We start from the raw sequence: 52,030 nt of genomic DNA on the forward strand, positions 1-52,030 counted from the left end.
AGAAATTTACCGGAGTGGCAGAACGCCTTGGAATGAACGCTTACGGCACAAACACCTTACTGGATTGTGGGGGGATGGTTTGCGTTACTCGGTATCGGGGTGGGGCTGGCAGTTCCTGCCACTAGCATTGCCGTGATGAGCCTGGCATCGGCTGAACTATCGGGAGCCGCCTCTGCAACAATGAATGCACTCCGCCAAGCTGGCATGACAATTGGTATTGCGCTGCTTGGTACATTAATGAGTGAGCGGGCAATTCATGTTTTTGCCTCTGCTTCTGCCGTAGTTGAGAGAGGAGTTGAGAAAGGAGTGGGTCGTGTGGAACAGATTGCGCGCGAGGCTATTACTCAGCACGTATTCCCCAACACCTCAATCGCTCTTCAAGACCTTTTTACCCGCGCGATGGAAAGTGGTTTTCATTTGGCCATGTTGTTGGCAGGGCTCGCCTGTTTTGGCGTACTAAGCTTGCTGCTCATGGGGAATACTCATGCAGGCCAACGATATAGCCCTAGTTCCAGTCCATAGATGACACTGTAACTTCTTCTAGGCGTGTTAATCGCTGTCTCAAGGTGGAAACTACTCTGTCAGGCCGTACGCTACCTGCTAATGGGAATTAGCAGGGTGGTCGGCAGGGATAAAGGTCGCAGGCTCTGCCACTGGAGGTAGCTGCTTGTTTTCCAGAGTTGCCAAGGCAATCTTGTAGCAATCCTCGATATGTCTGTTGCCCATGTACTTCATGGCAGTAAAGCTAATACTGCCTGCCACAGCGCTGCCAATAAAGGGGACAAACTTAGAAACACCTTTGGCAGCAACTTTAACGCCCATCTTGTTCAGCAGCGTTATGATTAACGTCTTGGTGATGTATTTTCCGGCTAACTTGCTTCCCGTATTGGAAATGGCGGTCATTACAAAAAGCTTGGTTTCAGTATCTAGGCTTTCGATTTGTTCAGGCGATAAACCAAACTGGGCATTAATTTTGGGAATTATGCGCATCAAGATGGCCACGTCTGAGCCGATATCCAGCCCAGGTATGGGAATAATGGCGGTGCCTGCTGAGATCCCTGCGCTTTTGGTCACCATCGAATAGCATGACTTTTTAATGGCGTCGAGTTGTTCCCTTGTCTCAATCATGCGGTGTTCCTTTTTTACGATACTGAACTGCGATATTGCAGGGGGCAGCCTTTACGCCGTCACTTCTCCGCATCCCCGCTCGGTGCAGGTGGGTTGGTGATCATACAGCGTTTGAATGATCTGACAGTTAGCCGCCTTGCCGCCTCGGCATTGATGCACCACTTGGCGCAGTTCCCCCGCCAGTGCTTGTAAGGCAGCGATGCGTTCTTCTAAGTGCTCTAGATGACGGCTGGCAATATTATCGGCGGCGGTGCAGTCGGTGTCGGGGTTGTCGGAAAGTGCTAACAACTCCTGAATGCTGTGCAGATCTAACCCCAGGCTACGGCCATGGCGAATAAAGCCAATGCGTTCTAATGCCGCCTGATCATAAGACCGGTAGCCTTGCTCTCCCCGCTGTGGCGGTGCCAGTAATCCCAGCTTTTCATAATGGCGAATGCTTTCCGGCGAGCATCCGGTTCGGCTGGCAACTTCACCGATACGATAGTAGCGTTTCATTGGCTTGACCCTGTAACGATTACAGGGTTTAGGCTAGTCGTTATTCTCTTGACTAACAAGCAGGTAACCGACGATGAGTTTGATTAATGAGTTGTTGAGTATTGCGTTAAGCGCCGCGCCTTGGCTGCTGCTGGGGTTGGTGATTGCGGGATTAATTAAGGCTTTAATGCCAGAACATCTATTACAGCGTTGGATGGGGGGGCGTGGACTGGGCAGCATTTTACGCGCAGCGGTGATTGGTATGCCGTTGCCACTGTGTTCCTGCGGGGCGATTCCCACCGCACTGGCGTTGCATCGGGGTGGGGCGGGCCGTGGGCCAACCACGTCTTTCCTGATTAGTACACCCGGCGTTGGGGTGGATTCAATGCTCATTACCAGTGTGCTCTTGGGCCCATTAATGGCGCTGGCGCGCGTGTTGGGAGCCTTGGTAACGGCGATAGTGACGGGCATTTTAGTGGGCTTTACTGGCCAATCAGCGCTGCCGAAAAGCACTCCTGTTAGCAGCTGCTGTGCATCAAAAGGAGCTGATGATGGCCATGCTCACGCACATGCCACTGAGTCGACAGGGGTGATCGCAGGGTTAAAGTATGCCTTTAGCGATTTATTGGATGACATTAGTAGTTGGATGTTTGCCGGTTTATTGCTGGCGGGGGTGCTGGTTACCTTTGTGCCGCCGGAAACCCTGGTAGGTTTTTCGGGTGGCTTGTTGGCGCTAATCCTTATGGCGGTCATTGGTATTCCTTTATATATCTGTGCGACTGCAGCTACACCGGTTGCCGCTGGCTTGCTATTGGCAGGCATTTCACCGGGGATGGCGTTAGTTTTTCTACTTGCTGGCCCTGTGACGAGCCTAGCCACCCTGGCTATTCTGCGGCGTGAGTTTGGAAACCAAGCGTTAGCGGTTTATCTCGTCAGCATTCTGCTGGTGACGGTGCTGATTGGCTGGGTGTTTGATCAAGGGCTGGCGATGACAGGTTGGGATCCGGTTCAGCAGGCGAACCAAGTTCAGGAGCTGCTACCTGCATCTGTCGAGTGGTTGGCTTTAGGCGCACTGGTACTGTTCTCTATTCGTCCTATGCGTAAGCGGTTGTTGGGGTTTTAGGGGTATAGTGGTCGCTTCCAAGCTAAAACTTACTTACAAGCCCTGCTAAGCATGAAAATATCAAAAGCCGCGCTCTATCGGCAGTTGGCACCAGAAGTCCGTTTACAGTTAGGGCTGTCGGTAACCAATAAAGTCATTTGTGTACTGATTCTATTGGCAGCGCTGACAGCAATTCTGGAGACGGAACCAACGCTGCGGATGCTTCTACCGTATCTTTTCCCTACGTTGGAAGCTGTGTTTGTAGTGATCTTTATTGTGGAGTATTTGCTGCGGCTGTATGCCATTGGTGAAGATCCCCGTTATCGCGGCTGGAAAGGGCGATTACGCTATGTGTTTTCATTCTGGGCTTTGGTCGATTTATTGGCGATCTTGCCGTATTTTCTGGGATTTATTGCTCAGAACAATGCGTTCTTACTGAGACTGTTGCGCTTAGCGCGCATGCTGCGGCTAGCTAGATTAGGCAGGTTTAGCCAAGCATGGACCGCGCTGGCAGAAGCGCTGCAGTCTCGTTCTCACGAACTATGGTTAAGCGCAGGCGTGGCTGGGTTATTGTTGCTGTTTTCATCCTGCTGTCTTTATGTGGTGGAGGCAGCAGTTCAGCCTGAAGCGTTTGGTAGCGTGCCCCGGGCGCTTTGGTGGAGTATCGCTACGCTGACGACGGTAGGCTATGGCGACGTCACGCCAGTAACTGCGGTAGGGAAATTCTTTGCGGGGTTAACGGCCGTTGCAGGTATCGGCATTATCGCCATGCCCACTGGCATTTTAGCGGCGGCGTTTAGCGATGCATTTCAGAAGAAACAGAAATAAGGAAACAGTAAAGTTAAGCGCCCTGATATCTCCTGTGTTATGAAATGTGTATTGATGAAGAGACAGGCCGCCATAGACAATACACATCCTACCTGACTACGAAGCTTCAATTCTCCAGCTTGTTATTAGTCCTTCAGCGGCGTAGTCATAAATCGTCGATACCTTAAGTCCGCTCCTTTTCGCCACCTCGTCCACACTCAATGCCCTTTCCCCAGAGTCTATGCGCTGATCCATTATTTCTCTTGACCTCAAGTTAACCTGAGGTTTTACAGTAAACGCCGATTCTTATTTAGCAATGGCCGATAAAGGGTGGGCAGTGGGTATGCGCAATAGCAATTCGAGATCAATACCGTTGGTAAGAACGATCCTGCTGATCATTCTTATTGGGCTCAACCTGCGGCCATCCATGGCAGCTATTGGGCCGCTGGTTGAGGCAATCCGTCACGATGTAAGCCTTTCATTTACACAGCTGTCGCTTTTAACCACGTTACCGGTATTAGCGATGGGGCTGGGGTGTTTTGCTAGCGCATTGCTCGCAAAGCGGATCGGCTTTAACAGCGTGATTACTCTGGCGCTTGTGTCGATTGCTTTATCGGATGCGTTGCATTGGTTTGACTTCGGGTATGCAGGTTTATGGACAGCTGCACTGGGCGCCGGCATTGGCATAGCGTTTATCCAGGCCGCACTTCCTGCGGTGATAAAACAGGCAGCAGGCGAGAAAACCCCAATGGTGATGGGGTTCTATATTGCCTCCATTATGGGGGGCGCGGCGCTTGCCTCTGCCATTACCCCTGTAGTGAGCGACTATATTGGCTGGCAGAACGCCTTGGCGTTATGGGGGCTTTTAGCACTTGCAGGGCTCGTTGGCTGGGTGATGCGCAGGCAAGTACTGCCAGCCCCTAGTCAAAACAACAGCGTTAGCATCGCTTTTTCAGCGATGGCGCGGCAGCCTCGGTTTTGGTCGTTGGCGATTTTCTTTGGTTTAGGCACAGCGGGTTATACCTGCCTTCTTGCTTGGATTCCGCCCACCTTTATCCATTTAGGTTGGTCTGAAACGCAAGCAGGGCTGGCGCTTAGTTGGCTAACGGCCATCGAGGTGATGGCTGGCCTAACGTTTCCGATACTGGCTCAACAAATGGAAGACCGTCGCCCGGTGTTATTGCTGGTACTGCTGTTGTCGGTGACGGGCTTTTTGCTTCTTGGGCTAATGCCTAAAACCATGGCTTGGTTGGCAACCGCGCTGTTGGGGTTAGGAATTGGTGGCCTTTTTCCCTTAAGCTTGATCATCACTATGGATCACTCAGACGACCCTGTGCTAGCTGGCCAACTGACTGCTTGGGTGCAGGGCATCGGCTATCTCATTGCCTCTTTAGCACCTGTCGCGGCGGGGTTGATAAAAGACATGCTGGGAGGGTTTGAACAGGCATGGCTGATGCTTGGGGTGATTTTTATTGGACTGATAGTGATGAGCCTCCGTTTTGATCAATCTAAAGCGCCCCAGCAACTACGCTTTAGTTAGGGCAAGGAGATTCTCGGCAATCTCAATGGAAAAGATAAAACGCTAGTGCCCTCGGTTCGTTGGCACTCAGTTTAATCCAACCACTGCCCGGGCGGTTCGTCCAGCCACCCCTGGCCTAGGATAACGGTCTCGCCAACTCTTTATTCAGAGCGATAGAGTTGCAAGCCTCGTCGCTTTCCAGAGTTGCTACTAAACGTGGTGCGATCATTTAGCTGTCTGGGGCGTATCCCAGCAGTACCGCCTCGGCCTCGAAAGCGATCAGCCATTCCGGCTCGGCAAGGCCGTGCACTATCAACCAAGAGGCCGCTGGTGGCGCGGTGGGAAAGCGGTGTTAGTGCCTCCATCAAGTCCTCGCGACGTTCTGCGCTTCCAGGAGTCTATCGAGGCCGCCACTAGAAGCGCCGCTACTTAGCAGCGCATAGTCCTATGAGAAGTATTCCTGCTTATTCAGGTAATTTTGTAATGACTTTGATTTCAAAATCGAAACCCGCCAGCCATGTCACACCAACCGCCGTCCAGTTCGGGTAGGGTTTCTCCGGGAACGCGCGCGCCTTTGCTTCCATTACCGTGGCAAACTGAGTTTCCGGATCAGTATGGAAGCTTGTCACATCAACGATGTCCTCGAAGCTTGCGCCCGCTGCTTCCAGTACTCTCTGTAGGTTGTCGAAAGCAAGCTGCACCTGGGCGGCAAAATCTGGCTCGGGAGAGCCGTCCTCACGACTGCCGACTTGGCCCGACACAAACAGAAAGTCGCCAGAACGAACGGCGGCGGAATAGGTGTTTTGGTCATAAAGCGCTTGGCGGCCGGAGGGGAAAATAACGTCACGCTTAGCCATGTGAATCTCCATCAGTAGGTCGGCACCGACCCGTTGTTTACGATGAAGTTACTTTAAGCCCCCATCTTGTGTGGATAAACGGCGAATTCTGTTCAACATTATTTGTAATTTTCAAACAATCACGGGGGATGGTATAGCCATGGATCGCTTTAACGCCATGCAGGCATTTGCCCGAGTAGTGGAAACGGGCAGCTTTACCAAGACAGCCGAGACGCTCCACATGAGCAAGACCAGCGTGACGCAACTGGTGCAACAGCTAGAGGCGCGCCTGCGTGTAAAGCTGCTCAACCGCACCACACGTAAGGTTAACGTTACGGCTGACGGTGCCGCCTATTACGAGCGCGTTATAAAGCTATTAGCCGATATGGATGATGCTGAAACCAGCCTCTCCAACGCCTCGGTGTTGCCTCGCGGCCGACTAAGGGTGGACGTGCCCAGCCCTTTCGCGCGCATGATCTTGATTCCAGCGTTGCCTGCTTTCCACGCTCAATATCCCGATATTCAAATCGATATGGGGGCGAGTGATCGCATGGTGGATCTGATAGGTGAAAGCGTGGACTGTGTGGTGCGCGGCGGAGAACTCACGGATTTATCATTAGTGGCGCGCCGCGTAGGCGACCTTCAGATCGGCGTTTACGCAGCGCCGAGCTATCTGAAAAGTGCTGGTTTGCCTTTGCACCCGCAAGAACTCTCTGCTCCGCCTCACTACATTGTAGGGCTCCGATGGGCCCGTGCCGGGGTGGATTCACCTTACGCCATGTACCGCAACGGGGAGCGCGTCACCGTACAAGGGCGCTATGTGATTTCGGTCGACGACGGTAATGCCGGTCTTGCGGCAGGCCTAGCAGGGCTCGGCGTAGTGTGGCTTCCTGACTACATGGCCAGGGAACACGTATCTCGCGGGGAGCTGGTTCGCCTATTTGATGGTTGGTATCTCGATCCAATGCCGATGTACGTCGCTTTCCCACCGAATCGGCATGTAAGCGCCAAGCTGCGCGTGTTTATCGATTGGGTCGTGGAGTTGATGGATCAGCATGCGCCCATGATTGATCGGCAAACACATAGATACTGACCTGACGCTGAAGCGTCTTTAGTGGTAAGGACTGTGTCAGCTGTTTGCGTGCAATGGAATTGAATAAGGTGATGGGTAAGCTTGAGTATAACAATGAATAAAGCTGCACTTTATCGGCAACTGGCACCGGAAGCACGTCAGCAGAATGGGTTTTCGGTGCTCAGCCAAGTGATCTGTATGCTTATCTTGCTGGCATCGTTAACGGTCATTTTCGAGACAGCAGTTTCATTTCGCGAAAGCGCCCCAGCAGCGACGCTTTAGTTAGGGTAAAGGCCTTCTCGGCAATCAAATTGGAAAAGACGTAACGCTCTGTGCCAACAATTCGCTAGCGCTCTGTTTAATCCATCCACTGCCAGGGCGGCGCTCGCAAAGGCTCGCCTTATTTTAAGGGTCAGATTTTGATCGCTGAGCCACCGATTTGGGTGTTCTACCATAGTACTGTTCAAAAGCAGCGCTAAAGCTGGATAGGTGCTGGTAGCCAACCCGATAGGCCACGCTGGAAACGCGCTGCCCTGTTTCCAACAACTCCCAAGCTTTTTGCATGCGGATTTGGGTCAGCATGCGATGGGGGCTGATGCCGAATAGTTCTCGAAATCCCTGTTTTAGTTTGAATTCGTTGGTGCCGACAGCCACGCATAGGTAGGCAATGGTCAGCGAACGGTCAAATTGGCTTAGCAGAATCTCTCTGGCATGTAGTATCCGATCCTGGTCATCTGACTTGATTCCAGTGCGCTGCACTAGGTGAGGGAGGAGTGGCCGGGTTTGTTCAGACAGTAAACTGAGTGCGGCGATCTGGGTATCCAGCAGATTGGCTGTATGGTGATGAAGATGAACCAGCGAGTTGGCCAATCTCTGGGTGGCACCGTTGTGCTTGCCGAAGAACAAATGACTGGCAGAGTGATCGTTGTTGATGTCGTCAAGTAAACCTGTGAAACCGTATTTATCCAACAGCGCTTCATCGGCGATCAGACGTAACTGGCGTATTGATTGGTTGGCTGGAAAAAGTCGTTCACCTCGAACGCTGCTGAATGCGGCAATGGTGCTATGCCCCGCAACGAAGTTGAAACACTGTCCATCTACGCCTGTAGTGCTTGATTGCCCTTCGAGGGCAATCGTCACGGTGAGAGAGCTATTGCTTCGTTCGATGGTACGTGTCTCCAGCAGATCGAAGCGCGGCATGTAATGTGCGTAAGCCAAAGCTAAGCCATCATCAAACGTTAGATGATCCGTGATGCAGTCTCCCAGGTCTTCGGTAAGCTGTGAGCGACGCCATGCGGACTGCCCGATGCGCACTGGTGTAGATATATCCAACGACGTTAGACGGTAATTCATTGCATCTCCTTCAAGCCCCATTTTTGACCTGATCGGCGTATTACTCCGAAATGCCAAACGGAAAATCCGGAATTCCTAAGTTATAAATAATACCTATTCGCGTTTGATATTTATAGTGATCCAAGACGAATGAACGCTTCAACTTTCTTGGATTGACGCATGAAAAACGAACGTAGCACTCTTAGTTGCGCCATTTTGTTTACTTTGCCAATGCTCGCGCACTCAAATATGGTCTTTGCCGACAATGCTGTGGAAAATGGAAAGGAAACGCCATCTGAGTTGCCTGCCATTAACGTTACCGCCGACAAGACTGAACGGCCACTGGAGGCAATTCCCGCCAGCGTGTCGATGATCGATGGGTTAGACATCAAGCAGTCCGGCATTGTCACCATGGAACAGCTCGAAGGACGTGTACCAGGCCTGTCGTTCCAACCTTTCGGGCAGGCGGGCATGAACTCGCCTGTCATGCGTGGGCTGACGGCCAATTTCAATACCTTTTCGACCTCCACGCTGCTGCTGGTCGATGGTGTGCCTACTCTGACGGCGCAAGGCTTCGAGGATAGTTTCCTTGATGTGGATCGCGTCGAGGTGTTGCGTGGACCACAGTCCACTCTTTACGGTCGCAATGCTGAAGCTGGTGTGATCGCCATTCATAGCCTCCCGATGGACAATATCGCTCGTGCTAGCGCGTCGGTTGAAATAGCTAACCGCGACAAACGGGCTATTCGTTTCTCCCTAAGCCAGCCGCTCGTCGAAGATAGGCTCTATGCCAGTATCTCTGGTTCATCGCTGGAGCAGGACGGCTTTATCGACAACATCTTCACTGGCCGTAAGGAAGATGACCGTCAACGTCGCCACCTGAAGTTAGGGGTACGTTGGACTCCCAGCGCTGCCACTGATTTGGTGTTGCGCTATGCGCATCAGGACTACGACGATGGTGCTGCCCTGTGGGGTGCCCCTACATCACCAAGGCAGCACGTGGCTTCCGGTACGGAAGGTTGGAATCAGTCAAGTGGTCAAACCCTTTCCCTAAAGGCCTCGCATACTTTCGCGTCCGGATTGCAGCTGCATTCCATTACGGCATGGAACGATTTCAGGGATGATATTCAGCAGGATACGGACTTCATGCCTGCTGAAGTGATGCATATCCGTCGCGATCATCATCTGAGCACGTTGTCCCAGGAGCTCCGGCTAGACGGTAAAATGGGAGATTCGGATTGGCTGGCCGGTGTTTATGCTGACCGTGGCGCCAATGATCTGCGCAACGTGGGACAGCGCATGAGGCAGCAAGAAGATTTGCGGGCAGACCAGAAGAGTCGCACCTTTGCCTTGTTCACTCACTGGAACATGCCATTGACCGATATTTGGTCACTGATGGCCGGCGCGCGAGTGGAGCGCAGTGCAGTAGAAATTCAGCCGCAAGGGGCGCTGACACAAAAACGCGACTGGACGCACTTTTCCCCCAAACTTGCCCTGCAGTACCAGTTCAACCCTCAGCACCAGTGGTATGCGAGTGCCAGCCATGGCATTCGCACGGGGGGCTTCAACGCCCTGTCTGCGGCAACCAACTACGCTGCGTTCGCCCCAGAGACGAACTGGTCATACGAAACCGGTTTTAAGGGCTGGTCGTCCGACAAGCGCCTGCGCTACTCGCTGGCGGTCTACTTCATGGATATCGACGACATGCAGGTTATGCAGATGCCGGTACCTGGATTCATGTATATCACCAGCGCAGCCACGGCACGCTCCAAAGGCGTTGAGCTGGACATGGACTACTTGCTGGGCGACGGCTGGCAGCTAAAAGCAGGCTTGGCCTGGAACCGGACTAACTTTGATCACTTCCAGGATGGCGACTCGAATTATGCCGGTAATCGGAACCCCTTTGCGCCAGACCTGACTGGGCACATCGGCATCCGTTACGACGCCCTGGAGGGATGGTACGCGCAAGCTAGTGTGAGGGGGAGTAGCAATGTCTATTTGGATGCGGCCAATCAGCACTGGCGCAATGGCTATGGCTTGATCGATTTGGTGACTGGCTACCAACGAGGTAACTGGGAGATTTCGGCGTATGCCAATAACGTTGCCGACAAGACCTACGATGCTGTGGGCTACCAGAACGGCTTTGTTACGGTTTACAGCCCACCCCGCGAAGTGGGTCTGCGCCTGGCTTGGCGTTTGTAAGGAGATGGGCATCATGAATATTCATACCCATCACCGGTTGCAATCCTTGGAGCGCGTAGGTTCCTGGTGGCCGCAGCAGTTACTGTTGGGATGGTTGAACCTGGTGCTGACCGCTCCGGTGATCTACTTGTTCGTTGGATTGCCACTGATACTGCGCCAGCATGGCTGGAGTGGCACCGAGATCGGCATGCTTCAACTCGCGGGTCTGCCAGCGATGCTCAAGTTCGTGCTAGCCACGCCAGTGGATCGCTGGCGACTGGGCCAGGCCAGCTACCGCAACTGGACTCTGGTATTGGGAATGGCCTACGTGTTGGCGCTGCTATGGCTAGGCATGTATTCATTGAGGGATACCCCAAGCGGGTTGTTATTCCTGCTGACCGTGACGGTCTGTCTATTGGGCACATGGGTTGATGTTCCGATCAATGCGTTGGCTATCCAGATACTGCCTGAATCTGAGCGCCTGCGTGCGGGTGCCATCCGTGCGCTGGCCACTTCGCTGGCGGCTATTGGGGGCGGAGGCATCATGCTGATTTTGCATGCGCGGCTTGGCTGGGCATGGCCCTTCGTCACCCTCGCAATTGGTGTGCTCTCAGGTTTGGTACTGGTGCCTTGGTTGCGGCCACATCGACAACCTGACGACATCACGTTATCACCAGCGCCGTTGGTCGAGCAGTCCAAAGCCAGTCTACGTGATTGGATCGGCTACTTCAGAGGGGCCCCGCACCGGATCTGGGCGATGCTACTGGTGCTCTATTTCCCGTGTATAGGCGCGGCCTGGGTCTACCTTAAACCCTTGATGCTGGACATGGGATTCGAGCAAGAAAGCATAGCCTGGATTGCCGGGGTGCTTGGCGGTCTTGTGGCGGCTATTTCTAGTTTAGTGGCCGGACATATCGCCCGCTTGATCGGGGCCACCGCGGCTTTACCGCTGTTCGCCGCGGTGAACCTACTGGTTCTGCTGTCTCTCACGGTCGTGGTGGTGAGCAGCGTGGGGCAATACGCTTTGATTGCTGTGGCGATGGCCCTGGCGCTGGCCATGGGGGCTTCGGCTGGGCTGATGTTCGGATTAATGATGCATCATACCCGTCCAGGTTTGGCGGCACTTGACTACGGTATCCAGTCCAGCCTGTTCGTGGCTTCGCGCACCACTGCGCCTTTACTGGCTGGCGTGCTGCTTGATCGCTTTGGTTATGTCGGGATGCTTGAGGGCTTGTCGCTAACCCTGATTTTGGTGTGCCTGTTCGCCTGGTACTCCCGCCATCGTATCTATACCACCGCGTCGATTCAGGGGCCGGCCTCTGGTAGAGCATCTGGATAAGCCAGATTGTTACCAATAATCCACCGTCTTTGAGAAGTGTGTACCGTTTTAGAAAAAGGAAAGTAGGCATGCAAGAAAAATCCCTTCACACAGCTGCCACGATGGCGGCCCACGTAACTCAAGCGCGCACCCCCCAATCCTGGACACTTTGGGTCGGCTTTATCCTGGTGTCGCTGAACCTGCGGTTGATTTTCGCCACCGTCGGCCCCTTGCTGCAGAACCTGGAATTGGGGGCCACATCCACCTTGCTGGTGAGTGCTTTGCCTGTGGCACTGTTAGGGCTCTTCTCGATTCCCGGTGTCCGGTTGCGACAATGGCTTGGAGAGGAGCGTGCGCTTTTCCTGGCACTGGCACTGTTGAGTGTAGGATGTGGTGCGCGCTGGTTTGGCGAGCCTGGTCTGATTCTCGGCACTGTTTTGGGCAGTGCGGGCATTGCAGTGATGAATGTCATCATGCCAGCGTTGGCGCGAAAACGCTTCGATCCGCAGCGTATTGGTATAGTGATGGGCATCTATGCGCTGATGTTAGGCGTCGGCGCTGTACTGGGGGCTAGCGTTTCCTTTCCGCTATTCCAACTGATGGGCGAGGATGTCGGGGCGGCGTATAGATCTCTGGGCCTGTGGGCCATCCCGGCGATGCTGGCCCTGGTGTTTTGGTTGCCACAGCTACGAAAACACTCACAGTTACCGCACAGCGCCGTTAACGGCCCAGCAGGCGTGAATTCTGCGCCTGTCGTTAATGTGTATCGGAGCGGCATGGCTTGGTCAATCACCCTGTTTTTTGGTCTACAGGCGCTCAACCTCTATGTGTTTCTGCCGTGGATGCCTACCATCCTGATGGATCGCGGTGCCACCCAGGTCACTGCGGCCATGGTGTTCTCTGCTTCTCAGGTCAGTCTGATGGTTGCCAGCTTTGCCACACCGCTACTGGCTTCGCGCAGGCGAGATCAACGTCCCTACATCGTGATGACGGTGTTGCTGTGCCTTATTGGCACGTTGGGGTTGAAGTTTGGCTCTGTGGGCAGTGCTATGCTGTGGGCCTTGCTGCTCGGCTTCGGCCAAGGTGCAGGCCCATCATTGGGCGCTTTTCTATTCGTCGCTAAGGCTGCCAGTATCGACACTGCCACCCGTATCTCGGCTATGGCGCAGACTATCGGCTACCTGATCGCAGCGGCTGGCTCGCTATTGGTTGGTACTATTTACCATCATACAGGAGATTGGAACGTACCGATTGTGCTGTTGGCCTGCATCCTCGCTATCGAATTGATCGTATCTCTTCCTGCCGGACGCAACGTGAAAATATGAGTTGATGATAGGGGAAAGCTACCTGCTTCGCTGCGTCTTTCCATCGCTAAGAAATGCCGCTTTGCCCAGCGCCCAGCTTCTACGTTTTAGCTAGGACAAGGTACTTCTCGGCAATCTAGCTGGCAAAGGCGAAACGCTCTATCACATTGATTTATTCGCTCACTGTGATGATGTCGACAAGCGCTGCTTAGCTGAAGGCTTACTATGTAGCCGCTCCGCCATAATGCGCGCAAGACGCTCTAAGGCCAGTTCGAGTCGTTCAACCAAGCCTTTCATAAGCACGAGACGGTCGGCGGGGATGTCACCGTAGGTCTCAATCGCCGCTTCCAACTGCTGACCAGCTTCGCGAATGCCTTGGGGCGGCCGCCCGTTGGCACTCTCTGCAAAACCCTTGGCCAGCGTCTGCAGTAGGTCTTGATGCGTTCGGCGGATTAACGGATGCGGCGCATCGTCAAGACGGTCACGTAGGCGCAACATCGCGGTGCCCAAGTCGAGCCCTGTCAGGCCTAAAATAAACAGATGGCGTTGGTCCTCGGGGAGCATATCGTCGTGCTGAGCGAGCTGCAGTAGTCGGTCGGCCATATGGCCGCTGAAGCGGGTTTCCGCATCTCGAATTGAACGTCGGCGTAGCCCATCGATATCCTGGGAAATTGCCTTAATCAGACGCCGCCTCCTAAGTCGTGCACCTGGCCCTGGCAGTAGGCGAAAAGCCATAACGACGCAGGTCAGCCCAATCACCACGGCTACCACCCGGTTGGCGAAGCTATCGAAAGAGAAATCCATGCCGTTGCCAGGCATGGTCAGCAGAATGTTGAAAATAGCAAAGGCTAAGCAGTACCCCATGGTGGCCGGGTTAGTGGCTCCCAGTAAGCCTAAAAATAGTGGCGTGCCAAACAGCATCGCTAGCATCGGGAAACCATTGGCTTGGGAGAGCAGTACATGGCCGAATAGAAAGGCGCTGGGAATCGCCGCCAACATGCCTTTGTAAAACATCATCGTAATGGCTACTGGGTTTTCGCGGCTGGCGAAAAAGGCTGAAAACAGTGTGCCCAGCATCATAGCAATCATGGCGCTATTCCAAGCGGTAACAATCCAGAAAGTTGCCAGTAGCGCAAACAGCAACCCCGAGCGTATGGCGTTAATACTGGCGGCAAGGTGGTCACGGTGCCAAGCTAGCGGCGATGAGCGTAGTTTATGGCGCCCCGGTGAAGCAATTGCCTCGCGGGCGTCGAGCATCACCAGCGCATGGCCAATCGATTCGCGCAGCCCCAAGCGAAGGCGCTGGTCGAGCGGGGCGATGCTGTTCTCCTGGTCACTTTCATGAACCTGATGGCGTAGCACCTGGAGTGCTTTTCTTGCTTTCGCGACCCCCTTGACGTGTTCTGCCTCACGAAAGCCCTGAGCGACCCGACATGCAAGCTTGATACTTTGTGGGTCGAGCCGGTCGGCGTGGTCATACATCAGTTGATGAAGTGCTTGGAGGTTGGCGAAAAAGCGCAGCGTACGCCGCGTTAGTACATGGGTGGCGCGCACTCGGCCAGGGCCGACAGGACCCTCAAAACGGGCCGCTTGGCTATCGGTTTCCAGTAGTGTTAATGGCGCTAGGCTACTCCGCAGAGCTTTCTGCATCGCTGGAATATCGTTGCTGGCTTCCAAACGCAGGGCGGCATGCTCGAAGGCTTCGTTGATGACGCTGTCGGCCTGGGTGGCAAGGTGCGTACCCACATGAGATGGCCAGAGTAGCGAGCTGACCAGCATCGCGCAGACTGCACCCAGCCCCAGTTCGGAAAGCCGGGCCACGGCGATGTCGAAAATACCCGCTGGTGTGCTTCCGCTGGAAATCACCACAATTAGCATTGCGGTGACGGCAGCCATCAGGCAGCCGTAAGTGTAGTTGTTACGCCACAGTGAACCGACATAAGTGCACAGCATAATCCAAGCCGTCAATACGATCAGCGCGGGTATGCGCGCTTGGACGAACAGCGCCATTATCACGATACCTGCAACGGCCCCGATAACAGTGCCGCTAAGCTGGCAGATGCCTTTTTCGATCACCATGCCGCTCATCGGTCGAACCTGGAGAAAAGCAGCCGACATTAGCGCCCAGTAAGGTCTTTCCAGGTCGAACCAGAGAGCCACATAGAGTGCCAGCATCATTGCCAAGGTGGTTTTGATAGCGAACTTAACCGCCGTGGCATTGGGCGTCAGGTAGGTATTAACAAACGGCGACATGGATCACTCAGGCTGCTCGGCAGCGTGGACGCGTACCGTTGCTGTCATGCCGACGCTAAGCAGCGTGTCGTCAGGGACGTTGTCTAACGAAATGCGCACTGGGATACGCTGTGCCAAGCGCACCCAGTTAAACGTTGGCGCCACCTGTGGTAGTAGTTGCTGGTTAAGGGTGGTGTTGCTATCGGCAATGCCTCGGCCAATACCCGCCACTCGGCCATCCAGATGGGGGGCGCCGTTCATTAGAATGATCTCGACCGGGTCGCCTACGTTGATCGACGCCATTTTGGTCTCTTCGAAATAGCCCACCACGTAATAAGAGTTGGCGGCGATCAGTGCCATTACCGAGGTGCCGCGATTTACGTAGTTACCCGCGACAAATTGCACGTTAAGCACATGGCCGCTGACCGGCGCGGTTACTTGTGTTCGTTCTAGATCAAGCTGGGCACTGATGAGGTCGGCCTGGGACTGATTTAGATCGGCGGCAGCAATACGTGAGTTGATTTGGGCAACCTGCTGATCTTCTGCACTAATCGCACGACTGCTACGCAGTTGATTCCGCCGGCTCTCTTCCGCGCGGCTGAGTTCGAGCGTTGCTTGACGGTGTTCAACCGTGGCCTGGGCTCTGTCGACTGCCGTTTGATAACGGGTGTCATCAATCTCAAACAGTACGTCGCCCTGGGTAACGTAATCGGTATCGGTGACATTGAGCGTATGCACCCAACCCGATACATCAGGCGCAATCGTAACGACCTCTGCATGAATACGAGCGTCGCGGGTCCAGGGAGTATAAAGATAGTAACGCCATAGCCAGGTACCGGCGGCAATAGCAAGTGCGACAATAACCAGAGTAAGTAGCAGTCGGAGCGAATGGCGCATCAAGAACCCCCGAGCAGAATAGTAAATACACAGGTAATGCCAGCCGTAAGGATGACGAAGAGCGACAGATCGAACCACGCTGCGTACCACAATGTATGCTGCCCCAGCACCCAGTGAAGCAGCGTGCGGGTCACCAGAGTGACGATGAAGCCCAAGAGGGCATAGATCAGCAGTGGGCTAAGAAGGATGCCACCGACAGCGATTTCCTGAAGACCCATAATATCCTTGAATAGCTGGAGAACAATAATAGAAACAATATGAGTACGTTAACTCTCGGAGGGTCAGTTGTTTTGCGACCGCTTCTGACACTGCCAATAATCAGCAGTATAGAAAGCGTAAGCTAATCTTGCTTTATCGAAATACGCTCTGTTCAGGTGTTAAGCATGAGGCCGATCTATGCACAACCGCCAAGCGGCACTCTTCATGCCACTCTCTTCATGCCACTTGGCGTGCACGAACTGAGCTAGCGTTTCGTGCGCATGACGATGATTAGCTGTGTTGCCGCACCTACCGCGGCGACAACCCCCGCCCCCATCGCTAGTGTCGAAACGGGAAGCTGGAGGGCCAATATAATGCCTCCGCTGGCAGCGCCTATCGCACTGCCTAAATAGAGCGCTGATTCATTGAGGGCAACCGCCAGGTTACCGTCGCCGTGGGGTTGGCGCGTACGAATCAGCTCGTTGTTTTGTGGCACTTGCAGCGCCCAGCCCACAGCACCCCAAAGCGCAATAGGCAGTAACGTCAGCAGTGGGTGAACCGACGCCGTGACAGGCAGAGCAATGAGCGCTAGAGAGAGCAGCAACATAATTGCCAGGGTAATCACAGGGCCGATAAACCGGTCCACCAGAGGCCCAATCAGAAAACTGCCCACGACGCCGCCAATCCCCCATACCCATAAATAGCCGGTAATCGACTGAACAGCGCCTGACTCGGTAGCCGCCATAAAAGGGGCGATAAAGGTATACATACCCAAACTAGCAACGGCGCCCAATAAGGAAACCGCCAGAATGGCCATGGCATGCGGGGCTTTCAAAATAGCCAGTTTGCGGGCAAGCGGCAGTGACGGTAGGGAGGGTAGTGCAGGCAGTTTGGAGTGAAGCCCAGCATAGGCGATGATGCCGAGTACTGAAATAAGCCACATCGCTGACGCCCAGCCAAAACGTTCCGCCAGCAATAGACTGACCGGTACACCCAATACAGTGCCACTCGCCATGCCGCCCATAATAATCGCAATGGCTTTACCTCGATTTACTTCGGGTGTGATGGCAGCAGAGGCGGCAATGCCCATCGCAAGATAAACCCCTGCACCAACGCCAGCGACCGCCCGCCATATGGCGAGGGATATAAAACTGGTGGCCAGGGCGCTGGCGATATTGGCCACAATAAACACGGCTAGCGCCAGTAGTAAGCCCACGCGTTGATGATGACCGGGCAGAAGGGCAACAACGACAGGCGAGCCTAAGCCATAGGCTAAGGTAAATGCCGTGACTAACTGAGCAGCCGTGGCAGCAGAGACACTAAAGGCATCTTCGATGAGTGGAATTAGCCCTGCAGTCACATAAGAGGCCATCCCAAGCGCAAACGCACCTAGTGCCACTAGATATACCGATAGACGAGATTGGTCAGCCATCACGCTCTCCATGTTAATTAAGGATCGAAAAATCACCGGGCGTTCTGCCAGCGAAGGGCTATTCTGGAGAGGCTTTAAGAGGGGTACAATTTAACTGTTTATGCTATTACTAAAAGTACTAAGCTATTAAAAGTGCAAAGTTATTAAAAATGAAAAGTTCTTAAAAATGATAAGTTATTAAAGGTAACAAAATGACAGCTCCCCGGACGCTGACTCGAGCGCGGCAAGACTTGGCTGAGTTTCTACGTAAACATCGAGAGAAAATCGCCCCGGAAGAGGTGGGCCTGCCTCGTGGCCGCCGAAGGCGTACGCCGGGGTTAAGACGCGAAGAAGTCGCCGCCTTAGCGGGCGTGGGACTGACTTGGTATACCTGGTTAGAGCAGGGGCGCGATATTAGCGTATCGGCGACTTTTCTGGACAATCTAGCCAAAGCGCTTAAGTTGGATGCGGCTGAGCGCCGCCATCTGTTCTTACTGACTCATCAGCGGCTACCCTCTGAGCTAGGCAAAACCTGGTGCAGCGTGCCACCGCTGATCCAAACGTTGATGGACGATTTGCCGACACGGCCTGCGTATATTCTTAACTTACGCTGGGATGTGCTGGCGTGGAACGGTGCCGCCGATAGGCTGTTCAACTTCTCATCCCATGTGCCTGAGCGCCGCAATCTGCTGTGGCTGCTATTTACCGACCCTGGTATGCGTCAGCGCTTATCACCTTGGGAAGCGCAGGTCAGCCAAATGCTCTCCAGCTTTCGGCGCGACTTTGCCCGTGCGGCGCAAGACCCCTCTATTGATGAGCTTGTCGAAGAGTTAACCAAGGTTTCGCCTGAGTTTAAGCTGGTGTGGAAAACCCAGGAGGTCAACGCCCCTTGCCAGGGAGTGCGTCATCTTTACCTTGAGGAGCTGGGCGAGGTGGCGTTCGAGCACACGACGTTAACCGTTGATGAAGAGCGCCACTTACGGCTGGTTTATTATGCCCTCAAGGGGAGCGACGCCGAGGAGAGGTCCTTTCATGAGTGGGTCGCTGCTTGTGAGGACAATAGTATTCTTAAAGAAAATAATAATGATTTGTATTAACTAATGGCTGTTATTAGAATGTCTCTCCGTTTGCTGATCGTTTATCGGAGGGGGAATGCCTGTTTCAGCTGAGAATACGCCATTGGCCGAGATGTATAATGCACATCATGGCTGGTTGCAGCGTTGGCTGCAGCGCAAAACGGGCTGTAGCTGGCAGGCGGCTGATCTGGCTCAGGATACCTTCCTGCGCATTCTCTCCTCCCCAAGTAATTCCTCCCAAATTAGCAAACTGCATGAGCCACGTAACTTTCTGACCACCATCGCCCGCCGGGTATGGGTGGACTTTGTGCGTCGGGATGCATTGGAAAAAGCCTGGTTAGAAGCCTTGAAGCAGCAACCTGAGCCGGTGGTTGTCTCGCCAGAAGAGCAGGCCTTGATTCTGGAAACCCTGTTGCAGATTGATGAAATGTTGGAAGGGTTAGGCAACAAGGTAAGCCAGGCATTTTTGCTCTGCCATTTGGAGGGGCTGCGTTATGCCGAGATCGCCGAACGCTTGGGGGTATCCGTCAGCTCGGTGAAAAAGTACATGGCTAAGGCGACTGAACATTGTCTGCTGTTGATGTGCGAAGAATCGCTATGAGCGATACCCAGTCAGCCCGCAAAGATACTCTCAGAGCGGCTGCCCGCTGGTACGCACTGCTGTGCGCGGAGGATGTTACTGAGCAGCAAAAACAGGCACATAATGCTTGGTTGGAAGCGGATCCGGATCATCTTCAGGCTTGGCAGCAGGTAGAAAAACTGCGTCAGCAATTGCAGGTGATGCCTGGCACTCTTTCGCTCAATGCGTTGCAGATCAAACAACGCCAGAGTCATAGCCGACGAGCCGTGCTGCGCGGCTTTGCCTTGTTGGCAGTGGGAGGCGCCCTGGGCTCGTTGGCTTGGCAGCAGGCACCTGTGGAAAGCTGGATGGCCAGCCACCGTACCGCACGGGGCGAGCGGCGCCAATATACGCTGGCGGACGGTACGCAACTGGTGCTCAATACCGCCACCGCACTGGATATAGTGGAAACCTCGACTGCCCGGTTGATTCGCCTTTATGCAGGCGAAATCTTTATTCGCACGCGGGATGGAACTGGAAACGTGACTGCTGCCAAAACGCTTCAAGTGCATACCGAGCAGGGCGCTGTGGTGCCGTTGGGCACCGTGTTTACCGTGCGTAAGCTGGATACGTCGACCCAGGTTACCGTGATGGAAGATCAGGTCGAGTTGATCCCGCAGTCGGCGGGTGGTGAGACGCAACGTCTTGTTGCCGGACAGCAGGCGCAGATGAGCTCGGTTAATGTGGAAGTGGCCACCGCCAACGCTCAGGCGGATAGCTGGACGCGCGGTCTACTGGTGGCGGTGGACTGGCCACTGAGCCGTTTGGTAGCAGAGCTGAGCCGGTATCGCACAGGTGTACTGCGCTGTGCCCCCTCTATTGCTGGGTTGAGAGTGTCAGGCGCTTTCCCTATTGATGATATCGACCGGGCGCTCCAAGCCATTGCCAATGCGTTGCCGGTTAGCGTCGACCGCTTGACCCAATATTGGGTAACCCTAAAACCTAGCGAATAAAAACTTGGATTATTTATTGTCCCTTTTTCGATCTCGTTCGACCCAGAGATAAAGCAACCGATTCTGGAATTGACGAGATAACGATGACCACATCCTTTGAACCCAAGCAGACACTCATATCACTTCGATACCACCATGGTGGCAAATCCACGCGTGCGCTTGGCGGTATTGCCCTGGGCTGTGCCCTGATGAGTTCGATGGTGCTGTTGCCTGCTCAGGCGGCACAGGCGCAAACAGTGGATGGACAGTCGCAACAGGCTGCTAGCCAACAGGCATACAACATCGAACCGGGGGCACTGGGCAGTGTATTGAGTCAGTTCGCTAGTCATGCGGGCGTTGTGTTGTCTTTTTCTGCTTATCTCACTGAAGACCTGCAAAGCGTTGGATTGCATGGACGTTATAGCGTGGAAGAGGGGTTTGCCCAGCTGCTTCAGGGCAGTGGTTTGAAAGTGGTCAAGCGGGGGCCTGCGGACTATGTCATGGAGAAAACGGGTAGCTCAGAAAACATGGTGTTAGATACCGTGGAAGTGGTGGGCAGCCGAATCGCTAGTGATGGTTATTTGGCCTTTAGCACCTCGGCAGGTAGCAAAACCGATACACCGCTGATAGAGCTTGCGCAAAGCATCAGTGTGGTCACCGCAGAGCAGCTTCGTGACCGCCAGCCGTCGTCCGTAGAGCAGGCGGTGGCCTACACGGCAGGGGTTCGAGTGGAAGCGTCGGGGATGGACCCGCGCTTTGACTTGATCTCGGTGAGGGGGTTTCCGACGGTATATCATGGCGATTTTCTTGATGGCTTGCGCCAACCCAATAGTGGCTGGCTCTCTTACTATTCCACCGTGCCCTATAACCTGGAACGCATTGAGGTGGTTAAAGGCCCCGATTCGATGCGCTATGGTCAGCTTTCACCCGGTGGGCTGGTGAACCGGGTCAGCAAGCGTCCGCAGGTGGATGCGACGAAGGAAGTGCAGCTGCAGGTCGGCAGTCATGACCACCTGCAAGGCCAGTTCGATGTGGGGGGAGATATAGGCAGCGATGTGCAGTACCGCATAGTGGGTGTTATGCGCGATGCACAAACAGATATCGAACAGGTGGATAATGACGTCACCTTGCTGGCGCCTACTCTCCATTGGCAGATGAGCGAACGTACCGACATTACCTTTATTACGCAGTATCAGGAGCGCCAGACCTCCGCCTCACCGCGCCCTTATCAGGATGGTGATAACTTGACCCATTTTTGGGCTGGCGATGAAGATTACGACAAGCTGGATCAACAGCAGTGGGCACTGGGCTATGAATTTAACCACCGTTGGAGTGACCAGCTGCAACTGCAGCAAAATGTACGCTACGGTCAGGTGGATGCCACCAATCAGTACCTTTCAGCAGGTACCTTAGCCGGTACAACGCTAAACCGCAGCAGTGTCGGCCTTTACGAAGAGATGGAGTCGCTTAGCACCGACACCCGGCTGATGGCGACCTTTGATCAGGGCGCGGTGGAGCACCAGGTGATGTTAGGCGTCGATTACGCCTATCTTGAGAACGATGTTATTTATGCGGGTGGCAGCGCGCCGTCGATCGATATCGACAACCCGGATTATAGTCAGCCTGTCGCTCAGCCGAGTAACGTTTGGACCAACGACAGTGGTAAAAACCATCGTAGAGGCCTTTATTTACAGGATCAGATTAAACTCGATAACTGGCGTTTGACCGCCGGTCTGCGTCGCGATTGGGTGCGGGACGAAACTCGCAACAACCTCACTGGTACTACTAGCGAAAGCCAAGATGAACAGAACACGTGGCGCTTTGGCGCACTTTACGCGTTCGATTCAGGGGTATCTCCGTACTTTAGCTATGCGCAGTCGTTCTTGCCTGAGAGCGGCACCGATGCAAGCGGCAATGACTTTGATCCCACCGAAGGTGAGCAGTTTGAGTTGGGGTTGAAATACCAGCCAGTGGGCAGCGAAGCGATGTTGACTGCGGCGATCTACCAGATTGATGAAACCAATCGTAAAACCACCGATCTCGACAATCCGCTGTTTCAAATCCAAACCGGAGAGGTGCGCACCCGTGGGTTGGAGCTTGAGGCTGTTGGGAATGTCACCGATAACCTGCGCATGACGGCAAGTTACAACTATAACCGCAGCGAAATCACCGTAGATAATGATGGCAACGAGGGGAGTGACTTGGCGAATACCCCACGCCATCTGGCGTCCCTTTGGGTGGATTATCGCGTTCCTGCGTTGGAGCGACTGCATCTTTCCGGTGGCGTGCGCTACACCGGAAGTGAGTACATTGATAACGCCAACAGCAATAAAAACGCTGGATACAGCCTGATTGATATGGCGGCTCACTATGATTTCGCGGGCTCTTTACAGGGAGTTCGTGCCAGCCTCAACGCCACTAACGTAACGGACGAAGAGCACATTTCCTGTGAGGGTATCTATTGCTATCGCGGTGCCGGGCGCAGCCTGATTGGCAGCCTCTCATACAAATGGTGATTAAGCCGTAGCATCGCGAGGACAACTAGTCATGCAATTATCCGTCAGAATATTAGTGTTTACCGGGCTGGCTTTAATGGCCGTATTAGGGCAAACAACGCATGCACATGCGTCGCCCGTTACGGCCGAACGTCAGGTGACCCTTGATCAGACGCTGGAATGGGCGATGCAAAACGAGCAAGGTGCCACCTATCGTATCCTGATCAGTAAACCGGAAGGCGAGGTGCCTGATAGCGGCGGTTACCCGGTGATTTATGTGTTGGATGGCAACGCTTATTTCGCTTCCTTGCATGAGGCTAAGCGGGCACAAGAGCAGTTTCGCCAAGCCATCATTGTTGGTATTGGTTATCCAGGAGAAGCGCCGCATAACTTTCTGCGACGCTCCTACGACTTATCTCCTCCGGTGGCAGAGGAACACAACGAACCACCTCAAGGAGGACAGGATGAACTGCTCGATTTTATCGAGCACAGCCTAATGCCAGCGGTTGCCGAGCGTTTCCCTGTGGATGCTAATCACCAGAGCCTTTATGGGCACTCGTTCGGCGGTATGTTTGCGATTTATGCCTTATTTACTCGGCCGGATCTGTTTAACCACATTGTCGCGGCCAGCCCCAGTCTCTGGTGGAACAATAGCTACCTGTTGAAACATGAACGCGACTTCAGGCAGCAGGTAGAAGCCGGAGAGGTAAATGTTATCCATCACAGCCTGTCATTGGCCGTGGCCGATAACGACTCTCTGCAGAACCAGCAGGATGCTAGCCAGCTATACCAGCGGATTGAAGCATTGTCGGCATACGGGTTGCGTAGCAGTTTTCACACCGTGGAGGGCGAAGATCATATGTCCGTTCCCTTTGTGCTGGAATCGCGGGTTCTCAAACAGCTTCTGGGCACTCGGGGCGGCTAATTGAGTGATTTAAGCGATCAAATACTTCCCTGGCAGTTGTTCAGCTAAAAACTCCATAAACAGTCGGGTGCGCTGGGAAAGCGTAGTTTGGCGGTAGTACACGGCATTGACCGCTTGGGTCTGCATTTCTATGCAATCGGGTAATACATCCACCAGTGTGCCGTTGCGACGGGGAGTGATGGTCATAAAGTCGGCGAGGCAGACAATACCTTCTCCTGCCATGGCCAGCTCTATTAGCGTACTTCCGCTGGAGGCCGCCAGCGTTGGAGTGATATGCAAGGGTTGGCCATCGGCGCGGCACAGAGGCCAGCGGTTGAGATGATCGAGCTGGCTGAAGCCTAGCAAACTGTGTTCTTGAAGGTCGTCGATGCTTTGCGGCGCGCCGTTGCGTTCAAAGTAGGCGGGGCTGGCCAGAAGACGCAGCGGGCTGTGGCCAAGGCGGCGGGCGTGTAGCGACGAGTCTTCTAGTTTGCCAATGCGGATGGCCAAATCAACCCGCTGCTCCAGTAGATCGATAAAGCGGTCATGGGTATCGAGTTCCAGCGTAATACCAGGGTAGCGTGCGCGGAACTCGCCAATCACCGGCACAATCACGAACTGCATAAAGCTGGGAGCGGCGTTGATCCGTAACCTGCCTTGCGGCTGATTGTGGCGATCCAGCATCGCTTCTTCGGCTTCTTCCACGGCGGCGAGAATACGGCGGCAATGGTTTAGGAATGTTTCTCCCTCTTCGGTCAGCTCCAGGCGACGCGTGGTTCTACGTAGCAGGGTAGCGCCGAGTTTTTGCTCCAGGCGGTTGAGCGCACGGCTAACCCCAGAAACGGTAATGTCAAGCCGTTCTGCAGCACCGGTGATTGAGCCGCTATCGACGACCGTCACAAAGGCCTGCTGTTCTTCAAGGGTGCTTTTCATTGAGTGCTGTTCATAGCGTTATCGGTTGCCTTAATGGCGAATACCCTGTTTGTTGATTTTAAATCAAAAGTGTCTTGCTGACGTGTCGCTATTTTTTCGCATGTTTTGAACTCACAATACCGTTCATTAAACGCCATGCAAAAGAGTATAAGCATGGATATCAGGCTATCATGAGAGGTTTTATTAATGAAAATTCTGCTGATTAATGGCGGTAAAGCGTTTGCACACTCTGGCGGTGAACTCAATAATACGCTGCACGGCGTGGCGGTAAGCACTCTGCAGGAAATGGGCTATCAGATACGCGAGACGGTGATTGATCAAGGCTATGATCTGAAGGCCGAGGTGCAGAATTACCTGTGGGCGGACACGATTGTGTATCAAATGCCTGGTTGGTGGATGGGCGCGCCCTGGATTGTGAAGCGCTACATTGATGAGGTGTTCACAGAAGGCCACGGCTCGCTTTACGCCAGCGATGGCCGTAGCCGCCAAGACCCGACCAAGCAGTACGGTAGTGGTGGCCTGCTGCAGGGACGTCGCTATATGTTGTCGTTAACCTGGAACGCGCCTTTGGAAGCGTTCGATGAACCGGATAACTTCTTCGAAGGGTGCGGTGTGGATGGTGTTTACTTCCCGTTCCACAAATCTCAGGAATTTATCGGCTTAGAAGCCCTGCCGACCTTTATCGCCAACGACGTAATGAAGGCTCCAGATGTAGCGCGCGACAAATCTGCCTATCGTAAGCACCTGCGCTGCGTACTTGGCTAGGTTTCGTCGGTTGATAGCTCTTACAAGCCCTAAGTACGACTCAATCTATAGCGCAGCTTTGGCAGTGTGCGCGCGACGGGCGGCAGGCGGGTTGCCATGACTAACGTGGCAATGGCGGCATACATGGCCCACTCTTGCATGTCGGCGCGCACCACCCAAAAGAAGTGCAGCAGTACCAGCCCTAAAATGACATAGGAAAATTTGTGTAACGGCTTCCAGCGTTTACCTAAACGGCGCATCGACCATTTGTTAGAGGTCGCCCCCAATACGGCAAGGCCGATCAGTGCGATCATGCCAACAATGATGTAGGGCCGTTTGACCAGCTCGCTACCCAACAGTGTCCAGTTAAGCCCTAGAATAAACAGCGCGTAGCTGAGCATATGCAGGGTGGCGTAGGCGAGTGTCCATAGACCAAGCTGACGGCGGATCAATGCAAAGCCTTTCCAGCGGGTGAGCTTGGCGAGCGGCGTAAGGCTTAGCGTGAGCAGCAGCATCCATAGCCCGCCAATGCCGATGTTTAGCAGCAGATAATTGCCTGGCTCGGGGCCTGCGGCGTTAATCGCTACCTGCCAGCCCCAGAACACCAGCGGCGCGAGCGCCGCCAGGAAAACGCCTACCCGCCACAGTAACCATACCCGTGGTGCAGCCATTAGTAGTGCTTCCTTAAATCCATACCAGCATATAGCTCGGCAACCTCGTCGGCATAGCCGTTGAACATCTGGGTATCAATGGTATTAGCGTTGAACAGGCTGTTGGGAAGCCGCCGCTCGGTGGCTTGGCTCCAGCGTGGGTGGTCAACTTGTGGGTTAACGTTGGCGTAGAAGCCATACTCATCGGCGGCGATTCGTTGCCAGGAATTGACCGGCTGCTCTTCCACCAGTGAGATACGCACAATCGATTTAATGCTTTTGAAGCCATACTTCCAGGGCACCACCAGCCGCAAGGGTGCGCCGTTTTGGTTGGGCAGTTCACGGCCATACATGCCCATGGCGAGCAGTGTTAGCGGGTTCATAGCCTCGTCTAGGCGTAAACCTTCCACATAAGGCCAGTCGATTATCGAGAACGAAGAGCGCTGGCCAGGCATTTGCTCTGGGTCCACCAGGGTTTCAAAGCGCACGTACTTGGCTTTGCTGGTGGGATCGGCACGTCGAATCACCTCCGCAAGGGGGATGCCAAGCCAGGGAATTACCATCGACCACGCCTCTACGCAGCGCAGGCGGTAAATGCGCTCTTCAAACTGCGCAGGCTTAGCGAAGTCTTCTAGGGCAAAGCGCCCGCCGTTATTCACTTCACCATCGACCACCACGCTCCAGGGCTGGGTTTCCAGGCTGCCTGCATGGCGGGCGGGGTCGCGTTTGTCGGTGCCAAACTCAAAAAAGTTGTTGTAGCCGCTGGCATCGTCAAAGGGGGCGATTTTATCTTTATCAGGGTCGCTGGGGGTGATCGCTCGCCATTGGGTGTCGCTGATTTTTTCCTTCAGCCAGGCTGGGGCATCGCCTTCCGGCACATCAGCATAATCTTCGTTGGCGCGGACGTGGCCGGAGAGGGCAAGCCCCGCGCCTAAGCCCGCCATGCCCCCCATAAAGCGCCGTCGGGAGAGGTAAATAGATTCCGGTGTTACATCGGATTCGTGTAAATCACTCGGTTTGGCTATCTTTATAAGCATGTGGTATCTCCACTCGCTATGGGGAAAGGGTGTGACTACTGTGACCAGTTTGCATGAGAGTTATCACAACCAACTCTCTAGGTTATTACGTATTTATAACGTTGGGGGGCGAGGGGGCGGTGGGTAACCGTATGCAGAACGATGCCCCGCCACTGGCTAGGTTTTCGACGCCGATATCACCGCCCTGAAGCGTCATGATTCTGCGCGCAATCGCTAGCCCTAGCCCTGCATGGCCAACGCCACTAGAGGTTTCGCCACGATAAAACGGGTCAAAGATATGCGGTAGATCCTGTTCCGCAATGCCTGGGCCGCTATCTTGTATGCAAACCTGTGGTTCTCCATTCATTTGACTAAGCACAACGTCGATTTGGCCGCCAGCGGGGCTGTAGGCAATGGCGTTGCTGATTAAGTTGTCCAGCACACGTTCGGTCATCGCTAGGTCGGCGTACGCGGTTGGCAGTGCTGGGTTGCCACTTAACGTTAGCGCCAAGTGGTTGTCGCGTGCAGCTTGGTCGTGCTTCTGCACCACGTCATGGACCAGCTCCGCTAGCGGGAAGGGTTCTGGCACCGGCTGTTTCTCTCTTGCCTCAAGGGCGGCAAGCTCGAAGAGCTCATCCACTAAGCGGCTTAACCGACGGCCCTCTTTGAGGGCAATGTCGAGAAAGCGATCTTGTTCTTGGGGGCTGAGACGATCACGTCTTAATTTCAGGCTTTCGATATAGCCTTGCATGGAGGCTAGCGGGGTGCGTAGGTCGTGGGATACCTGGGCGATCAAACGACGGCGCTGGGCATCTTTTTCTGTCAGTTGTTCGATCTGGGTGGCAATCCGGCGAGCCATGTCGTCGAAGGTAACGTCCAGATAGTCGATCTCGTCACGCACCACGGACTGTTTGTCGTGCCATCTGTTATCGAGTTGGGACTGGCTCATGTCGCTGTTCTCGAACGCTTCTACTCGCCGTGTTAATGATCTCAGGCGGCGAGTCAGCAGGCGGAAAATAGTCAGTCCTGCGAGCATCGCCACTGTTAGGCTGACCAGCAGCGCCCAGGCGCTCATTTCCAGTAGTTTGCCACCACGGGCCATGGTTTCCGCCGCGTCGTACTCTTCACCCCGTAACACGACATATAGATATCCTTCGGGGTTGTCTGCTGTTGGCACTGGGGTAACGGAAAAGACTTTCTGCCGGTCATGGCTGCGAGGGTCGTCGCCCAATATTGGATAAAGGCTCATGTCAGCCATCAGCCTGCGTATGGGGGCCATCGAGACTTGCTTGCGTTTAATCTTCGCTGGATCTGCTGAATAAGACAGAATGGTGCCATCCAGCCCTAGCAGGTAGATCTCGATGCTGGGATTAATGGCCATGTAGAGTGCGAACAGTTCTTCCAGGGCGCTACTATCAAGCTGCCCGTTGCTGACTAGGTTTCTGTCTGACACTAGATTTTTGGCCAGATTCTGGTGTAACGCCTGATTGACCGAAGCGTTGTATTCACGCAGCGAATAGAGGCTGATGAAGGTATATAGCAGGCCGACGACGAGCAATAACAGAAACAAGCCTAAGGCTAGCCGAGTATAGAGTGTTTTCAGCATAACTTATTCGCGGAAGCGATAGCCCACCCCCCAAACGGTTTGGATAAACACCGGGTCAGCGGGATCTGCTTCGATCTTGCCCCGTAAGCGGTTGATATGGGTATTGACGGTATGCTCGTAACCTTCGTGGCTGTAGCCCCACACAGTGTCGAGCAGTTGGATACGGCTGAATACCCGACCTGGGTGGCTGGCAAAGTGCCATAACAGGTCAAATTCCCGGGCGGTGAGTTCGACAGGCTGATCTTTTATAAACACCCGCCGACGCAGCGGATCAATGCGCAGCCCGTCGGTGATTAATTCTTGCTGGCTGGGTTGCGTGACGGTGGCAGATGCCATGGCATCTACGCGTCGGAACAAGGCTTTCACCCTTGCCGATAGTTCAGCCACACTGAAAGGCTTGGTGAGGTAATCATCCGCCCCCATTTCCAGACCTAGTACGCGATCAAGCTCCGTACTTTTGGCGGTTAGCATCAGTACCGGAACGTAACCTGGGCCGGAGCGAATTTCGCGGCAAATCGACAGCCCATCCAGGCCGGGCAGCATCAAGTCGAGAATTACTAGATCGATACCCCCTTCACGAAAACGTTCAAGCCCGGTATCACCCCGTTCACAAAGAACGGGGTTCATACCAAGCTCGGCCACATGCATGCGGACGAGCTCACCGATACCCGGGTTGTCCTCAATAATCAGTACGTTTCGTGTCATAGGTATCCCAGCTTTTGAGTGCTCAGATTAATAGTGTGGCAGAAGCTTATATGTCCTCGTCTTACATGTCCTCGTCTTGCATTTCCATGTCTTTCTCCATTTCCATGCCATCGTCAGACATGCTGTCATCATGCATATCCCCGTCCATAGAACCGTCCATGGAGTCGTCCATCGCGTCGGACATATCATCCATCGCCATATCGCTTTTTCCCATTGACTCATGCTCCATTGGCGCACTCTCCATAGACTGAGACATGTCGTCTTCCATCATGCCTTCTTCGGACATCATGTCATCGGCGTGGCTAGCCGTTGCCATTAGGCTAAATAAGCAGATGGCAGTGACTGTAGTAAGCTTATTCATAGAGGTCTCTCCCCAAGATTTAAGCCTGCCTAACTGACAGGTTCAAAATCTAGCCTAGATGCTCACCATCACAGGCGGGTCACGGGGTGATAAAGAGTGTATCGCGCAAAGTTCACAAATGTGTCACGGGGACTCTAACGATAGGGCGATGTTTGTAATAACGCTTCCCCTTATTTCAACAAGTGTGTTTCAGCAAGGAGAGCGCTCATGGCCACTACACGCCGTAAACTCATGTCGTTAATTGAGCAGGGAGTGATACCTCCTGAACAAGTGCCGTTAGCGGTTAAGGTGGCGGGACTACATCCGTCGCCCCACGCCTGGGCACTGTTGATTGACCGGCTGCTGCTGTGGCTGGGTGGCTTGGCACTGGCTTGCGCGGTGCTGTTTTTCGTGGCTTTCAATTGGTCGGACATGGGCCGCCTGCCACGCTTTGCGTTAGTGCAGGCCGCGTTGGTGTTGGCGGCAGGCATAGCGGTGTGGGGTAGCGCGAGCGTGATGCTTTTTCGCGTGGCGTTAGCCGCGGCGTTTCTGTTGATAGGCGTACTACTGGCGCTGGTTGGTCAGGTTTACCAAACGGGTGCTGACCCATGGCAGCTGTTTTTCCTTTGGTGCCTGCTTAGTTTGCCGTTGGTATGGATCGCTCGTTTTGATGCCCTTTGGGTGGCATGGCTAGGACTTTTGAACCTATCAGTGTGGCTGTATAGCAGCACTTGGGGCGGCATTTTAGGCAGTGTGTTCTTGGCTGATAATGCCGGTTTATGGGGGCTGGTGCTGATCAACTTAGCGGCTCAAGTCGTCTGGGAGTGGGGCGTGCAGCGCCGAGGTTGGCCGGGGCGTTGGGCAATTTGTTTGTTGGCGCTGGGTAGCGGCGTGCCGCTGACGCTACTGATGATGGCGTGGGTGAGTGGGGAAACGCATGCGTTGACACCGATTGTGGCGGTTTACCCCGTGTGGTTGGCAGTGCTGTATGGCGTTTATCGTCAGTGGCGGCTTGAGCTATTTATGTTGGCAGGGGGCTGCGTCTCGCTGATAGCGGTGGTCACATTGCTACTCGCACGCTACGTATTATGGGAAGGCCAATGGAATGAAGGCGGCTTGCTGTTGCTGGCAGGTGCGGTCTTTGCCATGGGGGCGGCAGCGGTGATGTGGCTGAAGCGATTAAACGCGGAGGAGGCGTCATGAGTCAGTCTATGAGTACGTTAAAGCAGCGATTAACTCAGGCTGGCATTGCGCTAAATGAGCCTTCATCTACAACGCCGCTGGAATCACCCTGGTTTGTGCGGGTTCTGCAGGCGTTTTCCGGCTGGTTAGCAGCGCTGTTTCTGTTGGGCTTTATTGCCACGGCAGTGGTATTTGTACTGGAAAGCTCAGTGGCTTCTCTTGTCGTAGGCAGCCTGTTGATTGGCGGGGCATTTGCGCTACTACGCGCCGCACGAAGCGATGTGTTGGAGCACATGGCGCTGGCGTTTAGCTTAGCTGGGCAATTATTAGTAGCCTGGCCAGCGGTCGAGATGTGGGGTGTTTCCGCAAGCCTATGGTGGGTACTGCTGGCGCTACAGTGCTCGCTGGCGCTGATCATGCCGAGCCAGGTTCACCGCAGTATGTCGGCGTTTTTAGCAAGTTTAGCGTTAACGATGGCGTTGGCAGCCAATGGACTGGCACCGGTGGCGATTGGCATGGTGGTGCTGGTGCTGACACTGCTCTGGTTGAATGAATGTCGTTGGCCTGGGCGCATAGGGGCGGTTCAGGCATGGGGGGCTGGCCTGTTAATGGGAGTGTTGGTGCTTCAAGGGCAGGCGTACTCTAACCAGCTTGCCTGGCTTTACGATTCAGACGCTCAGTGGTTTGACCCATGGCTTGCCAGTTGGCTGAGCACTGCTTTGGTGGCGTTGGCCTTAGTGTGCGTTATTCATCAGGCATTTCGTCAGCATTCTCAGCCTGCCATTGTGCAACGCTTGGTGATTTATGGCGCAGTCGCGCTAGTGGCGGTGGTATCAGTGTATATGCCGGGGCTTGGCGCTGGGGTTACCGTACTATTGCTCGGATTTACGCTTGGTCACCGGGTGCTGATGGGAAGCGGTATTTTGTTACTACTGATGGCGGCTAGTAATTATTACTACTGGCTGGAGGTGACGCTGTTGATGAAATCACTCATGTTGCTGGCAATGGGGGCGTTGCTGTTATCCATTCGCTGGGGACTGAAGCGTTGGTGGCTAAACCGATGGTTAACAGTGCATAAGCCCATGCCGCTAGGAGATGCTAATGAGCCGTAACGTGAAGCGAAACCGCTGGATAGTCATTGTTGCCACTGCTGTTGTGCTAGCGGTGGTTAACTGGGCCATTTGGCAGAAAGAGCATCACCTGGCCGAAGGTGAGATTGTTTATTTGGAGCTTGCTCCGGTTGATCCGCGCTCGTTAATGCAGGGTGACTACATGGCGCTAAGCTTTGCCTTGGCTAACCGTATTCGTATGCAGCGTGCAATTGATCGCCACGAAGAGGCGGATGGAAATGCCATGCAAACGGCAGCCAATGACAGCGTGGTGGTTCGTTTGGATGAAGCATCAATCGCCCACTTCCAACGCTTGGATGATGGCACGCCGCTAGGCGATGACGAAAGACGCTTACGCTACCGGTTGCGCAATGGGAACGTGCGCTTTGCTACGGATGCATTTTTCTTTCAGGAAGGCCACGCTGAGCGTTTTGAGCTCGCCCGTTATGGTCAGTTTCGAGTCAACGAGCACGGCGAGCTGCTACTAGTCGCGCTATATGACGAAGAACTCAAGGCGCTGGGCGAAATGGAGCGGTGATGCGTGTATTAGCGTTCCATTCCAATGGCTGCGTATCGTTCGGCAAGAAAGTCTAACAGTGCTCTGACAGAGGGCAGCAAGCCTCGACGGGAAGGATAAACCGCATGAATAACTTCCCGTCGAGGCTCCCATTCAGGCACTACTTGCACTAGCTTATTTGAGGCCAACGAATCGCCTAGCATTAAACTTGGAAGTTGCACCACACCAACGCCAGCCAGTGCTGCTCTATAAAGTGCGGTCATATCAGTGGTAATAAACCGTGGCGAATGCTCAATTTGGCACTCTTCACCGTCGCGTTGAAGGTGCCAAGTGTGAGCTTCCTCTGGCCTTGCTCTGCTTAGACTAGGCAGTTTGCTAAGATCGTTGGGCGTTGATGGCATGCCGTGTTGTTCAATCAGTATTGGGCTTGCTACCAAGCATTGCCCGCGATCCGATAGTACCTTCAGAACAAGCTCGCTATCTTCTAAAGGAAAGGGGCGGGCGCGGAGTGAAATGTCAAAACCCTCAACAAACGGGTCAATACGGCGGTTAGTTCCTTCCAGATGTATCAGGACATCTGGGTAGAGCACCATGAAATCAGCCAGTATTGCACTGACGTGAAAGCTCAATAGCCCCGTGGGACAACTGATGCGGATGGTACCGCAGGGCACTTGTTGGGTTTCTTCGATGAACTGCTGGGCCGCTTCAGCTTCCACTAGCATGGCTTTGCAGTGCTGGTAGTAGCGTTGGCCAATATCAGTGAGTGTTAGGTGGCGGGTCGAACGGTGCAACAAGCGCACGTTAAGCTGACTTTCTAACTCTCCCACTCGTCTGCTTAATTTTGATTTGGCAATGCCCAGCGCACGGCCCGCTGGAGAAAACCCTCCATGGTCGACTACCTTCACAAAATAATAAAGATCATTCAGATTAGGGGGCGTCATGTGTTCTCCCTGTGCAACGCTGTGTCTTAATTTTCTATCTAATCATCGAGTCAGCGAACTACTAAACTCTGTATGGCATGCGCAAGAGCTGTTGGATCTGTGTTTTCCAAAAGCCCACTCAGGCTAATAGATAAAGGAGTATGTCATGGCTAACCCCTATGTTCGTCTCGATAAAGATAACGCTGCCGTTCTTTTAGTAGATCACCAAACTGGGCTGTTGTCCTTAGTTCGTGATATTGACCCTGATCGGTTCAAAAATAACGTACTGGCGCTTGCTGACTTGGCGAAATACTTTGGTCTGCCAACGATTCTTACCACAAGCTTCGAAGATGGGCCTAATGGGCCGCTGGTACCTGAATTAAAAGAGATGTTTCCAGAGGCGCCTTACATCGCACGCCCTGGACAAATTAATGCCTGGGATAACGAGGACTTCGTAAAAGCGGTTAAGGCGACGGGTAAGAAACAGCTGATTATTGCGGGCGTGGTGACCGAGGTATGTGTGGCTTTCCCGGCGCTTTCCGCACTTGAAGAAGAGTTTGATGTGTTCGTGATCACCGATGCATCGGGGACCTTTAACGAACTTACCCGTGATGCTGCTTGGGACCGCATGAGTAGCGCCGGTGCCCAGTTAATGACCTGGTTTGGTGCTGCCTGCGAACTTCATCGTGATTGGAGAAATGATATTGAAGGCCTAGGGGCGCTCTTTTCTAATCATATCCCCGACTATCGCAACTTAATGAATAGCTACAGCACTTTGACACAATCCTCTGATAAGAAGTAAACCATGCTCATGACTGGGGGCAGGTAGGCCCCTGGTCATTGCTTGCAAGGATGGCATTAATCCGTTGTCCATCAATTATGGAATACCACCATGCCCCCTGAACATAGTGCAGAGTCACCCGAAGAGTCCGGTGCGCTAACACTGAAGATATGTCATCGCGTGAAACCCGAGGCGCGGGCTGAGTATGAAGCATGGTTAAAAAAAATCATCCATGTGGCGGGTCAGTATCCTGGTCATCTTGGCGTGCATATTCTTCGTCCTGCTGAGGGGCACCATGATTATGAAATAGCGCTTAGGTTTGCCTCCCATGCTGAAGCCGGGAGATGGCTTGAGTCTGCCGAACGAAAGGCGTTGATCAATGATGCGTTACCGGCCTTTCGGGAAGAGGAAGTCATCCAGATTCAAAGCGGTATCGATTACTGGTTCTCGCCACCTAATGCACCTGTTAACAAACAGCCTGTGCGCTGGAAGCAGTGGCTTGTTACAACCTCGGTTATCTGGCCTCTCACCATGTTGGTTCCGTTTCTTTGGGGGCCGCTTTTCGCGTTATTTCCCTGGTTGAATACATGGGGTATTCGCCACGGTGTTGTTGCTGCCAGCGTGGTCGGGCTGGTGGTCTATGTGGTGATGCCCCGTGTGGTGCGTCTAGTCGCGTCATGGATGTTTCGCTGATATCTATTAAGTTATAGCAATAGGCCCTTGGCTGGGTAACGTGCAATATAAGAAGGAGAAGGCGATGTCTGATACACCTGCAAGCCCCTTTACCATTGAACATGAAACCAGCGATACCAAGGGACGCTATGTGCTCGCTTAACGAGTATTCGACACTTTCCTGCCTCTCACTTCTGGAGAAATTCCTATGAGCTGGATGCCCGATATTGAGCCTAAATGTCCTTCCGCAGGCAACCTACACGATATTGAAACACTGATCGTACCTCGTGCACACGACCTAGGTGGCTTTGAGGTACGACGTGCGCTTCCCGCGCCCAAGCGCCAGATGGTTGGCCCGTTTATTTTTTTTGATCAGATGGGGCCCGCTGAATTTCTTAGAGAGGATGGTATCGATGTTCGTCCTCATCCCCATATTGGACTTGCTACGGTCACTTACTTGTACCAGGGAGAGTTCCAGCATCGGGACAGTCTGGGGACTAATCAGATGATTCATCCTGGGGCGGTTAATTGGATGGTTGCTGGTAATGGCGTGACCCATTCCGAGCGTACTAGCCCCGCTACACGTCAGAATAAGCACTCCCTGTTTGGTATTCAGACGTGGGTGGCATTGCCTGAAGCATACGAAGATAAACCCGCCAGCTTTGCGCACCATGGGCAGGAGACATTGCCGCTGCTTAAAGGTGAGGGTAAAGAGGTTCGTTTGATTCTGGGTACGGCATGGGGTGAACAGGCGCCTGTACAGACCTTTTCGGAGATGTTCTATGCGGATGCAGTTCTCCAGCCAGGTGCTAAGCTTCCTTTGCCAGATGGCCACGAAGACCGTGGGCTCTATGTAACGTCGGGTAGCGTTAGTATTGCAGGGGATATCTTTGATGCGGGACAAATGATGGTTTTCCGCCCGGGTGACCCCATTACCGTAACTGCGGGCGAAAGCGGAGCTCGGCTAATGCTGCTCGGCGGCGAAACGCTCAATGGACCACGCTATATCTCCTGGAACTTCGTGGCGTCTTCCCGGGAAAAATTAGCGGCTGCTAAGCAGGCGTGGATGGAAGGTGACTTCGAGCATGGGCGATTTAAATTGCCGCCGGGGGACGATGAAGAATTCATTCCTTTTCCAGACCAGCAGCGTAATTAATTCGTAGCGGAAGGGCTGGCTATTAAGCCAGCCCAATTGTTACTTCAATAGTAATTACTTCAACAGTAGCTGCTTGAAAAGTTGCTGCTTAAATAGCGACGTCATTAGCTTGGCATGTGGCCAAAGCGGCCGTTGTTAAAGTCTTCTATCGCTTCAATGATGTCACGTTCGCTATTCATCACAAACGGCCCATGACCTACCACTGGCTCATTGAGCGGCTCGCCACTCAGCAGCAACAGGGTTGCGTCATTATTGGCTTCAAGTGTCAGCGCGTCACCCGCTCTTGAAAGCTCGGCTACTTGCGCGTCACGCAGTACCTCTTCGCCATTGACTTGAACCGTCCCTTTTAGCACGACCAGCAGGGTTGTCCATCCATCCGGCTGCGTCAGCGTGGTTGTCTGGCCACCGTTTAGTCGCACATCCCATACGTTCATCGGTGAGAACGTCTGTGCTGGGCCCGCGTGGGCCTTACGGTTGTCATCTATATAGCTGCCGGCGATCACGCGGACGCTCCCAGCTTGATCAGGTAGCGCTGCCACAGGAATCTGGGCATTAAAAATTGCCTGATAGCCTGGCGTCGCCATTTTGTCTTTAGCGGGTAAGTTTACCCACAGCTGAACCATCTCTAGTGTACCGCCTTGCTCTGTAAACGCGGGCGAATGAAACTCATCGTGCAGGATACCCGCACCCGCCGTCATCCACTGCACGTCGCCTGGGCCAATTACGCCGCCTTTGCCCGTTGAGTCGCGGTGCGCCACTTCTCCTTGGTAGACAATCGTGACGGTTTCAAACCCGCGGTGCGGGTGTTGCCCGACACCACGTGGCCGCGTGGTGGGAGTAAAGTCGGCGGGCCCAGCATAGTCCAGTAACAAAAAGGGACTCAACTGCTCGGAGCGTGGGCCATAGGAGAACAGCGAACGCGCCGGAAAGCCGTCACCCACCCAGTGAGGGCGTGGAGCGCTGGTAACACCTACTAACTTTTTCATCGTTTCTCCTTAAAGAGTACGTTGCTGGTTAAGAAGGGTACGTGTTAAGTGAAGCATGTAATAGATAGTGCAACTGAGACTCAGTGTTGCAGTGTTGGAACACTAGATGCTTGCTGGATTGAAGAACGTCGTCTGTACTTTGCTCAACCACTGGCATGGATGCACTGTGTTCAGCGCAGGGCTGGCGGTTTTATTGCCAGTTAGTGGCTGGTTGTTTGGCTCACTTACTTTTAATGACAAGGTTGGTATGAAAAAAAACAGCTTGTGGCCTGTGTGGGTTGTGCTGGTTGTCACTTTGGTGTTTTCCAGCGTTAGCACAGCGCAAACTCAAGGAGATGAGAGCGAAAATGAGCGGTGGTTCGCTATTGACTCGCTTAACGCAGGGCTAGGAGAGGTGCCGGAAGAGGCTAAACGAATGTCGCCACGGGAAGCGGTCCGTAGCTTTTTAACCTTCACCGAAAGTGGCAATTACGCCTCAGCCGCGCATTTGCTTAATCTAAACGGCATTGATCCAAGTGAGCAGCAGGCGAGGGGAGCTGAGCTTGCGAGGCAGTTAGCGGAGGTACTAAAGCGTGGTGAGTGGCTAAATGCCTCGAATCTGCCGGCTCGCCAAGACGCAGCGATTGAAGACGCTTCTGGTCAGAACCCTTTAGCGGGTTCGCCACGACGAAATATAGAGCTGGCAGCATTAAAAGTAGAAGGACAGGCTTATGATGTTCGGATAGGGCGTTATCGAATCAATGAAGAAGATCCTGTTTGGCTAGTAATGCCAGAGAGTGTGTCGTCTATTCCAGCTCTCTATGAAGAGTATGGGCCTTCAATGCTAGAAAGCTATATTCCAGAACGGCTGAAGGCATCGTTTGGCATACTAAAAATTTGGGAATGGTTAGCGATCCCGGTTTTTTTAATCGCCATTGGCACGGTAGGCATGGTGACTTACTACGTTGTTGGGCTAGTGGCACGTATTCTGCCTTCAGGCGTGTCTACTATTTTCGCCGATCAAATTGGCGTGCCCATGGCGATGATTGTTATGTCGCTGGTAACGCAGATGTTGCTGGACTACGTTGTATCGTTTTCCGCCATTGTGACGACGACGTTCCGCGTATTGTTGATCTCAATTATGGCCTGGGGTGCTGGTACCATTGCACTACGCTTGATCGACACGATCATGCTGCGCATGACACGGCGCTTAGTCGGGGAAATTGACGATACTAAGCCTAAAGATAAACGTCGTCTGTTAACCTCGCTGTATGCTTTGCGCCGCGTGATTATCTTAATCACCGTCATTGGTGTGTCGGTTTATGTACTGGGGCAGATCCAGCTGTTTGAGTCTTTAGGCTTGTCGCTGTTGGCGTCGGCTAGTGTGCTGGCCGTACTGGTAGGTATTGCCGGCCAAGCGGTGTTAGGCAATATCCTCTCTTCTTTTCAGCTGTCGCTTGCCAAGCCTATACGAATTGGTGACTTGGTCATCTTCGAAGGGCAATGGTGCTATGTTGAGGGCATTTTTTATACCTTTATTCGACTGCGCTCCTGGGATGAACGACGTGTCATCGTGCCGGTTACCTACTTTACGTCTAAGCCGTTTGAAAACCTCTCGGTGAAGAGCACTAAAATGTACCGCTTCTTAGAGCTGACGCTGCATTTAAGCGCTGATATTTCTCAAGTGAGGGAGATGTTTTTAGCCTATGCCCAGGAAGAAGATAATGTCATTGAGCATCATAAACTGCTTTGTTATGTGACCAAGCAAACTGCCTACGCGCAAACGGTCACTTGCTATTTAATGACATCGGATCCTATGGCGGGCTGGACGGCCGAGATGAACATTCGCGAGAAAATGTTGGCCTTTATCCGCGATAACCATCCAGAGTGGTGGCCAAGAGAAGTCATGGTTATCAGCCATGAGGATATTGCACGCGGAGATGGACAAGGCAAGCGTTCACAGGACGCGGATAGCTCTGCGGATAAACCGTCTGAGTAGAGGGCAACTAGGCAGCGGCATGTGCCGCTGTCTGGAGTATCAGCTTGTGGGTATTTCATCGTGGTTCACGTTGAAATGTCAGCAGGCCATACGTCATGGTAGCGAGACCACCTCTAACGGGATATCTACGCCGAACTGCTGCAACATACGTTGGAAGGTTTCGACGTTATAGGCATCACTTTCTGTTACTAGGCCACGAATCTGTCCTGTGCCCTGTGTGCCGTTGCCTAGCCCCGCGACAATCGCTTCGGCGGGATCGAGGAAGCGGCAGTTTGGACGCGCCGACTCGAAGTAAGAACGCAACCATGGTAGATGCGTACTTGAAAGCGTCAGAGTATCGATATCAGGATTCTGTTGGAAAACGTCGTCTATAAAAGCAGTGACCGCTTGCTGAGTTGTCTTCGGGTCGAATATGAAGGCACCATTCTCGACAAGTTCCACCATGGAGGAGGCATTGATCAAGCTGACATTATCCGGATTAGGCGCATGGTGAGCGATGAATTGCTTCAGAGGTGAACTTTCGATGAGAGAATGCACCCCCATGATGCCAATCTTGCCAGTTACCGATATGGCAAGCGCTTCTGCGATAGGTGGGTAGACGCCGAACAAGGGGACCAATGTGCTTTGACGAATATCGTCCAGCACCATAATAGAGGGTGCGTTCGAGGCGATAACGATGGCGGAGGGTGTGTAGCTCTCGAGGAAACGTAGCGTACGATGCATAACTGTGAGTAGCTCATCCCGCCCTTTGCTGCCATAAGGAAAGCTCGCCCGGTCAGCGAAATATAAAATATCCTGTTTGGGAAGGCGTTTGTGTATCTCGGCAACAATGGCATAGCTACCGATACCCGCGTCGAAAACAGCGATAGGTTGGTGCATAGCAAGATCCTTGGCGTCAGCTGGTAAATCCTAATGATCCATAATGTTTAAACGCTATGGAAGCGTTATTTCCAGCGACTGCTAAAGAAGGAAAAAATCATATTTCAGGCAAGAGAGGGGAAGGGATAGCTATAGATGCACCCGTTGATCAAACGGCTGAATGCTGGCTCTAGCTTACTGCTCGTTTTTAACGATACAGCTAGCGAAAGGAAATACAAGGACGTTAGGAAATTGTCATGATGAAATCACAATTACAGGTAGTGCAGCGTTTTCTTCCCGATTGGGGCGTTACCTATGGCCCGGCAGGCGATGGCCGTTTTCCGGCGATCGCGCCCTATGCTAGTGCTGTACATAGTGCCTCAGATGTCGTTTGTGGTCTGCTAACAGCTTGCTGTTAAAAAAGCCGACTACTTTTATGTAATCGGCTGTTTTGCTTTCTTTGCAGCCCTGTAGGCTACGGTCGAACGGCGGTAACTTCAATTTCTACTAGCCAACCGGGATTGACTAGTGCATCGACGACCATGGCAGAGCGAACGGGTAGGTTAGGCTGTTCTTCGGTACCGAAGAATTGCGTGTAGCCAGCCATAAAGCCCTGGAAATCGACTGTCTCGCCCTCTGGCGCGACAAGAAACGCCTGCATTTTTATAATATCGCCTACCCCTAAACCTAGGTTTTCTAACTGCGCTTTAATGCGGTTCATTACCGTCACTGTTTGCTCTTCGGTGGTTCCAAACGCTTCTGCACTATTTGGATCGGCATCTTCATTGATGATACTAGGAACGGTGCCACTAAGATAAACCGTCGCACTGCTAGAGGGTATCTCAACCGCTTGTAGGATAGGAAAATCAGAATTGGGAATAGGGTGGCGAATAATGTCTTCCGCTAGTGCAGTGCCAGCATAGGCGGAGAGCAACGTTAGCCCGATAATAGCGTTTCTAAAACTCATCATTTAATTCCTTTTGAATTGCTTGTGGTTGAGTGAAAAAAAGTTAGCGCATACTCGCAATCTGTTCTGCACTAGCTTGGTTGTCAGTGTAATTATTGCCAAAATTGGTGCGGATAAAGTTCACTACCGAAGCAACTTGTTCATCTTCCAATAAGCCACCTAAAGCGGGCATAGCTTTATGACCGTAGATAACCAAGCTGATTGGGTAGGCAGCCGTCATTAAGTTGGGATTGTTAGCAAGCGCTGGGTATTCTCCTGCCCCTTTGGCACCTTGCCCACTGGGCATGTGACAACCGGCACAAACACCTGCATAGATGGATGCGCCGTCAGTTTGTGTCAGCATGGAAGGGTCATCGAACCAGTTGCTCGTATCAATGGAAGTCTCCTGGGCCATAAGTGGCATAGAGAGTAAGAGTGCAGTCATTGAAGTGAATAGTGTTTTCATATCGCGAACTCCTTAAGCCTCTGTAATAGTGGTGTGTAGGCGTTCGACGGCATCCAGAGCGGAGAGTACGGCCCCTTCCATCCAGGCCGGAAGATACGAAATATGCTCGCCTGCCATTAACGTTCGCCCGTCCATTACGGTGGCGTCTTGGTAGTCCGCTTCACGATCTTGCCATAGCCCATAACAGCCCAATGTCCATGGAACACGATGCCATGCCACTGAAGCGCCGGTTTTGAACTCATCGTAATATTGAGGGTGAATCTGCGATCCGTATTCCATGACCTTAGCGATTCGGTCTTCGGGAGAGAGGGCGTTAAATTGATAGGCGTAAGCACCCCATGGGTAAGCAGCTAAAAGCACGCCCGGGCCATCGCTAAACATGTTGTAGGGCGGGTAAGAAATTAGCGTAATAGGCAGGTTGGTATAGCTAATGCCGCCGTAGATGTGTTCATCCTCTTCCCAAAAGCGTCGCTTAAACTCAATGCCCGCTTTGAAGGCTGATGCGTAGGGCATGGAATCAATGATCTTGCTCATACGTGGTGAGAAGTCATGATCAATCTGGCTGAGTACCGAAAAAGGAATGGTGCAGATGCAGTAATCGGCGGTTTCTGTTTGTTCATTACTGCCGCTATCGGCGGAGACCCAAGAGGCTGTTACGCGATTACCTTCGTGGCTAATTCGGGTAACTTTAGCGTTATAAGTGATCAGCTCGCCAACTTGCTCTTCAAACCCTTTAGCAATCATGTCCATCCCACCCACTGGTTGGAAGATGGTGGACTGCATATGCAAGTTATCGCCTGTCGTTAGATTGCGCCAAAGCGTTGAATTCAGTATGTCAGAAAGGGCGTTCACTTGAGATGGCTCAGGCTTTCCATCAACGCCGCCACCTTCAGGGTGCGACCAACCGCGGAAAGAGGAAGACTCACTCCCTGTTACATAATCTAAATTGTCGTTTAGCGCCCCATAGCGTTTGAGTGCGGCAACGAGTTTTTCTGCATCTTCAGCACTAACCGCTTCATCTAGACCCTTTTGATCAACGACTTTGGCAAGTAATTCTGCGACGTGTCCTCTGAAATCAGTGGCCACCTCCTTAAAGCGTTGAGGTTTACCATTAAAGGCCTCTGAGTCATGTAGGTAGGCGTTATAATTTACCTGAATGAAAGGCTCCAGTTTAACTCCGAAGCGTTTGCAGTAATCCAATACAGCAAAATGATCTGACGGGATTCGCCAAGGGCCAGGGTTTAAGTAATTGCCTTCGGCAAAGTCGATATGCTGGGTAAATCCACCTAATTCGGTATAGCTGTCGCCTCCACGTAATGTCCAACAACGGCCTCCGGCCTTATCGCGATACTCGAGAATTTTTACGTTGTAGCCTGCATTACGCAACTCAAAGGCTGCTGTCATGCCTGCTAACCCAGCGCCTAAAATTAAAATGTTGGTATTGTCAGGGGCTCCCTGTAGGTTTAGTCGACCCCGCCAGTTAGACGGTGAAGCAAAACCCATTGTGCTCATTGCGGAATACATTGCCGCCGCCCCTGCGACTGCGCCCACCATGCCTAAAAAAGACCGACGCGTAACACCTTCTGGGTTGAATGACATTGCTACCTCTCTATGAAGTCATAGGCAGGTAACTAGAGTCCATTCAGCTTTTCAGTTTCATCCTATGCATAGCATTAAGAGCAATGTCTTAAGAGCAATGTTTTGAATTTAAGGACTAATCTGCAGGGCTCTAATTATCTAGCCGATATACGGTACATGCAGATATATGCATGTACCGTGCCAGATTTAATAACCCATTGTTTTAACTAATTTAGTTAAAGTTTATAAATGTTATAAGAATCACAAGCGTAGGTGTAAATTCCAGATTAGTGCGCGCCTTTAGGGGTTATCTCTTTTTTGGTGCGAGAAGGGGAGATCGCTTGCGGGTGAGCAGATACCAGACTTTATCCATTGCTGAACGTTACTCTCTTCAATCAGAAAGCCGTCTCGTTAGCTAAAAGCTGTGGCTGTAAGGATGGCCGTTTTAGGCAAACCGCTAATACGTAACTCAGCTAGCCAAGCCTGAATACGAAGCTTGGCTAGCTAAACGCTTTATCCTGTCGGCAACAATGACTTCTATCGAGTTGGCGAAAATCTAAGCATGGCGGCCAATCAGGGTTAAAAAGCCATCTTCATCGATAAACCCTTTATCGCCGGTGACAAACCAGCGTTGGCCATCGAGTTCTTTAATGGCGGCGGCTGTGCGTTTCGGGTCGTTTAGGTAGCCCCGCATCACCTGAGGACCGCTGATCAAAATCATGCCTGCTTCTCCGGTAGGCTGTTCCGCAAAGCTTTCCGGTTCAACGATTTTAAAGCTGGTGCCGGGGAGCGGCATGCCGACGGTACCAGCTTTACTGCCTTGCTGTATTGTCTGGTAATGAGCGCCCAACGAATCCGGTAGATTGACCGATGCCACAGGAGCGGTTTCGGTTGCCCCGTAGCCTTTATAAATTGGCTTATGGAATTTTAGGACGAAGTCGCTGCATACCTGCTCATCCAATGTTTCGGCACTGACAACGACTGCCCGTAGGCTTTCTAGCATGAGTGGGTGCACTTTGGGGCTGTGGTTTAGGTGCTGTAGAAAGTCTGATGTGCCGAACATCAGGGTAGCTTTGTGCTTGGCGACAGAGCTGGCAATACCAGCAGTGTCGTTGGGGGCCGCGTGGCAGACCAACGGCAGGCCTTCGATAAGTGGCAGCAGTTGGGTAACGGTGAGACCAAAGGCATGAAACAGCGGCAGCGAGCCGATCACCACATCGTCATATTGGGTATTAAGCACATCGGAGGTCTGCTTAATATTGGCCATCAGGTTGCGGTGGCTCAGCATGACGCCTTTAGGCTGTCCTTCGCTTCTACTTGGAAACACAATGGCGGCGGTGGCATTGGCATCTCTACTGCGGCAGTAAAGGCGCTGAAGCAGCCACGCAGGTAGCAGGCGAACGGCAAGCCAAGTGCTGACGCGTTCATGGCGTCGGATATCGGCTTGTAGGTCTTCCAGGTAAATCGTCTGAGTATTTGCTAGCCGCTGGCTGATGTTTAACCCTTGTTGCTGGAGTTTTTCGACGAAGTGGCGCGAGGTCAGCACTGTATTGATGTCGGCTTGGGTGAGCGCCGCAGAAAACGCGTCTTCTTTCGCGGTGCCATTGGGTCTGTCGTTAAAATGATAGTTGAGGCTAACCAGTGTTTTTCCAGCCAGAAGTGTTGCCATATTGGCCAGTGCACCCGCGCTGCTATTGGGCAGCAGTAGGCCCACGTTTTGCTCAGGGGTTAGCGTGTGGATGCGCTTTGCAATATGCAGACTGGCGGTAAGTGCTTGGCCTGCCGTCAGCGGGTGGCTAAGGGTATCAGTGAGTGCTTGTGCGCCAAGGTTACGCTTCACGCTACGAATCCAGGCGTCGGGCAGCGAGGGCAGCTCATCGATAGCATGTTGCCACGAGTTAGTTGCTTGTTCGAAGATGCGCCGTTTGAGCACGTCGGCCGGGGTGTCTTTAGGCAGCGGCTTGCCAAACGCAACGACGACTGAGCGATGGAGAGGCGCGTTACGCAGCTCTTTGAGTTTGCTGGATGAGCGAGAAAACTGGCTACCCCACAGGCCGCGCAAGTAAAACGGCACAATACGTACCTCTGGGTTCGCCAGCTTACACGCGCGTTCATAGCCTCGGCGCAGCTCGCCTAGCTGGCCGTTGCGGCTGATCGCGCCTTCGGGGAACAGGCATACCACTTCACCGTTATTCAGCTGTTCGGCAACCGCGGCTAGGGCGTTTTCGGCTCCTGCGCCCCGTTCGATAGGAATACAGCCCAGCGCCTTAAAAAACCAGCGCAAATACCAACGCTGATAAATATCCTTCAGCATGACAAAGCGCACGGGGCGAGGGCTGGCAATTTGCACCATTGCCCAGTCTACCCAGCTGATATGGTTGCCAAGCAGCAGCACGCCGCCTTGGGCGGGCAGGTGCTCTAACCCATGAACATCAACACGATAGCGGCGGGTGAGCAGAAAACTGAGTAGAAAGCGTACTAAGCTTTGCGGCAATTTGAAGATAGTGTAGCCACCGCCCACCATGGCAACGGTCGCCACGAGCAGCAACAGGTAGTGGCTATCTACACCTGCCAGGGCAAACAGCGCGGTAAGCGCCAAGAAACCCAGCATAGACAGATTCTGAATCCAGTTATTAGCAGCCAACACAGTGCCTAGTTCATGGTCTGCCGCATGAAATTGAATCAGTGCATTGAGCGGTACAATGAATAACCCGCCCATCATGCCAATAAATACAAAGTTCAGCGCTTGGCTGATGGGGGTGGTGAGCAGTGGCAGGCACCACAGACCCACCGCAACGCCGACAGCGCCTAATGGAATCAAACCGGTTTCAATACGGTTACGCGACAGCTTGCTGGCAAGCAATGATCCTAACGCAATCCCAATACCGCTAGCGGCAAGAATTCCTTGCAGTACTAAGGTGTTATCAATGCTGAGTGCATCTTTGGCGTAGGCGGGAAACGCGGCGAGCAGCACCTGGCCCACCGACCAGAAAGTCGCAAGACCGATAATTGACAGCCGCAGCACCGGTTGGCGGCCCAGAATGCTCAGGTTGTCTTTGAGTGCGCTGCCTTTGATATAGCGCTGCCAGGTGAGCGGGGTCGTCGAGGGCTGTGCGTTATCCGGTTTCAAGCGATACAGTGCCATCACTTGTATAACGCTGTTCAACACCAGCAGCCAGCCCAGCGGCGCAATGCTGCGTAATAGCTCGCCGGGTGTTTGGGCGCTGGGCAAGATCCAGCTTTCAAACAGCGCGGTAAAGGCCACGGTGCCTGCCAAAATGGCACCAATGGTGACGGCCTGGATAAGTCCGTTAGCTTCTGCCAAGCGGGGTTTGCCAAATAGCCCTTTCACCAAGCCATACTTTGCGGGGGAGTAAAAGGCTGACTGAATTGCCAGTATTAGCGTCATGGCAAACGCCAGCCAAAACCAGCCTTGGTAATAAGCGGCGGTGATGCCCAGTGAAACAGCGACAGCGGCCCAGGCGGAAACCCGGAGAATGCGAACTTTGGGGTAGCTATCCGCCACATGACCTGCGGGGCTGAACAGTAAAATAAACGGCAAAAGGATAAGCCCATTGACCAATGCCGTCAGTACCACCTGGGTTTCGCCATCGTAGCTTTTAAAAATCGTGTTTTGAATGACGATTTTATGCCCTAAATCCACAAAGGCATTCAAGAAAATGGCAATCAGGTAGGGCCAAACACCCGTGATGCGTAGTAAAGGTTGCATGAAATGACGCCTTATAAACCAGAAGTTAGGGCACTTTCGGTAAATGGGGTTAATGTTGCAACTCTGGTGGTTCAAGTTGTGTTATTTGGGCTTTACGGTATCGTTATACGCTACTTTATATGTCTGGAGGTTGTGTGTCTCAGACAAGCGCGCTTATTGATACCTTAAAACGCCAGCTGCGCTCCCAGGGGAAAACCTACGCTGATGTGGCGTTATGGCTTGGGTTGAGCGAGGCCTCGGTCAAACGGCTATTCGCTGAGCAGCACATCACCCTAGAGCGGCTAGAGCGTATTTGCGATCAGCTTAACCTGGAATTTGCTGAGTTGGTGCAATCCATGCAAGAGGAAGAGCACCGTTTGCAGGAGCTGACCCAGGCGCAGGAGCAGAGCATTGTCGATGATCGTGAGCTGTTCTTGGTCGCTGTGTGTGTGATTAACGGCTATCGGTTTGATGAAATTCATCACCAGTACCAGCTCAGTGAGGCGCAGTGCACTCGGCAACTGCTGGCGCTAGAACGGCTAAAGCTGATTGATCTATTGCCGGGTAATCGAATCCGGCGGCGTGTGGCCGCGAATTTTCGTTGGCGGCCTGGCGGCCCCATTCAGCGTTTTTTCCAGCAATATATTGCCACAGAGTTTTTTCAGTCCCGTTTCGATAGCGACAGCGAAAAGCTAATTGTGCTGAATGGCCTGCTTTCTCATGCGGGTAATGCTGAATGGCAACAAACGATGCAGCGGCTGGCAAAAGAGTTTCACGCCCTGTGTGAACGCGAAAGCGGGCTGCCCATTAATCAGCGCTTTGGTACCACCTCAGTGCTGGCTGTGCGTCAGTGGCAATATGCGTTGTTCCAGGGCTATAAGCGGTAAGGCTAGGTTCGACATGCCACGCGGCTATCACGATGTATTGCGAAAGAGTGCTGCTTCCTGCGCTAGCCACTCGGTAAAGCGGCCCACCGCAGGTGGCATTTCCCCATCAGGAGGCAAAATCAAATCATAGGCGAAGGGGGAAATGAGGGGATAGTGCTCTTCAAAAGGGCGCACTAAAACACCGCTTGCAAGCCGGTCGGCAACGAGTGGGTAGCTGGCAAGTACCACGCCTTGGCCGGCAATGGCTTGATCTAAGGCCAGGCTATAGAGCGAATATTGGCGCTGGTTAGGCATTTTACTTATCGCTATCCCAACCGCTTTGAACCAATCGCTCCAGCCTGGGATGTGGCGCTGGTTGGCATGGGTACACCAATCCACGGTGAGTAGCGTCTGTGTTAGTAAGTCGCTGGGCGATTTTATCGTTGCCTGTGCTAATAAAGTGGGCGAGCAAACGGGAAATAGTGTGTCTTCAAAAAGACGTTGGCTAGAGACGCCTGGCCAAGGACCTTGTCCGTAGCGCAGCGATAAGCGCGCCCTGTTTGGCAGCCATAACGGTTGGGTTAGGCGAGACTCGGCATCTAGCGATATTTCTATTTCGCGCTCGTTTGCTTCAAAACGAGGTAAACGAGGCAGCAACCAAAGCTGTAGAAAAGAAGGCGGTGCGCTGATCAGTAAGCGAAAGGCTTGTTCCGAGCGCTCGGTGACGTGCTGTACGCCACTGGCGATACGCAAAAGCCCCGCTTGCACATCTTCCGCTAATATCCGCCCCGCCTCAGTGACACATACTCCATTGGCATGACGTTCAAAGAGCGCCACCCCCAAATGCCCCTCTAGCTGCTTCACCTGACGGCTAACCGCGCCAGAGGTAACGCCAAGCCGATAAGCGGCGGCTTTGAAGCTGTTCTCGCGCGCAGCTTCGGCAAAGGCGCGTAGTGCATTAAGTGGTAATCTTTCAATTCTCATAGCATGAGTTTTCCTAAGCCTAGGCCAGAGAAGTAATCGTTTGTACGAGGTTTCTCTTCCTGGTGCAATAGGCGCCTTAATGTTATGGGAGCGTGCAATGAATACTCAAAGAGTAGCGTCAATTAACGCTAATGACAGCTCTGTAGTGGTATTCCAGCGTAAATCAGTGGATACCACAGCAGCATCACTAATGCTGCTATTTTGCTTGATACTGGGGTTTCAGCAAGTAGCGATTAAAGGTGTGGCTGAGGATATCTCACCCATGGTGCAGATAGCTCTACGCTCCGCTATCGCTGGAACACTGGTCGGTTTACTAGCTTATTGGCGAGGCGTTCGCTGGGCAGATTTGCGCCGTCATTGGATTGCCGGTTTGTTGGTTGGCTTAGGGTTTGCGGCGGAGTTCGCATTTGTTGCCTGGGGGTTAACGTATACCTTGGCATCGCACATGTCGGTCTTTCTTTACACGGCCCCCATTTTTGCCGCGCTTGGCTTACATCTTTGGGTGCCTGGTGAACAGCTGTCTATGCGGCAGTGGTGGGGAGTAGGGTTGGCGTTTACAGGGATGGTGATTGCGATGGCGCCGAGTGGTAGCTATGCCATAGAGATCATCATCGGTGATGCACTGGGCTTGCTAGCTGGACTCTCCTGGTCGGCTACGACCGTTGTAATTCGCAAGACCTCGCTTTCCGAGGCACCAGCAGAACTTACCTTAAGCTATCAACTGGGTATAACGGCGCTGCTACTGTTGCCGGTAGCGGTTATCTCTGGCCAGTTAATGAGCGCGCAGTTTGTTCCTATGGTGGTTGCCAGCCTTGGTTTTCAGGCGCTGGTTATTTCTTTTGGCGCGCTGCTGCTTTGGTTTACGTTGCTGCGCCGTTATCGTGCTTCTCAGTTAGGTGTGTTTTCTTTCTTAGCGCCGCTTTTTGGTGTGCTTTTTGGTACCCTGCTGCTTAATGAGCCGCTTAGCGTCAATTTTATAATTGGTGGGAGCGTTATCTTAGCCGGCATTGTTCTGGTAACGCGCTAACCACGTGGGCCGCCAATGATGGCCTTGCGTCTTTTAATCAGTGAAGAACTGACTTATGGGCCTAACTGTTTTATGAATTATTTTTTATGAATAGCACTCCTTTTCAATTACTAGCCTGTCCGTTAGATGGCGAGCCGCTTCATCTGGCAGGCAGTACTTGGCGCTGCTCTGTTGGGCATAGCTTCGATGTTGCTAAGCAAGGTTACGTCAACTTGCTTCCGGTACAGCAAAAGCGTTCCGCTGATCCTGGTGACAGTAAGCTGATGGTGGCAGCAAGGCAGCGTTTTCTTGAGGCTGGTTACTATCAGCCCATTGCCCAGGCGGTAAGTAAACACCTGTTAAACCATGCTGATGCGCAATCTGCCAGCTCGCTATTTGGCTGCCTGGATGCTGGCTGCGGTGAAGGTTATTACTTGCGTGAGCTATCTCGTGCTGCATCGAATTCGCGGCCACTTTCATTGCTGGGGTTAGATATTTCCAAGTGGGCAGTGCTGTCGGCGGCCAGACAAGATGATAAAAAATCTCCGCTTTGTCGTTGGGTTGTCGGGAGCAATGCGCACTTGCCAGTTCAAGCGGAGACGCTCGACAGTGTGCTGTGTATGTTTGGTTTTCCAGTGCATCACGAATTTGCGCGGGTATTAAAGCCGGGTGGCCTATTGGTGCAGGTTGAGGCAGGGGCGGGGCACCTGCGTGAGCTGAGGGAGGTGATTTATCCCACGCTTAAGCCAGACACGACAAGTGAACGGGAAGTGCCTGAGGGCTTTATCCAGTTGCACACAGAGTCACTTAACTATCAAATAACGCTGGAAGGGCAGGCATTAATTGGTGACCTATTAACGATGACGCCCCATCTTTACCGCGCCAGTCAGGAAGGCCGAGCACGTGCAGCGGCACTTGATGAGCTTACCCTGACGGTAGATGCCAAACTAATGGTGTATGAGCGTAAATAAGGGGTGTTACAAATCCGACCATACTCTCTTTCTGCATCTTTATGCTAACTGTCTTTCATTTTGTCTTTCATTTTCAACATGCAAACGCAACAAGGCCCGCATAAGCGGGCCTTGTTATTCGAACCTGTTAAGGTTCGAGCAAATTCTTAAACCGTTAAGGCTTAGGACATTTGCTTGATGTTAGAAGCCTGAAGGCCTTTCTTACCCTGGGTAACGTCAAAAGAAACGTTAGCACCTTCTTGAAGGGTTTTGAAACCGTCAGACTGAATTTCAGAGAAATGAGCAAAAAGGTCGTCGCCGCCGTCAGAAGGAGCGATGAAACCAAAACCTTTAGTGTCGTTAAACCATTTAACTGTGCCAGTTGCCATGATGTAGATCCTTTCGCGCTAATGCGCCGTAATAAAGTTCCTGGTATTACCCAGATGAATAGTAGCGGGTGAAACAAGGAATACAATATCAGGCTGCCGAAATAGATCGTACACTTCTGAAACCATGCTGCTTGCTAACCAACTGACGCTACAGTGACATGATTTTTTCTTCGGGTCAAAGCTTTTTTATGAATATTTCCTGGGGGGTGGTGTCAGGACAGCGGTTACTTCCACCCCACTTTTCAGGTGCTTGGGGGCTTTACGGTGAGTCAGACCTTCAATGTTAAAAATGGTATCTTTGGCGAAGCACTTTTGAAACGACAACCCTGTCGGTAAGGCACGTTATCAAAACGAGGAGAATCCAATGATTGCCGAACATGAATTGGCATACCTAAAGCGTGCGGTGGCTTTAGCAGAGGAGGCTTTAAATGCAGGGGATGAGCCATTTGGTAGCGTGCTGGTAAATGCCGAAGGTAAGGTGTTAGCCGAAGACCGTAATCGCATTGCCGGTGGAGATTCTACTCAGCATCCAGAGTTTTCGCTGGCCCGCTGGGCAGCGAACCATATGACGCCTGAAGAGCGCTCTAAAGCGACTGTCTATACCTCTGGAGAGCACTGTCCAATGTGTGCAGCGGCTCATGGGTGGGTAGGGCTAGGACGTATCGTTTACGTCAGTTCTTCTGAGCAGTTGGGAGCATGGTTGGCTGCACTTGGCGTAGCGCCACCTCCAGTCGCCCCGCTATCGATTAATGAGGTGGTGCCAGGTTTGACTGTTGATGGCCCAGTGCCTGGGCTGGACGAGCAAGTCCATGCCCTGCATCGCCGCTTGCATGCATAACATCAGGGCCGGGTTTTGAAGGGCTGGGTTTTAATTGTTTGGCAAGGCTCGGTAAGCAATGCATGGCCCAGAAAGACAAACGCCGCCTTGTGCTCGACAAGGCGGCGTTTGTTAAATCGATGCAAAAAAGAGCATCAGTGCTTCAATATGCCTAGTGTTTCAATATGACATAGAAGGCGTGGATGATGCCTGGGATAAAGCCAAACAGCGTGAGAATGATATTCAGCCAGAAATGTCCTTTGAAACCGACCTCAAAAAACACCCCTAGCCTGGATTTCTCATAGTACCTCAGCCAGTACCGCACTCAG

Annotated in this window: 51 protein-coding genes; 27 read left to right on the forward strand and 24 right to left on the reverse strand. The window is 52.9% G+C overall.

Annotated elements, in window-relative coordinates; translation table 11 throughout:
- Positions 1 to 135 precede the first annotated feature (135 nt).
- Positions 136 to 522, forward strand: a complete 387-nt coding sequence (locus INT21_RS06905; protein ID WP_193068043.1) for a hypothetical protein — start codon at positions 136 to 138, stop codon at positions 520 to 522.
- A 78-nt stretch (positions 523 to 600) separates the two neighbouring features.
- On the opposite strand, the gene INT21_RS06910 is transcribed toward INT21_RS06905, so the two are convergent.
- Both INT21_RS06910 and INT21_RS06915 read right to left on the reverse strand, forming a co-directional pair.
- Complete coding sequence (locus INT21_RS06910) at positions 601 to 1,128, reverse strand: hypothetical protein (protein ID WP_193068042.1); 528 nt, start codon at positions 1,126 to 1,128, stop codon at positions 601 to 603.
- 51 nt (positions 1,129 to 1,179) lie between these two features.
- Complete coding sequence (locus INT21_RS06915) at positions 1,180 to 1,623, reverse strand: MerR family transcriptional regulator (RefSeq protein WP_089039014.1); 444 nt, start codon at positions 1,621 to 1,623, stop codon at positions 1,180 to 1,182.
- 73 nt (positions 1,624 to 1,696) lie between these two features.
- Here INT21_RS06915 and INT21_RS06920 point away from each other — a divergent pair, with 73 nt between their 5' ends.
- From INT21_RS06920 to INT21_RS06930, 3 genes are all read left to right on the forward strand, one after another.
- Positions 1,697 to 2,725: an SO_0444 family Cu/Zn efflux transporter gene (locus tag INT21_RS06920; RefSeq protein WP_193068040.1), complete on the forward strand. Its 1,029-nt coding sequence runs from the start codon at positions 1,697 to 1,699 to the stop codon at positions 2,723 to 2,725.
- A 51-nt stretch (positions 2,726 to 2,776) separates the two neighbouring features.
- Positions 2,777 to 3,532: an ion transporter gene (locus tag INT21_RS06925; RefSeq protein ID WP_193068039.1), complete on the forward strand. Its 756-nt coding sequence runs from the start codon at positions 2,777 to 2,779 to the stop codon at positions 3,530 to 3,532.
- 322 nt (positions 3,533 to 3,854) lie between these two features.
- Positions 3,855 to 5,051, forward strand: coding sequence for an MFS transporter (locus tag INT21_RS06930; RefSeq protein WP_193068038.1), 1,197 nt, complete (start codon positions 3,855 to 3,857; stop codon positions 5,049 to 5,051).
- Between the two features lie 443 nt (positions 5,052 to 5,494).
- On the opposite strand, the gene INT21_RS06935 is transcribed toward INT21_RS06930, so the two are convergent.
- The gene (locus INT21_RS06935; protein ID WP_193060996.1) at positions 5,495 to 5,887 is read right to left on the reverse strand and encodes a RidA family protein; all 393 of its coding nucleotides are present in this window, start codon (positions 5,885 to 5,887) and stop codon (positions 5,495 to 5,497) included.
- A 139-nt stretch (positions 5,888 to 6,026) separates the two neighbouring features.
- Here INT21_RS06935 and INT21_RS06940 point away from each other — a divergent pair, with 139 nt between their 5' ends.
- On the forward strand, positions 6,027 to 6,959 hold the full coding sequence (locus INT21_RS06940; RefSeq protein ID WP_193068037.1) for a LysR family transcriptional regulator: 933 nt from the start codon (positions 6,027 to 6,029) through the stop codon (positions 6,957 to 6,959).
- A 93-nt stretch (positions 6,960 to 7,052) separates the two neighbouring features.
- Positions 7,053 to 7,220, forward strand: a complete 168-nt coding sequence (locus tag INT21_RS06945) for a hypothetical protein (protein WP_193068036.1) — start codon at positions 7,053 to 7,055, stop codon at positions 7,218 to 7,220.
- 123 nt (positions 7,221 to 7,343) lie between these two features.
- Here INT21_RS06945 and INT21_RS06950 read toward each other — a convergent pair whose 3' ends face one another.
- Positions 7,344 to 8,291, reverse strand: coding sequence for a helix-turn-helix domain-containing protein (locus tag INT21_RS06950; protein ID WP_193068035.1), 948 nt, complete (start codon positions 8,289 to 8,291; stop codon positions 7,344 to 7,346).
- Between the two features lie 159 nt (positions 8,292 to 8,450).
- Here INT21_RS06950 and INT21_RS06955 point away from each other — a divergent pair, with 159 nt between their 5' ends.
- From INT21_RS06955 to INT21_RS06965, 3 genes are all read left to right on the forward strand, one after another.
- Positions 8,451 to 10,472, forward strand: a complete 2,022-nt coding sequence (locus INT21_RS06955) for a TonB-dependent receptor (protein WP_226912522.1) — start codon at positions 8,451 to 8,453, stop codon at positions 10,470 to 10,472.
- A gap of 13 nt (positions 10,473 to 10,485) precedes the next feature.
- Entirely contained in the window at positions 10,486 to 11,790 is a 1,305-nt protein-coding gene (locus INT21_RS06960; RefSeq protein ID WP_193068034.1) for an MFS transporter, read from the forward strand.
- 68 nt (positions 11,791 to 11,858) lie between these two features.
- Complete coding sequence (locus tag INT21_RS06965) at positions 11,859 to 13,094, forward strand: MFS transporter (protein ID WP_226912521.1); 1,236 nt, start codon at positions 11,859 to 11,861, stop codon at positions 13,092 to 13,094.
- A gap of 159 nt (positions 13,095 to 13,253) precedes the next feature.
- On the opposite strand, the gene INT21_RS06970 is transcribed toward INT21_RS06965, so the two are convergent.
- The 4 genes from INT21_RS06970 to INT21_RS06985 form a co-directional block, all read right to left on the reverse strand.
- On the reverse strand, positions 13,254 to 15,326 hold the full coding sequence (locus INT21_RS06970; RefSeq protein WP_193068033.1) for an FUSC family protein: 2,073 nt from the start codon (positions 15,324 to 15,326) through the stop codon (positions 13,254 to 13,256).
- A 3-nt stretch (positions 15,327 to 15,329) separates the two neighbouring features.
- A complete protein-coding gene (locus INT21_RS06975; RefSeq protein WP_089039010.1) occupies positions 15,330 to 16,202 on the reverse strand; it encodes an efflux RND transporter periplasmic adaptor subunit in 873 nt (290 codons plus the stop codon).
- The gene (locus INT21_RS06980; RefSeq protein ID WP_193068032.1) at positions 16,202 to 16,420 is read right to left on the reverse strand and encodes a DUF1656 domain-containing protein; all 219 of its coding nucleotides are present in this window, start codon (positions 16,418 to 16,420) and stop codon (positions 16,202 to 16,204) included. Before INT21_RS06980 ends, INT21_RS06975 begins: the two co-directional genes overlap by 1 nt.
- Positions 16,421 to 16,665: 245 nt before the next feature.
- Positions 16,666 to 17,832: an MFS transporter gene (locus INT21_RS06985; protein ID WP_193068031.1), complete on the reverse strand. Its 1,167-nt coding sequence runs from the start codon at positions 17,830 to 17,832 to the stop codon at positions 16,666 to 16,668.
- 191 nt (positions 17,833 to 18,023) lie between these two features.
- Here INT21_RS06985 and INT21_RS06990 point away from each other — a divergent pair, with 191 nt between their 5' ends.
- The 5 genes from INT21_RS06990 (at position 18,024) to INT21_RS07010 (ending at position 23,858) form a co-directional block, all read left to right on the forward strand.
- Positions 18,024 to 18,908, forward strand: coding sequence for a helix-turn-helix transcriptional regulator (locus INT21_RS06990; RefSeq protein WP_193068030.1), 885 nt, complete (start codon positions 18,024 to 18,026; stop codon positions 18,906 to 18,908).
- A 55-nt stretch (positions 18,909 to 18,963) separates the two neighbouring features.
- Positions 18,964 to 19,488 (forward strand): sigma-70 family RNA polymerase sigma factor, encoded by a 525-nt coding sequence (locus INT21_RS06995; RefSeq protein ID WP_089039006.1) that lies wholly within the window; start codon positions 18,964 to 18,966, stop codon positions 19,486 to 19,488.
- A complete protein-coding gene (locus INT21_RS07000) occupies positions 19,485 to 20,459 on the forward strand; it encodes a FecR domain-containing protein (RefSeq protein ID WP_193068029.1) in 975 nt (324 codons plus the stop codon). The genes INT21_RS06995 and INT21_RS07000 overlap by 4 nt, the downstream gene beginning before the upstream one ends.
- An 83-nt stretch (positions 20,460 to 20,542) precedes the next feature.
- The gene (locus INT21_RS07005; protein WP_226912520.1) at positions 20,543 to 22,954 is read left to right on the forward strand and encodes a TonB-dependent siderophore receptor; all 2,412 of its coding nucleotides are present in this window, start codon (positions 20,543 to 20,545) and stop codon (positions 22,952 to 22,954) included.
- 31 nt (positions 22,955 to 22,985) lie between these two features.
- Positions 22,986 to 23,858 (forward strand): alpha/beta hydrolase, encoded by an 873-nt coding sequence (locus tag INT21_RS07010; RefSeq protein ID WP_193060987.1) that lies wholly within the window; start codon positions 22,986 to 22,988, stop codon positions 23,856 to 23,858.
- 9 nt (positions 23,859 to 23,867) lie between these two features.
- Here INT21_RS07010 and INT21_RS07015 read toward each other — a convergent pair whose 3' ends face one another.
- Positions 23,868 to 24,770 (reverse strand): LysR substrate-binding domain-containing protein, encoded by a 903-nt coding sequence (locus INT21_RS07015; protein ID WP_193060986.1) that lies wholly within the window; start codon positions 24,768 to 24,770, stop codon positions 23,868 to 23,870.
- Positions 24,771 to 24,956: 186 nt separating this feature from the next.
- Between INT21_RS07015 and INT21_RS07020 the strand changes: the two genes are divergently transcribed.
- Entirely contained in the window at positions 24,957 to 25,535 is a 579-nt protein-coding gene (locus INT21_RS07020) for an NAD(P)H-dependent oxidoreductase (RefSeq protein WP_193060985.1), read from the forward strand.
- A gap of 29 nt (positions 25,536 to 25,564) precedes the next feature.
- Here the strand turns inward: INT21_RS07020 and msrQ are convergent, their stop codons facing one another.
- The 5 genes from msrQ to INT21_RS07045 all read right to left on the reverse strand — a co-directional run bounded on the left by msrQ (position 25,565) and on the right by INT21_RS07045 (position 29,852).
- Positions 25,565 to 26,185 carry a protein-methionine-sulfoxide reductase heme-binding subunit MsrQ gene (msrQ, locus tag INT21_RS07025; protein WP_193060984.1) on the reverse strand — a complete coding sequence of 207 codons (621 nt, stop codon included), beginning with the start codon at positions 26,183 to 26,185 and terminating at the stop codon, positions 25,565 to 25,567.
- Positions 26,185 to 27,201, reverse strand: coding sequence for a protein-methionine-sulfoxide reductase catalytic subunit MsrP (gene msrP / locus INT21_RS07030; protein WP_193060983.1), 1,017 nt, complete (start codon positions 27,199 to 27,201; stop codon positions 26,185 to 26,187). Before msrP ends, msrQ begins: the two co-directional genes overlap by 1 nt.
- An 85-nt stretch (positions 27,202 to 27,286) precedes the next feature.
- Positions 27,287 to 28,786, reverse strand: coding sequence for a sensor histidine kinase (locus INT21_RS07035; RefSeq protein WP_193060982.1), 1,500 nt, complete (start codon positions 28,784 to 28,786; stop codon positions 27,287 to 27,289).
- Positions 28,787 to 28,789: 3 nt separating this feature from the next.
- Positions 28,790 to 29,491, reverse strand: coding sequence for a response regulator transcription factor (locus tag INT21_RS07040; RefSeq protein WP_193060981.1), 702 nt, complete (start codon positions 29,489 to 29,491; stop codon positions 28,790 to 28,792).
- A 61-nt stretch (positions 29,492 to 29,552) separates the two neighbouring features.
- On the reverse strand, positions 29,553 to 29,852 hold the full coding sequence (locus INT21_RS07045) for a hypothetical protein (protein ID WP_193060980.1): 300 nt from the start codon (positions 29,850 to 29,852) through the stop codon (positions 29,553 to 29,555).
- Positions 29,853 to 30,059: 207 nt separating this feature from the next.
- Between INT21_RS07045 and INT21_RS07050 the strand changes: the two genes are divergently transcribed.
- The 3 genes from INT21_RS07050 to INT21_RS07060 are packed head-to-tail and all read left to right on the forward strand — an operon-like array spanning position 30,060 to position 32,660.
- Positions 30,060 to 31,034 carry a DUF2157 domain-containing protein gene (locus INT21_RS07050; protein ID WP_193060979.1) on the forward strand — a complete coding sequence of 325 codons (975 nt, stop codon included), beginning with the start codon at positions 30,060 to 30,062 and terminating at the stop codon, positions 31,032 to 31,034.
- Complete coding sequence (locus INT21_RS07055; RefSeq protein ID WP_193060978.1) at positions 31,031 to 32,125, forward strand: DUF4401 domain-containing protein; 1,095 nt, start codon at positions 31,031 to 31,033, stop codon at positions 32,123 to 32,125. Before INT21_RS07050 ends, INT21_RS07055 begins: the two co-directional genes overlap by 4 nt.
- Positions 32,115 to 32,660: a GDYXXLXY domain-containing protein gene (locus tag INT21_RS07060; protein ID WP_193060977.1), complete on the forward strand. Its 546-nt coding sequence runs from the start codon at positions 32,115 to 32,117 to the stop codon at positions 32,658 to 32,660. The genes INT21_RS07055 and INT21_RS07060 overlap by 11 nt, the downstream gene beginning before the upstream one ends.
- 8 nt (positions 32,661 to 32,668) lie before the next feature.
- Here INT21_RS07060 and INT21_RS07065 read toward each other — a convergent pair whose 3' ends face one another.
- Entirely contained in the window at positions 32,669 to 33,580 is a 912-nt protein-coding gene (locus INT21_RS07065; RefSeq protein ID WP_193060976.1) for a LysR family transcriptional regulator, read from the reverse strand.
- Between the two features lie 145 nt (positions 33,581 to 33,725).
- Here INT21_RS07065 and ycaC point away from each other — a divergent pair, with 145 nt between their 5' ends.
- The 3 genes from ycaC (at position 33,726) to INT21_RS07080 (ending at position 36,168) form a co-directional block, all read left to right on the forward strand.
- On the forward strand, positions 33,726 to 34,361 hold the full coding sequence (gene ycaC / locus INT21_RS07070; protein ID WP_193060975.1) for an isochorismate family cysteine hydrolase YcaC: 636 nt from the start codon (positions 33,726 to 33,728) through the stop codon (positions 34,359 to 34,361).
- Between the two features lie 90 nt (positions 34,362 to 34,451).
- Entirely contained in the window at positions 34,452 to 35,033 is a 582-nt protein-coding gene (locus INT21_RS07075; protein WP_193060974.1) for an antibiotic biosynthesis monooxygenase, read from the forward strand.
- 187 nt (positions 35,034 to 35,220) lie between these two features.
- A complete protein-coding gene (locus INT21_RS07080; RefSeq protein ID WP_193060973.1) occupies positions 35,221 to 36,168 on the forward strand; it encodes a pirin family protein in 948 nt (315 codons plus the stop codon).
- A 104-nt stretch (positions 36,169 to 36,272) separates the two neighbouring features.
- Here the strand turns inward: INT21_RS07080 and INT21_RS07085 are convergent, their stop codons facing one another.
- Positions 36,273 to 37,154 carry a pirin family protein gene (locus tag INT21_RS07085; protein WP_193060972.1) on the reverse strand — a complete coding sequence of 294 codons (882 nt, stop codon included), beginning with the start codon at positions 37,152 to 37,154 and terminating at the stop codon, positions 36,273 to 36,275.
- Between the two features lie 247 nt (positions 37,155 to 37,401).
- Here INT21_RS07085 and INT21_RS07090 point away from each other — a divergent pair, with 247 nt between their 5' ends.
- Positions 37,402 to 39,132 (forward strand): mechanosensitive ion channel family protein, encoded by a 1,731-nt coding sequence (locus tag INT21_RS07090; protein ID WP_193060971.1) that lies wholly within the window; start codon positions 37,402 to 37,404, stop codon positions 39,130 to 39,132.
- A 93-nt stretch (positions 39,133 to 39,225) separates the two neighbouring features.
- Here INT21_RS07090 and INT21_RS07095 read toward each other — a convergent pair whose 3' ends face one another.
- Positions 39,226 to 40,011, reverse strand: coding sequence for a glutamate racemase (locus tag INT21_RS07095; protein WP_193060970.1), 786 nt, complete (start codon positions 40,009 to 40,011; stop codon positions 39,226 to 39,228).
- Positions 40,012 to 40,247: 236 nt separating this feature from the next.
- Between INT21_RS07095 and INT21_RS07100 the strand changes: the two genes are divergently transcribed.
- A complete protein-coding gene (locus INT21_RS07100; protein WP_193060969.1) occupies positions 40,248 to 40,409 on the forward strand; it encodes a hypothetical protein in 162 nt (53 codons plus the stop codon).
- Between the two features lie 56 nt (positions 40,410 to 40,465).
- Here the strand turns inward: INT21_RS07100 and INT21_RS07105 are convergent, their stop codons facing one another.
- The 4 genes from INT21_RS07105 to INT21_RS07120 all read right to left on the reverse strand — a co-directional run bounded on the left by INT21_RS07105 (position 40,466) and on the right by INT21_RS07120 (position 46,710).
- Positions 40,466 to 40,957, reverse strand: coding sequence for a RidA family protein (locus tag INT21_RS07105; RefSeq protein ID WP_226912518.1), 492 nt, complete (start codon positions 40,955 to 40,957; stop codon positions 40,466 to 40,468).
- A 43-nt stretch (positions 40,958 to 41,000) separates the two neighbouring features.
- Positions 41,001 to 41,402, reverse strand: coding sequence for a c-type cytochrome (locus tag INT21_RS07110; RefSeq protein WP_226912517.1), 402 nt, complete (start codon positions 41,400 to 41,402; stop codon positions 41,001 to 41,003).
- A gap of 12 nt (positions 41,403 to 41,414) precedes the next feature.
- On the reverse strand, positions 41,415 to 43,001 hold the full coding sequence (locus INT21_RS07115; RefSeq protein WP_193060967.1) for a flavin monoamine oxidase family protein: 1,587 nt from the start codon (positions 42,999 to 43,001) through the stop codon (positions 41,415 to 41,417).
- 535 nt (positions 43,002 to 43,536) lie between these two features.
- Positions 43,537 to 46,710, reverse strand: a complete 3,174-nt coding sequence (locus INT21_RS07120) for an acyl-[ACP]--phospholipid O-acyltransferase (RefSeq protein ID WP_193060966.1) — start codon at positions 46,708 to 46,710, stop codon at positions 43,537 to 43,539.
- 134 nt (positions 46,711 to 46,844) lie between these two features.
- Here INT21_RS07120 and INT21_RS07125 point away from each other — a divergent pair, with 134 nt between their 5' ends.
- Positions 46,845 to 47,576: a helix-turn-helix domain-containing protein gene (locus INT21_RS07125; protein WP_193060965.1), complete on the forward strand. Its 732-nt coding sequence runs from the start codon at positions 46,845 to 46,847 to the stop codon at positions 47,574 to 47,576.
- Positions 47,577 to 47,603: 27 nt separating this feature from the next.
- Here INT21_RS07125 and INT21_RS07130 read toward each other — a convergent pair whose 3' ends face one another.
- The gene (locus INT21_RS07130) at positions 47,604 to 48,539 is read right to left on the reverse strand and encodes a LysR substrate-binding domain-containing protein (protein WP_193060964.1); all 936 of its coding nucleotides are present in this window, start codon (positions 48,537 to 48,539) and stop codon (positions 47,604 to 47,606) included.
- Between the two features lie 97 nt (positions 48,540 to 48,636).
- Between INT21_RS07130 and INT21_RS07135 the strand changes: the two genes are divergently transcribed.
- On the forward strand, positions 48,637 to 49,566 hold the full coding sequence (locus tag INT21_RS07135) for a DMT family transporter (RefSeq protein ID WP_193060963.1): 930 nt from the start codon (positions 48,637 to 48,639) through the stop codon (positions 49,564 to 49,566).
- 86 nt (positions 49,567 to 49,652) lie between these two features.
- Positions 49,653 to 50,516 (forward strand): putative RNA methyltransferase, encoded by an 864-nt coding sequence (locus INT21_RS07140; protein ID WP_193060962.1) that lies wholly within the window; start codon positions 49,653 to 49,655, stop codon positions 50,514 to 50,516.
- 161 nt (positions 50,517 to 50,677) lie between these two features.
- Here the strand turns inward: INT21_RS07140 and INT21_RS07145 are convergent, their stop codons facing one another.
- On the reverse strand, positions 50,678 to 50,884 hold the full coding sequence (locus tag INT21_RS07145) for a cold-shock protein (RefSeq protein WP_009722287.1): 207 nt from the start codon (positions 50,882 to 50,884) through the stop codon (positions 50,678 to 50,680).
- A 364-nt stretch (positions 50,885 to 51,248) separates the two neighbouring features.
- On the opposite strand from INT21_RS07145, the gene INT21_RS07150 reads away from it, so the two are divergent.
- On the forward strand, positions 51,249 to 51,722 hold the full coding sequence (locus INT21_RS07150) for a nucleoside deaminase (RefSeq protein WP_095602597.1): 474 nt from the start codon (positions 51,249 to 51,251) through the stop codon (positions 51,720 to 51,722).
- A 151-nt stretch (positions 51,723 to 51,873) separates the two neighbouring features.
- Here the strand turns inward: INT21_RS07150 and INT21_RS07155 are convergent, their stop codons facing one another.
- On the reverse strand, positions 51,874 to 52,026 hold the full coding sequence (locus INT21_RS07155; RefSeq protein ID WP_193061014.1) for a YqaE/Pmp3 family membrane protein: 153 nt from the start codon (positions 52,024 to 52,026) through the stop codon (positions 51,874 to 51,876).
- Positions 52,027 to 52,030: the final 4 nt, after the last annotated feature.

The organism is Halomonas sp. 3F2F (assembly GCF_014897805.1).
Taxonomy (GTDB): domain Bacteria; phylum Pseudomonadota; class Gammaproteobacteria; order Pseudomonadales; family Halomonadaceae; genus Vreelandella.

What these genes read in the sequence shown, in the direction of transcription:
- INT21_RS07005 (WP_226912520.1), top strand. Translation starts at nt 20,543, where the DNA reads ATGACCACATCCTTTGAACCCAAGCAGACACTCATATCACTTCGATAC.
- INT21_RS07075 (WP_193060974.1), top strand. Translation starts at nt 34,452, where the DNA reads ATGCCCCCTGAACATAGTGCAGAGTCACCCGAAGAGTCCGGTGCGCTA.
- INT21_RS06940 (WP_193068037.1), top strand. Translation starts at nt 6,027, where the DNA reads ATGGATCGCTTTAACGCCATGCAGGCATTTGCCCGAGTAGTGGAAACG.
- INT21_RS06990 (WP_193068030.1), top strand. Translation starts at nt 18,024, where the DNA reads ATGACAGCTCCCCGGACGCTGACTCGAGCGCGGCAAGACTTGGCTGAG.
- INT21_RS07110 (WP_226912517.1), bottom strand. Translation starts at nt 41,402, where the DNA reads ATGAAAACACTATTCACTTCAATGACTGCACTCTTACTCTCTATGCCA.
- INT21_RS06995 (WP_089039006.1), top strand. Translation starts at nt 18,964, where the DNA reads ATGCCTGTTTCAGCTGAGAATACGCCATTGGCCGAGATGTATAATGCA.
- INT21_RS06980 (WP_193068032.1), bottom strand. Translation starts at nt 16,420, where the DNA reads ATGGGTCTTCAGGAAATCGCTGTCGGTGGCATCCTTCTTAGCCCACTG.
- INT21_RS07140 (WP_193060962.1), top strand. Translation starts at nt 49,653, where the DNA reads ATGAATAGCACTCCTTTTCAATTACTAGCCTGTCCGTTAGATGGCGAG.
- msrQ (WP_193060984.1), bottom strand. Translation starts at nt 26,185, where the DNA reads ATGGCTGCACCACGGGTATGGTTACTGTGGCGGGTAGGCGTTTTCCTG.
- INT21_RS07040 (WP_193060981.1), bottom strand. Translation starts at nt 29,491, where the DNA reads ATGACACGAAACGTACTGATTATTGAGGACAACCCGGGTATCGGTGAG.
- INT21_RS06910 (WP_193068042.1), bottom strand. Translation starts at nt 1,128, where the DNA reads ATGATTGAGACAAGGGAACAACTCGACGCCATTAAAAAGTCATGCTAT.
- INT21_RS07095 (WP_193060970.1), bottom strand. Translation starts at nt 40,011, where the DNA reads ATGCACCAACCTATCGCTGTTTTCGACGCGGGTATCGGTAGCTATGCC.
- INT21_RS06915 (WP_089039014.1), bottom strand. Translation starts at nt 1,623, where the DNA reads ATGAAACGCTACTATCGTATCGGTGAAGTTGCCAGCCGAACCGGATGC.
- INT21_RS06970 (WP_193068033.1), bottom strand. Translation starts at nt 15,326, where the DNA reads ATGTCGCCGTTTGTTAATACCTACCTGACGCCCAATGCCACGGCGGTT.
- INT21_RS07080 (WP_193060973.1), top strand. Translation starts at nt 35,221, where the DNA reads ATGAGCTGGATGCCCGATATTGAGCCTAAATGTCCTTCCGCAGGCAAC.
- INT21_RS07020 (WP_193060985.1), top strand. Translation starts at nt 24,957, where the DNA reads ATGAAAATTCTGCTGATTAATGGCGGTAAAGCGTTTGCACACTCTGGC.
- INT21_RS07065 (WP_193060976.1), bottom strand. Translation starts at nt 33,580, where the DNA reads ATGACGCCCCCTAATCTGAATGATCTTTATTATTTTGTGAAGGTAGTC.
- INT21_RS06930 (WP_193068038.1), top strand. Translation starts at nt 3,855, where the DNA reads ATGCGCAATAGCAATTCGAGATCAATACCGTTGGTAAGAACGATCCTG.
- INT21_RS06965 (WP_226912521.1), top strand. Translation starts at nt 11,859, where the DNA reads ATGCAAGAAAAATCCCTTCACACAGCTGCCACGATGGCGGCCCACGTA.
- INT21_RS07105 (WP_226912518.1), bottom strand. Translation starts at nt 40,957, where the DNA reads ATGAGTTTTAGAAACGCTATTATCGGGCTAACGTTGCTCTCCGCCTAT.
- INT21_RS07035 (WP_193060982.1), bottom strand. Translation starts at nt 28,786, where the DNA reads ATGCTGAAAACACTCTATACTCGGCTAGCCTTAGGCTTGTTTCTGTTA.
- INT21_RS07000 (WP_193068029.1), top strand. Translation starts at nt 19,485, where the DNA reads ATGAGCGATACCCAGTCAGCCCGCAAAGATACTCTCAGAGCGGCTGCC.
- INT21_RS07135 (WP_193060963.1), top strand. Translation starts at nt 48,637, where the DNA reads ATGAATACTCAAAGAGTAGCGTCAATTAACGCTAATGACAGCTCTGTA.
- INT21_RS06955 (WP_226912522.1), top strand. Translation starts at nt 8,451, where the DNA reads ATGAAAAACGAACGTAGCACTCTTAGTTGCGCCATTTTGTTTACTTTG.
- INT21_RS07055 (WP_193060978.1), top strand. Translation starts at nt 31,031, where the DNA reads ATGAGTCAGTCTATGAGTACGTTAAAGCAGCGATTAACTCAGGCTGGC.
- INT21_RS06960 (WP_193068034.1), top strand. Translation starts at nt 10,486, where the DNA reads ATGAATATTCATACCCATCACCGGTTGCAATCCTTGGAGCGCGTAGGT.
- INT21_RS06975 (WP_089039010.1), bottom strand. Translation starts at nt 16,202, where the DNA reads ATGCGCCATTCGCTCCGACTGCTACTTACTCTGGTTATTGTCGCACTT.
- INT21_RS06985 (WP_193068031.1), bottom strand. Translation starts at nt 17,832, where the DNA reads ATGGCTGACCAATCTCGTCTATCGGTATATCTAGTGGCACTAGGTGCG.
- INT21_RS06945 (WP_193068036.1), top strand. Translation starts at nt 7,053, where the DNA reads ATGAATAAAGCTGCACTTTATCGGCAACTGGCACCGGAAGCACGTCAG.
- msrP (WP_193060983.1), bottom strand. Translation starts at nt 27,201, where the DNA reads ATGCTTATAAAGATAGCCAAACCGAGTGATTTACACGAATCCGATGTA.
- INT21_RS07130 (WP_193060964.1), bottom strand. Translation starts at nt 48,539, where the DNA reads ATGAGAATTGAAAGATTACCACTTAATGCACTACGCGCCTTTGCCGAA.
- INT21_RS06950 (WP_193068035.1), bottom strand. Translation starts at nt 8,291, where the DNA reads ATGAATTACCGTCTAACGTCGTTGGATATATCTACACCAGTGCGCATC.
- INT21_RS07060 (WP_193060977.1), top strand. Translation starts at nt 32,115, where the DNA reads ATGAGCCGTAACGTGAAGCGAAACCGCTGGATAGTCATTGTTGCCACT.
- INT21_RS06925 (WP_193068039.1), top strand. Translation starts at nt 2,777, where the DNA reads ATGAAAATATCAAAAGCCGCGCTCTATCGGCAGTTGGCACCAGAAGTC.
- INT21_RS07045 (WP_193060980.1), bottom strand. Translation starts at nt 29,852, where the DNA reads ATGAATAAGCTTACTACAGTCACTGCCATCTGCTTATTTAGCCTAATG.
- INT21_RS07085 (WP_193060972.1), bottom strand. Translation starts at nt 37,154, where the DNA reads ATGAAAAAGTTAGTAGGTGTTACCAGCGCTCCACGCCCTCACTGGGTG.
- INT21_RS07115 (WP_193060967.1), bottom strand. Translation starts at nt 43,001, where the DNA reads ATGTCATTCAACCCAGAAGGTGTTACGCGTCGGTCTTTTTTAGGCATG.
- INT21_RS07150 (WP_095602597.1), top strand. Translation starts at nt 51,249, where the DNA reads ATGATTGCCGAACATGAATTGGCATACCTAAAGCGTGCGGTGGCTTTA.
- ycaC (WP_193060975.1), top strand. Translation starts at nt 33,726, where the DNA reads ATGGCTAACCCCTATGTTCGTCTCGATAAAGATAACGCTGCCGTTCTT.
- INT21_RS07015 (WP_193060986.1), bottom strand. Translation starts at nt 24,770, where the DNA reads ATGAAAAGCACCCTTGAAGAACAGCAGGCCTTTGTGACGGTCGTCGAT.
- INT21_RS06905 (WP_193068043.1), top strand. Translation starts at nt 136, where the DNA reads ATGAGCCTGGCATCGGCTGAACTATCGGGAGCCGCCTCTGCAACAATG.
- INT21_RS07100 (WP_193060969.1), top strand. Translation starts at nt 40,248, where the DNA reads ATGATGAAATCACAATTACAGGTAGTGCAGCGTTTTCTTCCCGATTGG.
- INT21_RS07145 (WP_009722287.1), bottom strand. Translation starts at nt 50,884, where the DNA reads ATGGCAACTGGCACAGTTAAATGGTTTAACGACACTAAAGGTTTTGGT.
- INT21_RS06920 (WP_193068040.1), top strand. Translation starts at nt 1,697, where the DNA reads ATGAGTTTGATTAATGAGTTGTTGAGTATTGCGTTAAGCGCCGCGCCT.
- INT21_RS07050 (WP_193060979.1), top strand. Translation starts at nt 30,060, where the DNA reads ATGGCCACTACACGCCGTAAACTCATGTCGTTAATTGAGCAGGGAGTG.
- INT21_RS07010 (WP_193060987.1), top strand. Translation starts at nt 22,986, where the DNA reads ATGCAATTATCCGTCAGAATATTAGTGTTTACCGGGCTGGCTTTAATG.
- INT21_RS06935 (WP_193060996.1), bottom strand. Translation starts at nt 5,887, where the DNA reads ATGGCTAAGCGTGACGTTATTTTCCCCTCCGGCCGCCAAGCGCTTTAT.
- INT21_RS07090 (WP_193060971.1), top strand. Translation starts at nt 37,402, where the DNA reads ATGAAAAAAAACAGCTTGTGGCCTGTGTGGGTTGTGCTGGTTGTCACT.
- INT21_RS07120 (WP_193060966.1), bottom strand. Translation starts at nt 46,710, where the DNA reads ATGCAACCTTTACTACGCATCACGGGTGTTTGGCCCTACCTGATTGCC.